Here is a 55,928-nt window from a genome sequence, read left to right on the forward strand (position 1 = left end):
CGGCGGGTTCGCCTGCTCGAAGTCCGCCTCGCTCGAGGGCGGAGGCGTCGCCGGCGAGGACGGCTGCTTGCCGGACTCGAACGCGCTGCCCGACGGCGATGAAGGAGCAGCAGGGGCGGCGGGAGCAGCAGCGCCCGCGGGGGCCGAGGTGTAGTCCGGGACCGGCACGTAGGAGTTGGTCGGCGCGATGTCCGGCGGGGTGAACGACGAGGGGAACACCAGCTGCGGCGGCGCGCCGGTCTTCGGCGCGACGTCCGCGACGACCGGCGGCGGGAAGAGGCCCATCGACGGTGCGAGCGGCTCGGTCGAGCCGAGGTCGGGCACCTCGCCGGTCAGGGCCGGTGGGGCGATCGCCGGCTCGACGGCGGTGGTCACGGGTGCGTCGCCGTCGGCGTACAGCACCCCGGTCCCGCAACCGATCGTCAGGGCGAGCGCGACGAGCAGGCGGGACTTCATGCGCCCACCGTACGTGCCCGGTCCTCAGCGCCCGCATCAGTTTCCCGAGGAAATACCCAACGTTCATATCCCCAGAAGCGGAACAGCGTCGCGAGTGCCACGCCGACCAGGTTCCCCGAGAGGTTCTCCGCAATCGGCGAGGTCCAGCCGAGCGCGTGGGACGTCACCGCCAGTGGCACCAGGTTGACCGCGAGACCGCCGAGGTTGACGAGGAAGAACAGCGTGTACGCCGTGGCGAGCTGTCGGCTCCTCCGCTGGTCGAAGACCCACAGGCGGTTGCCGACGAACGCGAACGTCGCCGACACCACGAACGCGAGCGTCTTGGAGGTCAGCGGCCCGGTCTCGAGCAGCTGGCGGGCCAGGTTGTAGCAGGAGACGTCGACGACGAACGCGAGCCCGCCCACCAGGAGGAACCGCCAGGCGACCCGACCGGTCACCCCTCGCGCGGCGGCCTCGTCGCTCGCCACGTCGGCGGCGCTGGGGGAGACGGCGGGGGCGGGCACGTCGGAGGTGGTACCCGACACGCAGGCCGGGAACACCGAGCGCCCGCTCGGTGTTGAGCAGCGCCGTGACCTCCGACCCCTCTCGCGCGGACGACTCCCGGCGCGTGTCCCTCCTGCTCGGCCTCCTCTTCGGCCTGGCCGGCATGGGCTCGTCCTCGGCGGCCGTCGCGCTTCCGCTGATGGGCAGCGACCTGGGCGTGGACGTCGGGATCGCCACCTGGTCGATCAGCCTCTACGCGCTGATGCTCGCCGTCACGACCGCGGTCTACGGCCGGATCTCCGACCTCGTCGGGGTCAAGCTGCCGCTGCTCGTCGGCATCGGGCTGATGACCGCGGGCGCGCTGGTGGCGGCGTTCGCGCCGACGTACGGCGTGCACCTCGGCGGCCGCCTCTTCCAGGGCGCCGGCGCGGCCGCCGTGCCGACCCTGGGGGTGGCGGCGCTGAGTGCGCGGTACGACGGCGAGGTCAAGGGCCTCGCGCTCGGCCGGCTCGCGGGCATGGCCGCCGCCGTCTCCTGCCTCGGGCCGCTCGCCGGCGGCGTGGTCGAGCACGCCTTCGGGTGGCGGGTCGTGATGGCGCTACCGATCCTCGGGGTGCTGGTCGTGCCGTTCCTGTGGCGCGCGCTGACCGGCGAGGGCAGCGGCGCCAGCCTCGACGTGCTCGGCGCGGTGCTGGTCGCCGCGACCGCCGCCGGGCTCGTGCTCCTCGTGCAGTCCCCGTCGACCGGCCTGGTGGTCGCGCTCGTCGGCGTCCTGCTGATGGTGCTGGGCACGCCCCTGGTGGTCCTGCGGGTACGCCGCCGGCCGCACGGCTTCCTCCCGCTCGCCGTGATCCGCAACGCCACCGTCGTGCGCAGCGCGGTCGCGGCGGCGGCCGTGCCCGCGGCGTGGTTCGGCCTCCTCGTCTCGGTGCCGGCCGTGCTCGTCGACCACGGCTGGGACGCCTGGCAGGTGGGCCTGCTGCTCGTGCCGAGCGCGGTCGTCGCGCTGTTCGTGCCCCGGGTCGCCGGCCCGCTGCTCACCCGGATCGGGGGACCGGCGGCCCTCGCCGTCGCCGGCGTGACCGCCTCCGTGGCGCTCGTGCTGGCCGCGATCGGGACCGCCGCGGTCTCGTCGGTGGTGCTCGGGGTGTCGGTGGTGCTCGTGACGATGGCCTTCGGCCTCGGCCAGCCCGCCCTCACCGCGTCCGTCGGGGACGCGGTCGAGCTCGACGTGCGCGGGGTAGCCCTGGGCGTCGCCACCCTGCTCTTCCTCGTCGGCGGGTCGGTCGGCTCGGCCGTCGTCGGCGGCATCGGCGACGCCATCGGGGCGCCCGGCGCGCTCGGCATCCTCGCCGTCCTGCCGCTGATCGGCCTGGTCGCGCTGATCCCCGAGCTCAAGCGGTTCGCGGCGGTCGTCCGGGACTGAGGATCCTTCGTCCCCGGCGGCGTGGCGTCGTCGGGGTGGCGTCGTCGGGGTGGCGTCGTCGGGGTAGTAACGGACGTTTGTGTCCGTCACGCCCACCGCTGCGGACGTTTCTGACCGTTACTACCCCGGCGGCCGGGACAGCACGGCCGAACGGTAGCGCCGCGTCTGCCACAGTTGCTCGCGTGCAGCCGGGGATGCAGGTGGGGATGACGTTGCCGGTCATGGAGCCGGACCTCTGGGACGAGGGAGCGCGCACGCTCGAGGCGTGGGCGCGGGCGGTCGACGAGGGGCCGTTCAGCACGCTGTGCTTCGGCGAGCGGATGGCCTTCGACAACCCCGAGACGCTCACGCTGCTCGGTGCGGTCGCCGCCTGGACCGACCGGGTGCGGATCGCGACCACGGTGGTGGTCCCGCAGCTGCACGACCCGGTCCTGCTCGCGAAGTCGCTGGCCACCGGCGACCAGCTCTGCGGCGGTCGGCTCAGCGTGGGTCTGGGGGTGGGCGGGCGCGAGGAGGACTACCGCGTCGTCGGTGCCGACCTCGGCACGCAGACCATGCGCGAGATGGCGGAGCGGGCCGGGGTGCTCAAGGCCGTCTGGCGCGGCGAGCTCGTCGCCGGGGCGACGCGCCGCATCGGGCCGCCGCCGGTGCAGGAGGGCGGGCCGCAGCTGCTGGTCGGTTCGATGGGTCCGCGGACGATCCGCCACGCCGCCCGCTGGGCCGACGGCCTCGCCGGCGTCACGCTCGACGTCGACCCCGCCGGCGTACGCCGTCTCTTCGACGTCGCGGAGAAGGCCTGGGCCGAGGCGGGCAAGGGCCGGCCGCGGCTGACGACGTCGTTCTGGTTCGCGCTCGACGACGGCGCCGACGAGGGCAGCGCACGTGCCCAGGTCCACCGCCACCTGCGCCACTACATGAGCTGGCTGCCGGCCGACCTGGTCGACGCGATGGCGCCGACGACCGGGTTCGCCGGCACGCCGGAGCAGCTGCGCGAGACCTTGCAGCGGTTCGGGGACATCGGCTGCGACGAGGTCCACCTCATCCCGACCGGCTCCGACGTCGCCCAGGTCGAGGCCGTCGCGGAGCTGCTCCGATGAGCACGCGACGGGGCACCCGGGAGGACGTCGGCGGCACGTGGGCCCGCGCGGCGGTCCTGAGCGTCGGGTTCGTCGCGCTGCTGTGGCTGGTCGAGATCCTCGACGCGGTCTGGTCGCGCAACCTCGAGGCGTACGGCGTCCGCCCGCGCGACGACGAGGGACTGGTCGGCGTGGCGCTGGCGCCGGTGCTCCACGGCGGCTGGGACCACCTGTCCGGCAACACCGTCCCGGTGCTGGTGCTCGGGTTCCTCGTGCTCGTCGGCGGCACCGGCCGCGGGCTCGCCGCGACGGCCGTGATCTGGCTGGTCGGCGGGCTCGGCGTGTGGCTCACCGCGCCGGCGTACTCCATCCACCTCGGCGCCAGCGTCCTCGTCTTCGGCTGGCTGGTCTACCTCATGGTCCGCGGCGTCTTCACCCGCAGCGCGGGCGAGATCATCCTCGGGATCGTGCTGTTCCTGGCGTACGGCGGGCTCCTGCTCGGCGTGCTGCCCGGCCAGCCGGGGGTCTCCTGGCAGGGACACCTCTTCGGCGCGGTCGGCGGCGCGCTCGCCGCGGCGTGGGTGGACCGGCGGGAACGCCTCTAGAGTCTCCGCCCATGCGCGCTGACTGGCTGCCCGTCTCGGCGGCCATGCTCGTCACCGGCGCGATGGCGCTCGCGCTCGGCCGGCTGGTCGGCGACACCGGCGAGGGCACGTCGGCCCAGACGCTGCGCAGCGTGCAGGCCGAGGACGGGAAGTGGCTGGCCGTCGCGGTCATCTACTTCCTCGCCGCCTCCTGCCTGACCCTCGGGCTGCCGGCGGTGCTCGAGCTGCTGCGCGACCGCGGTCGCGTGGTCGGCGGCGCCGGGGTGGTGTCGCTGGCGATCGGCTTCCTGGGACTGGCCGGGTTCGGGATGCTGCTGGTCTGCTTCCGCGCGCTCGTCATCACCGGCGGGCTGGACTCCGCCGCGCTCGAGGCGGCCACCGAGGAGTCGGGGCTCGCGGTCTTCCTGCGCGGCTGGGTGGTCGCGATCATGCTCGGCGAGCTGCTGCTGGCGATCGGCCTCCACCGCGCCGGGCCGCTGGTCGTGCCGCGGTGGATCCCCGCCCTGCTCGCCGCCCACCTCGTCGCGGTCGCGGTCGGCACCGGCTTCCCGCCCGAGGTCGCCCGCCTCGCCGTCGTGCTGCTCGCCGTCGCGCTGGCCGGGATCGGGATCACCGCGGCCCTGCCGGCGCGCCGCTGGGGTAGCAACGGTCAGGAACGTCCGTGACCACCCCGACGGAGGCCAGGAACGTCCGTGACTATCCCGCTGCCGTGCCCGAGCCGAGGGCGCGGGCGAGGGCGGAGACCTGGTCGAGCGGGGCGTCGTACCCGGGGAAGTAGGCGCACACCCGGTCGGCCACGTCGCCGAAGCGCCGGAGGATCTCGGCGGCGCACTCCTCGGGCGTGCCGACGACGGCGAGGGTGTGGAGCATGTCGTCGGTGACCAGCTCCATCATCGAGGCGATGTCGCCGACCTTGGAGAGCCGGTTGAGCTCGGGCTGGACCTCGGCCCAGCCCTCGACCTCGAGGACGGGGCGGTACGCAGGCGTGGAGCCGTAGAAGGCGAGCAGGCCGCGGACGCCGAGGGAGGCGGCGTGCTGCTCCTCAGGGGTGCGGCCCATCGCGACGATCGCCTGCGGGTGGACGCGGAAGGTCGGCGAGGCGGGCGTGCCGAGCGCGGGCAGGGTCCGCTCGCGGAAGTGCCGGTGGCTGTGGAACGGCATCACCAGCAGCCCGTCGGCCACCTCGCCGGCGGTGCGGGTCATCAGCGGGCCGAGCGCCCCGAGGAGCACCGGCGGCGGGCCGAACGGGTTCGGGCCCGGCACGAACGTCGGCGGCATCAGCGTGTGCCGCGTGTGCTGCCCGCGGAAGTCCAGCCGCGTGCCGTCCTGCCACGAGGTCAGGATCGCCTTGACCGCCAGCACGATCTCGCGCATCCGGGCGGCGGGGGGCGACCAGGTGGCGCCGTACCGGTTCTCCACGTGCGGCTTGATCTGCGACCCCAGCCCCAGCCGGAACCGCCCGCCCGACATCAGCTGCAGGTCCCAGGCCGTGTGCGCGAGGTGCATCGGGCTGCGCGGCATCGCGATCGCCACGTTGGTCATCAGGTCGGTCTCGACCCCGCTCGCCGCCGCGGCCGCCAGGGGCAGGAACACGTCGTGCGGGCCCTCGAAGGTGAACAGCCCCGCGACGCCGGCGTCGACCAGCTCGCGGGCGCGCCCGGAGGCACGGTCGGGTCGGGCGTCGAGCTGGACGTCGAGCAGCACGTGCGGAACGTAGCGGGTCGCGGCGGATCCAGCGGGTGTGGTGAAGCGTCCGCCTTCACTTTCGCGGAGTTCAGTCATAACCTGAACTCATGGTCTACACGCTCATCGGCGACCTGGTCGGCTCCCGCCGGCTGACCGACCGCGCCGACGCTCAACGAAAGGTGGGGGCCGCGCTCGCGCGGGTCGAGCGCGACATCGACACCGTGCAGCCGCTCGAGCCGACCGTGGGCGACGAGTTCCAGGGGGCGTTCGCGACCGTGGCGGATGCGGTGCTGGCCAGCCTCCTGGTCCGCCTCGAGCTCCGCGCGGTCGTCGACGTGCGCTGCGGGCTCGGCGCCGGCGACGTGGTCGTCCACGACGGGAGCAGGCGGCCGCTCCTCCAGGACGGTCCGGGTTGGTGGTCCGCGCGGGAAGCGCTCGAGGTGCTCGGCCGACCCCGCCGCGCGGCGTCGCGGACGTGGTACGCCGGACCGGAGCCCGGTCCGGTCAACGCGTTCCTCACCACGCGCGACGCCCTCGTCGACCGCCTCAACGAACGCGCCTGCCGCATGCTGTTGCGATCCCTCCGCGGCGCGGCTCAGCAGCAGATCGCCGCGGAGGAGGGCATCTCCAAGTCGGCCGTCTCGCAGGCGTTCGCGCGGGGTGTCGGTGCCCTCCGCGATGCTCACCTGGTCCTGGGAGGTGAGTGAGTGCTGCTGGTCGGGATCTGGCTGACCGCAGTGGGTGCGTGCGACCTGCTGCGCGCGGCGCGCGACACCACCACGGTCCGGCGACGCGCTGCGGTGCTCGGACTCGGCGTCGTCGTCCTGGCGGGGCTGCTGGTCGGGTGCGGGATCGAGGTTGGTCGTGCCCTCTGGCTGGTCCCCGTGGCCGCGGCGTGCCTGGCCCTGTGGGTGCTGGGGTCGTCGGCCGCGCTCGCGAGCCACGCGGCGGGGGCCCGGGCCGTCGCCTTCGTCGGGATCGGGCTCGGCACGGCACTGACCCTGGGCCTGGCAGCTGGACTCGGCGCGCCGGACTGGCCCGCAGCGGCCGGCGGCTCCGCCCTCGCACGCTGGCCGGTCGAGCGCACGATCCTCGTGGTCGGGGTCCTCCTCGTGCAGCTGGCGACCGCGAACATCGTCGTGCGCCTGCTGCTCGACGCGGTCGGCGTCCCCGCCGAGACCGGCGAGAAGACGCTGAAGGGCGGCCGGGTCCTCGGCCCGCTCGAACGGGTCTTCCTCGTCGCCCTCGGGCTCGGCGGCGCCGTCGCGGCGGCTGCGGTCGTCGTCGCGGCCAAGGGCCTGCTGCGCTTCCCCGAGCTGCAGCGAGGCGGCCGGGCCGGCCCAGCGACGTGACGGAGTACTTCCTGATCGGCAGCTTCGCCAGCTGGCCGATCGCGATCGGCGGCCTGTCCCTCCTGTGGCTGGGTTGAGCGCCCTGCTGGACCTGGCAAGAGTTCAGCCGAGTGCTTCACCGCTCAGGCAGACGCGCGGCGGACCAGGGTCGGCGGCAGCAGCACCGGCTCCGGGACGGCGGCGGGGTCGTCGAGCCGGGCCAGCAGCAGGCGCGTAGCGCGCTCGGCGAGGTCGCCGGCGGGGTTGACGACGGTGGTGAGCGGGGGCGTGCAGTGGTCTGCGCCGAGGTCGTCGTACCCGACCACTGCGACGTCGTCCGGCACCGACCGTCCGGCAGCGGCGAGTGCCCGCAACGCCCCGCGGGCCATCAGGTCGGAGGCGACGAAAAGTCCGTCGAGGTCGGGGTACGCCGTGAGCAGCCGCGCGCAGGCCGCCTCGCCGCTGGCCTCGGTGAAGTCGCCGTGCTCGACCGGCTCGGTGTCCAGGCCGGCGTCGTCGAGCGCGGCGAGGTGCCCGGCGAGCCGGTCCTGCCCGACGGCCATGTCACCCGGCCCCGCGACGTGCCCGATCCGGCGGCAGCCCCGCTCGAGCAGCAGCTCGGTCGCGAGCCGCGCGCCGGCGACGTTGTCGGTGTCGGCCCAGGCGACCCGGTCCGCGCCGACGATCGGCCGTCCGACGAACGCGCACGGCAGCCCCAGCCCGCCCAGGTGCTCGGCGAGGTGGTCGCTGCGGTGGTGGGAGACGACGATCGCGCCGTCGACGTGCCCGCCGCGCAGGTACCGCAGCGTGCGGTCCTCCTCCTCGCCCGGCCGCGCCAGCAGCAGCACCAGCTGCAGGTCGCGCTCGGCGAGCACGCGGTTGACCGCGGTCAGCGTCCGCCCGAAGAAGGGGTCGGAGAAGACCCGGTCGTCGGGCTCGGGGACGACCACCGCCACCGAGTCGGTACGCCGCGTGGCCAGCGTGCGGGCGGCCGGGTTCGCGACGTACCCGAGGCTGCGCACCGCCGCCTCGACCGCGTCGCGCGCCCGGTCGCTCACCCGGCTGCTGCCGTTGACCGCGCGGGACGCGGTGGCCCGGGAGACCCCCGCGAGCCGGGCGACCTCGTCGAGCGTCGGCGTACCCGGGGCGTCCACGGCGCCCAACCTAGCGGCGCCCGGCCCGGCCGCCGTCAGCTCTCGGACGAACCGAGCCGGCCGGTCGCGGCGACGTCGGCGTAGAACCGGGCCGACGTCTTCGGCGTGCGCACCTGGGTGTCGTAGTCGACGTGCACGATGCCGAAGCGCTTGGTGTAGCCGAACGCCCACTCGTAGTTGTCGAGCAGCGACCACTGGAAGAACCCGCGCAGGTCCACGCCCTGCTCCATCGCGTCGTGCGCGGCGCGCAGGTGCGCGTCGATGAAGGCGACCCGCTCCGGGTCGTGGACGGAGCCGTCGGCGGCGACCTCGTCGTCGTAGGCCGCGCCGTTCTCGGTGATGTAGAGCGGCGGCACGGCGTACTCGTCCTTCAACCGCACCAGCAGGCGGGTCAGCCCCTCGGGCTGCACCTCCCAGTCCATCGCGGTGCGCGGCAGGCCGCGGCTGACGAAGATGACGTCGTCGCAGCCGACGTAGGGGGTGCTGGTGGTGCGGCCGGTCTCGTTCTCGTTGCTCTTCAGCTCGTCGGGGTGCGGGCGGCCGGCGATCGCGTTGCCGTTGTAGTAGTTGACGCCGAGCACGTCGATCGGCGAGGAGATGATCTCCAGGTCGCCGTCGTGGATGGCGTCGGTCCAGCTGTCACGGCCCGGCACCGGCATCCCCTCGGTGTCGGCGACGACGTCCGCGGGGTAGCTGCCGCGGAAGATCGGGTCGAGGAAGACCCGGTTGAACAGCCCGTCCACCCGCCGCGCGGCGTCCACGTCGACCGGGTCGGCAGGGTCGTTCGGGTCGGCGACGGTGAAGTTCAGCGTGATGCCGAGGCCCGCCTCGGGCCGCGCGGGGTCCACCCCGACGCCCCGGCCGCGCAGCTCCTGCACCGTCAGCCCGTGGGCGAGCATGAGGTGGTGGGCCGCGACGAGGCCGTTCGCGCCCTCCTGGCGCCCCGGCGCGTGCTGGCCGCCGGTGTGCCCGAGGAACGCCGAGCACCACGGCTCGTTCAAGGTCGTCCACGCCGCCACGCGGTCGCCGAGGGCGTCGTGCACGCTCAGTGCGTAGTCGACGAAGCGGTACGCCGTGTCGCGGTTCGTCCAGCCGCCCTTGTCCTCGAGCGCCTGCGGCAGGTCCCAGTGGTAGAGCGTGAGCCACGGGACGACGTCGGTCGCGAGCAGCTCGTCGACCAGCCGGTCGTAGAAGGCCAGCCCGGCGGCGTTGACCGGTCCGGCGTCCGGCCGCACCCGCGGCCAGGCGACGGAGAAGCGGTAGGCGCCGAGGTTGAGCTCCTTCATGAGCGCCACGTCCGCGGCGTACCGGTGGTAGTGGTCGCACGCCACGTCGCCGTGGTCGCCACCGATGACCGCGCCCGGCACCCGCGCGAAGGTGTCCCAGATGCTCGGGGTGCGCCCGTCCTCCGCGGCGGCGCCCTCGACCTGGTACGCCGCGGTGGCCGCGCCCCACAGGAAGCCCGGCGGGAACTGGATCTCGGAGGTGCTCATGGGTGCCACCCTAGACGGAGTGGAAGCGCTTCCACACTTCGCGCCCGCCGGCTCAGTCGCGGGCCCGCCGGGTGACGGCCGAGGAGCGCATCCGCCAGCCGACGAGCGCGAGGTCGAGGGCGGTGCGGACGTGCCGGTTGTCCAGGTCGAGCCCGCCGAGCAGCCGCGCGATCCGCTCGAGCCGTGCGTAGAGGGTCTGCCGGCGCACCCCGAGCGCCTGCGCGGCGACCGTCTTCGACAGCCCGGCCTCGAGGTAGGCGTCCAGGGTCGGCACGAGGTCCGAGCCGTGCCGCGCGTCGTGGTCGAGCAGCGCGCCGAGCTGGTCCTCCACGAACCGCTCGAGCTCGGCGTCGTCCACGATCCCCGACAGCAGGCGGTAGACGCCGACGTCGCTGGCGAGCACCGTCCGCGACGACGGGGTCAGCCGCGCCGCCAGGTGCAGCGCGTCCCGCGCGGCGGGCAGGGAGCGGGCCAGGCCGGCGGGGTCCTCGACCAGCGGCCCGGCGGCGACGCGTACGACGCCGCCACCCACGGTGGCGCTGAGGTCGGCGTCCAGCGTCTCGGCGAACGCGGCCAGCCGGCTCCGCAGCGCGAGCGGCCGCACGGTCGTCGCCACGAGCAGCTCGCCCTCGACCTCGGCGACCAGCGCGGCGCCGAAGACGGCCTGCGCGGCCTCGGCGGTGGCGGCCAGGCCGGACCGGGTCGCGCCGGGCAGCCGGAGCGAGACCGCGAGCCCGACCACGAGGCAGCCGGCCCCCGGCGCCAGCCCGGCCGCCCGGGCCCGCACCAGCACGTCGCCGCGGGGCAGGTGCTGGCCGGTCGCCAGCGCGAGCACCAGGTCGGCGCCCGCGCCCGAGCGCCGGCCTGCGCCGCTGGTCGGGCCGAGCCGCAGGTCGACCACGCCCGCGCACAGCGCGGCGAGCCGCGGGAGGGCCGGCTCGCGGGTGTCGGCCAGCGCGAGGGTCGCCCACGGGTGCCGACCGACCGCCGCCTCGACCGGCGGACCCCCGGCCACCCCGGGCGGGCCGTCGGGCGGTCCCATCGGGCTCCCGAGGGGCCCGCCCGTGCGCACGTCCTCGCCGAGCAGCAGCGTGCCGTCGGGGGAGTAGACCCCGGCCGTCGTGGCGCAGCACTCCGCGACGAGGGCGACCAGCTCCGGCCCGCTGGTGCCGCCGGCGAGGGCCTCGTGCAGCCGGGCGGTGACCTCGTCGGCCCGGCGCAGCACGTCCAGCTCGCCGGTGATCAGCATCGGGTGGACCGCCTCGGTCACCTCGATGAACGGCACCACCCCGTGCAGCGCGACGAGCGGCAGCCCGTGCGCCCGGGCCGCGGCCACGAGCTCCTCGGGCGGGGTGGTGAACGTGCGACCGAGCTCCAGCAGCAGCGCCGCGACGCCCTGGGCGGCCAGCGACGCGACGTACGCCTCGATCGCCGGCGCGCCCTGGCCGACCAGGCCCAGACCGGTGGTCAGCAGCACCTCGCCGCCCTTGAGCAGGGGGGAGATCCCGTAGATCTCCGAGGTGTGCACCCAGCGCACCTCGCGGGCGCCCAGGTCGCCCCCGACGAGCACCTCGGGCCGGGCCCGCCGCAGGAGCGGCATTTCGAGCAGGTGCTGCACGGTGAACGCCATGTTTCCAATCCTGGCGGAAACCGGCCGCACCCGACACGGTGTCAGGACAACTGCTGGGAAAAGAGACGTCGTGTCCCTTGCCGCGCAACTCCGACCAGCGCTTGACTGGCCGAGCCGGCCCCGCCGACACCAGTCCCAGCAACAGCCCCAGCAGCAGTCCCAGCGCAGTCCTGTCCGAGGTCATCCGAGGTGGTCCCATGAACGTCACTCCTGCATCCCGACCCCGTCGGTCCCCGCGTCGATCTCAGCGCCGCTCGCCGCTGCGCCGCACCTGGGCCGCGGTCGCCGTCGTCGGCGCGCTCGCGCTCGCGGCGTCGGCCTGCGGCGGCTCCACCGGCGAGGAGGCCGGCGGGTCCGGCGGCTCCGGCTCCGAGGACCTGCCGCTCATCTACGGCGTGTACGCCACGCCGCTCGAGGAGCCCTGGGACGGCGCGATCCACGCCGCGCTGCAGTCGGCCGCGGACGACGGGGAGATCCGCTACAAGCACGTCGACGACCTCAGCACCTCCGACGCGATGGAGCGCGGCCTGCGCGACATCGCCACCAACGAGGAGCCGGACGCCATCATCGGCGACGCGTTCGCGGCCGAGGAGGCGGTGCGCAAGGTCGCGGCGGAGTTCCCGGACATCCCGTTCGCCTTCGGCTCCGGGGAGGACCCGGTCGAGCCGAACATGAGCGTCTTCGACAACTGGCTCCAGGACCCGGCGTACCTCGCCGGCATGCTCGCCGGCGGCCTGACCAAGAGCGACACCATCGGCATCGTCGGCGCCATGCCGATCCCCGAGGTCAACCGCATCGTCAACGCCTTCGTGCTCGGCGTGAAGGAGACCAACCCGCAGGCGACGGTGAAGGTCTCCTTCATCAACAGCTTCTTCGACCCCGCCGCCGCCAAGCAGGCCGCGCAGGCCCACGTCTCCGCCGGTGCCGACGTGCTCTTCGCCGAGCGCGACGGCGTGATCGCGGCCGCCGAGGAGGCCGACATCCCGGTCGTCGGCATGATGGTCGACCAGGAGGAGGAGGCCCCCGACCACGTCGTCACCTCCCTGATCTGGCACATGCGGCCGACCGTCGACGCGGTCATCGAGCAGGCCACCGGCGAGCCGCAGGCGGTCGACCTGGGCGAGTTCTCCTTCATGAAGGTCGGCGGCAGCGAGCTCGCCGAGATCAACACCGACATCGCCACCAGCACCGCCGACGGCGTGCCGGAGGACCTGGTGACCAAGGTCGAGGAGAAGCAGGCCGCGATCATGGACGGCAGCTTCACCACGCCCGTGGACGAGGCCGCCCCCGCGAGCTCGATCGACGTGTCGAAGAAGTGACCGGCGGAGCCACGGACACCGTGGCCCGTCCCCTCCTCGAGCTCACCGGCATCACCAAGCGGTACGGCGACCTCCTCGCCAACGACGACGTCTCGCTGCGCGTCGCGCCCGGTGAGGTGGTCGCCATGCTCGGGGAGAACGGCGCCGGGAAGTCCACGCTGATGAAGGTCGTCTACGGCTTGGTCCGGCCCGACGCGGGCACGGTCGCCGTCGACGGCCGGCCGCTCGACATCTCCTCGCCGAAGGACGCGATGGGCGCCGGCATCGGCATGGTCACCCAGGAGTTCTCGCTCGTGGAGACCATGACGGTGACCGACAACGTCGCGCTCTCGGGGACGGGACTCGGCCGGGTCGACCGCGCCGAGACCCGCCGCCGGGTCGTCGAGGCGATGGAGCGGGTCGGCGTCAGCCTCGACCCCGACCGGCTCGTCGGGTCGCTCTCGATCGGCGAGCGGCAGCGGGTGGAGATCGTCAAGGCGCTCTTCCACGACTGCCGGGTCGTCATCCTCGACGAGCCGACGGCCGTGCTGACGCCGCAGGACGTCCGCGCGCTCTTCGAGACCGTACGCCGCCTGCGGGCCGCGGGCCTGGGCATCCTGGTCGTCTCCCACAAGCTGCGGGAGGTCGCCGAGATCTCCGATCGTGTCGTCGTCCTCCGCCGCGGGCGGCTGGTCGGGGACCGGGTCACCGCGACGGTGCGGGACGAGGAGCTGGCCGCGCTGATGATGGGCGGCAGCACCGACGAGGTCGCCGCCGCCACCGCCACGCCGGCCGGGGAGCCGTCCGAGCTCGAGGCGGCCGTCGGCATGGGCGACCCCGAGCCGGTGCAGCCCGCCGGCGCCGGACCGACCACGGGCGAGCCGGTGCTCCTCCTGACCGGCCTCACGGTGAGCCGCGGCGGCCGCGACGTGCTCAGCGGCATCGACCTCACCGTCCGCGCCGGCGAGATCGTCGGTCTCGCCGGCGTCTCGGGCAACGGCCAGACCGAGCTCGTCGAGGTGCTCAGCGGCACCCTCCCGGTCACCTCCGGCACGCTCGAGGTCGACGGCCAGGACGTGACCTCCGCCGACGTCGGCAGGCGCTTGGCGGCCGGGCTCGGCCGGCTCACCGAGGACCGCCGCGGCAGCGTCGTCCCGCAGATGAGCGTGGAGTACAACCTCGTCCTGGAGGACCTCCCCGCCTACACCAAGCGCGGCCTGCTCGACCGCAAGGCGGTCCGCGCGCACGCCGAGGCGATGATCGAGCGCTTCGACATCCGCGCCCGCCCGGCCGACGCGGTCGCGACGCTCTCGGGCGGCAACATGCAGAAGGTCCTGCTGGCCCGGGCGCTCGCGCGCAGACCGCGGGTCCTCGTCGTCGCCCAGCCCACCCGCGGGCTCGACATCGGCGCCTACCGCTACGTCCACCAGCAGCTCGACGAGCTGCGCACCGAGGGCGCCGGCGTGCTGCTGGTCTCCGAGGACCTCGACGAGCTGCGCGCGCTGAGCGACCGCGTCGTCGTGCTGTTCCGCGGCGAGGTGGTCGGCGAGATGCCGGTCGCCGAGGCGTCCCCCGACCGGCTCGGCGTCCTGATGGCCGGAGGAGGATCGTCGTGAAGTTCGTGCTGCGCGGCCACGAGCCGCGCTGGCTGGCCCCGGTGGCGGTGCTCGTCGCCGTGCTGGTCACCCTCGCGCTGACCGCCGTGCCGATCCGGCTCGCCGGGGCGGCGCCGCTGGCGGCGTACGAGCGCTATCTCGTCACCCCGCTCACCTCGACCCACGGCCTGCACGAGGTGCTGCTGACCGCGACGCCGTTGCTGTTCACCGGCATCGCGGTCGCCATCGCCTTCCGGGCCGGCTACTGGAACATCGGCGCCGAGGGCCAGTTCCTCCTCGGCGCGATCGGCACCACCTGGGTCGGCACCACGTTCACCGACCTGCCGGCGCCCGTCGCGCTGCCGCTCGGGTTCCTCGCCGGCGCGGCCGGTGGGCTGCTGTGGGCGGTGGTCCCGGCCTGGCTCAAGCGCCGCGCCGGCATCGACGAGGTCGTCACCACGCTGCTGCTCAACCCGGTCGCGCTGCTGGTGGTCCAGGGCCTGCTCAACGGCCCGTGGCGCAACTCCAGCAGCGGCTTCACCGACTCCGACCGGCTCGGGTCCGGCTTCGACCTGCCGGCGCTCATCCCCGACAGCCGGGTCCACTGGGGCTTCGGGGTCGCGGTCGTCGTCATCGTCGTCACCGGCGTCGTGCTCGCCCGCACCGCGACCGGCGTCCGGATCAAGGCCGCCGGCCAGGCGCCCCGCGCCGCGGAGTTCAGCGGCGTCGACGTCGGCCGGCTGCAGTGGCGGTGCGCGCTGGTCTCGGGGGCGATCGCCGGGCTCGGCGGCGCCTCGCAGGTGATGGGCGTGCAGCACCAGCTCACCGCCGGCATCAGCGACGGCTACGGCTACACCGGCGTCATCGTCGCCACCCTCGGCGGTCTCAGCGCGATCGGCGTCGTGCTGGTCGCCCTGCTGCTCGGCGACATCTCCGTGGGCGCGCAGAACGTCTCGCTGGTCCTCCAGGTCCCGGCCCAGCTCGGCGCGATGTTCAGCGCGCTGCTGCTCCTGGCGGTGCTCTCGGCGATGAGCTGGCGCCGCTACCGGCTCCAGTGGCGGCCTCGACCACGATCGGGAGGCTCTCGATGAGCATCAACCTGCTGGCGCTCATCGGCGCCATGCTCACGATCGCGACGCCCCTGGTGTGGGCGGGCATCGGCGAGCTCATCACCGAGCGCAGCGGCGTGCTGAACCTCAGCATCGAGGGCACGATGTACCTCGGCGCCTTCATCGGGTTCCTCGCCGCCGCCCGCAGCGGCTCCCCGTGGGTCGGGCTGCTCGCCGCGGTCGTCTCCGGCGTCGTGGCCGGCGCCCTGATGGCGTTCTTCGTCGTCACGCTCGGGCTCAACCAGCACGTCTCCGGCCTCGGCCTGACGCTGCTGCTCATCGCGATCTGCGAGTTCACCTTCCGCCTGCTCTACGCCGGCGACCGGCCCACGCTGGACGACAAGTTCACCGTGCTCTTCCGCGGCACCGAGGTGCTCGCCCAGCACTGGCTGACCTACGTCGGCTTCCTCGTGCTGGCCCCGGTCACCTGGTGGGTGCTGCGCTCGACCGGGCTCGGCATGCGGCTGCACGCGGTGGGGGAGAGCTTCGAGGCCGCCGACGTCGCCGGCATCTCCGTCACCGCCACGCGGTACGTCGCCCTCATGGTCGGCAGCGCGCTGATGGCCATCGGCGGGGCGTTCCTGACCCTCGCGGTGCTGGGCAGCTTCACGCTCGACATCGTCAGCGGGCGCGGCTGGGTGTGCATCGCGCTGGTCATCTTCGCCCGCTGGCGGGTCTGGCCGGCCGTCCTCGGCGCGCTGATCTTCGCCGGGATGGACGCCCTGCAGCTGCAGCTGGCGATCACCTCCGCCTTCGACGCGGTGCCCGGCGAGCTGATGCTCGCGCTGCCGTACCTCGCCGTCATCGCCGCCCTCGCGATCGGCGGGCGCACCGTGCGCTACCCCGGCTCCTACCTCAAGGCCTACCGCCGGGCCTGACGCCCTCGCCTCCTCTTCAACCCTCCACCCCTGAGCCCCCACCTCCCGAACGGAGACCCACGTGAACGACTCCGACCTGCTCGCCCACGCCGTCGCCGAGGCCCGCGCCGGCCTCGCCGAGGGTGGCATCCCGATCGGCGCGGCCCTCGTGCAGGCCGACGGCACCGTGCTCGGCACCGGCCGCAACCGCCGCGTCCAGCTGGAGAGCGCGACGCGCCACGGCGAGACCGACTGCCTGGAGAACGTCGGGCGGCTGCCGGCCAGCGTCTACGCCGCCTCGACGATGGTCACCACGCTGTCGCCGTGCGACATGTGCACCGGCGCGATCCTGCTCTACGGCATCCCGCGTGTGGTGATCGGCGAGAACCGCAACTTCGTCGGCGGCGAGGACTACCTGCGCTCCCGCGGCGTCGAGGTCGTCGTGCTCGACGACGCGGAGTGCATCGACTTCATGGGCGGCTTCATCCGCGACCACCCGTCGCTGTGGAACGAGGACATCGGCGTCGAGGACTGACCCGGCGGCGGCCTCGTGCTGCTCAGCGAGCGCCCGGGCGCACGCTGGGCCGCACGAGGCGGGCGGCAGCCAGCGCGGCGACGACCCAGACGCCGGTGACGGCGAGGAGCGCGCCGCGGAAGCCGGCCTCGCCCGGCCCGCCACCGATGGCGGCCATGAGGGCGACGCTGACCGCGCTGCCGACCGAGAAGCCGACGTACCGCAGCACCTGGTTGAACGCCATCGCGCTGCCGGTCTCCGCGGCCGGCACGTGCGGCACCATCAGCACCGCCAGCGACGAGAACGTGAAGCCGCTGCCGAGGCCGCCCAGCGCCATCCACGCCAGCACGACCGCCAGCCCGCCGTGCTCGAACGCGAGCCCGACGGTCGCGGCGCCGAACAGCGCGCACCCGGTCGGCAGCAGGACGTGCGTGCCGAGCCGCTCGCCGACGGCGCGGGCCAGGCGGCTGCCCAGGACGCTGAGCACGGAGTACGGCACCAGCGCCACGCCGGCGACCGCCACCGGGTGGCCGAGCCCCCAGCCGCCGGTCGCGGCCGGGTCGGCCTGCACGAGCACCATCACCAGCGTGAGCAGGGCGTACATCCCCGTGCCGGCGACCACCGCCACGAGGTTCGGCCCGGCGAGACCCGGCCGGGCCGCCAGCCGCAGGTCGACCAGCGGCGTAGCCGACCGCAGCGTCCGCCGGACCCACCAGGCCAGCAGCGCCAGCCCGGCGGCGGCCAGACCCAGTGTCACCGGGGAGCCCCAGCCCCACACCTCGCCGCGGCTGACCGCGAGCAGCAGGCCGACCAGGCCGAGCGCCACGAGCAGCGCGCCGAGCCAGTCGACCGCGGCCGGCTCGGCCCCGGCGTCCGCGGGCACGACGAACCACGCCAGCGCGAGGGTGAGCCCGACGAGCCCGGTCCCGAGGAGGTACGCCGCCGGGAGACCGCCGGCGTCGGCGACCAGCGCCGTGACCGGGTAGCCGAGCCCCGCGCCGGCCACGGTGGTCACCGACAGGAAGCCGATCACCCCCGGCAGCCGGGCCGGGGGCACCACGTCGCGGGCGATCGCCAGCGCGAGCGGCACCAGCGCCATGCCGACGCCCTGGAGCGCCCGCCCGGCCACCAGCCACGCGAAGCCGAGGGGCAGCGCGGAGATCGCCGTACCCACCGTCACGACGGCGAGCCCGGCCAGCACCGTCGGCCGCCGCAGCCGACCGCTGCCGAGCCGGCCGACGACCGGCGTGCTGACCGCGCCGGCGACCAGCGCGGCGGTGAGCGTCCACTGGGCGTCCTCGAGCCGGACGCCGCGGTCGGCGGCGATCGCGGGGACCAGGGGTGCGCCGAGGCTGCTGACCACGGCGGTCACCGTGGTCAGCAGCGCGAGGGTCGGCAGCAGGAGCCGACCGGGGTTGGTGCTTACTTCGACTTCCGGGCCCGCGAGGCGATCTTGGCCCGCTCGTTGGCGTCCAGGATCACCTTGCGGATGCGCACCATCTCGGGCGTGACCTCGACGCACTCGTCGTCGCGGCAGAACTCCAGGCACTGCTCGAGGGAGAGCTTCTTCGGCGGGATGAGCTTCTCGAAGTTGTCGGAGGTGGCGGACCGGATGTTGGTCTGCTGCTTCTCCTTGGTGATGTTGACGTCCATGTCGTCGGCGCGGGAGTTCTCGCCGACGATCATGCCCTCGTAGACCTCGGTGGTCGGCTCCACGAACATCACGCCGCGCTCCTGCAGCGACGTCATGGCGTACGCCGTGGCCGCGCCCTTGCGGTCGGCGACCAGCGAGCCGTTGTTGCGCGAGCGGATCTCACCGGCCCACGGCTCGTACTTCTCGAAGATGTGGTGCGCGATGCCGGTGCCGCGGGTCTCGGTGAGGAACTGGGTGCGGAAGCCGATCAGGCCGCGCGCCGGCACCAGGAACTCCATCCGGACCCAGCCGGTGCCGTGGTTGGTCATCTGCTCCATGCGGCCCTTCCGGGCGGCGAGCAGCTCGGTGATCGTGCCGAGGTACTCCTCCGGCGCGTCGATCGTGAGGCGCTCGACCGGCTCGTGGACCTTGCCGTCGACCTCGCGGGTGACCACCTGCGGCTTGCCGACGGTCAGCTCGAAGCCCTCGCGGCGCATCTGCTCGACGAGGATCGCCAGCGCCAGCTCGCCACGGCCCTGGACCTCCCAGGCGTCGGGGCGCTCGGTGGGCAGGACGCGCAGCGACACGTTGCCGATCAGCTCGGAGTCGAGGCGGTCCTTGACCAGGCGGGCGGTGACCTTCGAGCCCTTGACCCGGCCGACCAGCGGGCTGGTGTTGGTGCCGATCGTCATCGAGATCGCCGGCTCGTCGACGTGGATGAGCGGCAGGGCTACCGGGTTCTCCGGGTCGGCCAGCGTCTCGCCGATGGTGATGTCGGGGATGCCCGCGATCGCGACGATGTCGCCGGGGCCGGCGGACTCGCCGGGCTTGCGCTCGAGGCCCTCGGTGACGAGCAGCTCGGTGATCTTGACGCGGTTGACCGAGCCGTCGCGCTTCATCCACGCGACCTGCTGGCCCTTCTTCAGCACGCCCTGGTGGACCCGGACCAGCGCGAGGCGGCCGAGGAACGGCGAGGAGTCGAGGTTGGTGACGTGGGCCTGGAGCGGCGCGCCCTCGTCGTACATCGGGGCCGGGATGGTCTCGAGGATGGTCTTGAACAGCGGCTCGAGGTCCGGGCTGTCCGGCAGCTCGCCGTTGGCGGGCTGCTCGAGGCCCGCGACGCCGGCGCGGCCCGAGGCGTAGACGACCGGGAAGTCGAGCGCCTCCTGGCTGTGGCTGTCGTCGAGCAGGTCCATGAACAGCTCGTAGGTCTCGTCCACGACCTCCGCGATCCGCGCGTCGCCGCGGTCGGTCTTGTTGACGACGAGGATCACCGGCATGTCGGCGTTGAGCGCCTTGCGCAGCACGAAGCGGGTCTGGGGGAGCGGGCCCTCGGAGGCGTCGACCAGCAGCACGATGCCGTCGACCATCGACAGGCCGCGCTCGACCTCGCCGCCGAAGTCCGCGTGGCCGGGGGTGTCGATGATGTTGATCGTCATCGGCTGGCCGCCGGCGGCCGGGCCCGCGTAGTGGACCGCGGTGTTCTTCGCGAGGATGGTGATGCCCTTCTCGCGCTCGAGGTCGCCGGAGTCCATGACCCGCTCGGCGACGCTCTCGGCCTGGTGCGCGGTGAAGGCGCCGGCCTGGCGCAGCATGGCGTCGACCAGCGTGGTCTTGCCGTGGTCGACGTGCGCGACGATGGCGACGTTGCGCAGGTCCGTGCGGGCGGTGGTTCCGGGCATGGGTGTGGTACGTCGCTTCCGTCGGTGATCAAGTCAGGTGCTGCAGGACAGCGGGGCCGCGAGAGGGCCTCGTCGAGTCTAGGGGCGCCTGCCGCATCGGCTCGCATCGTCAGGAGCAGCCCCGGGCACCGTGGACCCATGCCGTCCATCGCCACGAACACCCGCGTCGACCTGCCCGAGCTGCTCGACTTCGTCCGCACCCGCCACCACCTGGTGCTGCTCACCCACCGCGCCGACGGCCGCCCGCAGCTGTCGCCGGTGACCGGCGGTGTCGTGGGGGAGGGGCCGGACGGACGGATCGTCGTCTCGACCTACCCCGACCGCGCCAAGGCCGTGAACCTCCGCCGTGACCCTCGCTGCTCGGTCCTCGTCCTCTCCGACGAGTGGGACGACGCCTGGGTGCAGGTCGACGGCACCGCCGAGGTGCTCGACATGCCGTCTGCCGAGGCCGAGGACGGGCTGGTCGAGTACTTCCGGTGCATCTCCGGCGAGCACTCCGACTGGGAGGAGTACCGCCAGGCCATGCGCAGGCAGGGCAAGTCGCTGCTCCGGATCACCCCCACCTCCTGGGGCCCCGTCGCCACCGGTGGTTTCCCGCCCGACCGCGTGCCGTCCTGACGCACATGGGCGCCGGCCGCGGCCGGCGCCCACGAGCTCCGGTCACTTCAGGCGGAGGACACCACAGGTCGCGGGGTCGGTGGCCTCTGCGGGCAGGGCGGGGTCGAGCTCGCTGCGGCCGGCGGAGCGGAAGTCGTACTCGCCGTTGTTGTTGTAGTCCACGCCGTGGATGACCACGACGGCGTTGCCGCGCTTGATGCCGTTGGCGACGAATTGCTTGGTGCGGGTGTGGCGCTCGTAGTGGATGTGGCCGTCGGGGGCGGTCGGGAAGCGGTTGACGGCCAGGGTGCTGTCGGCCGAGGTGTCGCCCCGCTCGGTGAGCGAGACCCGGACCGGCCCGTAGGCGGGCTGACCCTCGGCGGTGGTCAGCCGGAAGTCGCCGTTCGCGTCCATCTCGACGTTCGGGCACTCGTTGAGCGCCTGCTTGCCGAAGTGGATGTGCTGGGCGTGCGGCAGGCCGGGCTCCAGGCGGTGCGCGTTCACCTTGACGTGCAGCTTCCGTCCGTCGACGACGACCTTGGCCTTGCCGGTGACACCCGAGTTGTTGAGCGGGTTGAGGTCGGCGACGACCTGGGTCCCGTCGACACCGGTCGGGGCGCCGGACGCGGACGAGACCATGCCGGCCGTGCCGAGACCTGCGGCGACGACGCCGCTCAGCAGCGTCGCGCCGGCGACGGCTGCTCTCCTTCGGTTGATGCGCATGTCGAACCTCCACTCGTGTCCGCGGCGACCTGCCGCGTGTGTGGTCTTCGTCACGAAGCGGGTCCGCAGATGGTGGTCGGCCCGAGGCTTTGCCGAGAGGCCTCTCATCGCCGGGCGGGGTCCACGTCAGCCGCGCCGCACCCCCGACCCCCGCCGGATCGCGGAGCTGGTGCTGGGCGCATCGGGCTTCCGTCGGGGTAGTAACGGTCAGGAACGTCCGTGACTACCCCCGCGGAGGTCAGGAACGTCCGTTGCTACCCCGCCAGCGCGCGGTCGAGCGCCGCAGCCACGTGCAGCGTGGTGCACGGGAAGACGGGGATGTCGGCGTCGGCCTGCTTGACGAGCAGCTCGAGCTCGGTGCAGCCGAGGACGACCCCGGCGGCGCCGGCGTCCCAGAGCTCGTCGATCACCGACACCACGCGGCGGCGGGAGGTGTCGAGGACGCGGCCGTGGACGAGCTCGCCGTACACGATGTCGTCGAGCTCCTGGTGGTGCTCCTCGTCCGGCACGTGCACGGTGATGCCGTGGCCGGCGAGCCGGTCGGTGAAGAACGGCCGGGTCATGGAGAAGCGCGTCCCGAGGAAGCCCACCGACGACACGCCCGCCTCCTGGCAGGCGGCGGCGACGACGTCGGCGAGGTGGAGGACGGGTACGCCGACGGCGGCCTCGACCTGGTCGAAGACCTGGTGGTACGCCGTCGTGCACATCAGCAGGAAGTCCGCGCCGGCCCGCTCGACACCCTGCGCGGCGGCGACCAGCAGCGCGGCGACGTCGTCCCAGCGCTCGGCCGCGGCCAGCTCGGTGACCTCGGCGAACTCGACCGAGGCGAGCACGGTCCGCGCGGAGTGCAGCCCGCCGAGCCGCTCCTCGACACCGCGGTTGAGACCTTCGTAGTAGACGGCGCTGCTCTTCCAGCCGAGCCCGCCGAGGAGTCCGATCGTCTGCATGGCGCCCACCCTGTCAGACGGGCGGCGCCACGTGTACCGATCGGTAACCGGTGTCACTCGAAGACGCGGTGCACCTTGTGCTGGGCGGCCTGAGCGCGCGGGCGGATGACCAGCTCGTCGACGTTGACGTGCGGCGGGCGGGTCACCATCCAGGTGATCGCGTCGGCGACGTCCTCGGCAGTCAGCGGCTCGGCCACGCCGGCGTACACCGCCTCCGCCTTCTCGCGGTCGCCCTCGAACCGCACCAGCGCGAACTCGTCGGTCCGGACCATCCCCGGCGCGATCTCGCACACCCGCACCGGCTGGTCCCACAGCTCCAGGCGCAGCGTCTCGGTGACGACCTTGGTGCCGTGCTTGGCGGCGGTGTAGCCCGCGCCGCCCTCGTAGGCGATCCGCCCGGCCGTCGACCCCACGTTGAGGATCATCCCGGCGCCGCTCGCGACCAGCGCCGGCAGCAGCGCCCGGGTGACCTGCATCAGGCCGATGACGTTGACCTCGTACATCCGTCGCCACTCGTCGCTGTCGGCCTGCGCCACCGGCGTCGACCCGAAGGCGCCGCCGGCGTTGTTGACCAGCACGTCGAGCCGGCCGCCGACCCGCTCGGCCAGCGCGGCGACCGACTCCTCGGAGGTCACGTCGCAGACCACCGCGGTGCCGCCGATCTCGTCCGCCAGCGCCTCGACCCGGTCCGCGCGGCGAGCCGCGCAGAAGACGTGGAAACCCTCCGCGGCGAGCATCCGGGCGGTCGCGGCGCCGATGCCACTGCTGGCTCCGGTGACGACGGCGGTACGACGGGGGGTGGCGCTCTCGCTCATGCGGACCATTGTCGTGAGGCGGCCCGGCCGCTGGCACACTGGCCTGCCGTGCCACAGCCCCGCCTGCTCCTGCTCGCCCGGTCCGCCGGCGCGCTCGGCGGCCTCGTCTGGCTGGTGCGCTGGCCGCTCGGCAACGGCGCCGCCGCCGACACGGCGTACTGGTTCGGCTTGGTCGCGCTGGCCGTCTCGCTCGCGGCGTACGGCGCCGCGCTGGTGAAGGTGGGCTGGCTGCAGGTCGTGGTGGCCCTCGCGCTGCCGGTGCTGGTGTGGTCGGTGCTGGAGGTGCTGCGCGGCGACGGCGACGGGCTCGCCGTCGACGGCGTGGTCGGGCTCGTGCTGCTCGTCGTGGCGGTGACCGGACTGGCGCGGCCGCGGGCCGGCCTCCGGACGGGTACCGGAGCCCACACCCGGTGACGGGAACAACCGACGGCCTGCGCCGGTTGGCCTCCGGAGGACCGGTGGACGGCGGAAGGACGAGCGTGGACCCGATCAGGCGGTTGGCGATGATCAGCCTGCACACCTCGCCCCTCGACCAGCCGGGCACCGGCGACGCCGGCGGCATGAACGTCTACGTCGTCGAGGTCGCCAAGCGGCTGGCCCGGCACGGCATCGAGGTCGACGTCTTCACCCGCGCGACCAGCTCGGCGCTGCCGCCGGTGGTCCAGGCGTACGACGGGGTCTCGGTGCGCCACGTGCACGCCGGCCCGTTCGAGGGGCTGACCAAGGCCGAGCTGCCCGCACAGCTGTGCGTCTTCGCCCGCGAGGTGCTGCGCGCCGAGGCGGTCCAGCCGGTCGGCCACTACGACGTCGTGCACTCCCACTACTGGCTCTCGGGCCAGGTCGGCGCGCTCGCCCGCGACCGCTGGCGCGTGCCGCTCGTGCACTCGATGCACACGATGGCGAAGGTCAAGAACGCCGCGCTCGCCGCCGGCGACGCCCCCGAGCCGACCGCCCGGATCATCGGCGAGGAGCAGGTGGTCGAGGCCGCCGACGCGCTCATCGCCAACACCGACCTCGAGGCCAAGCAGCTGATCGAGCTGTACGACGCCGACCCGGGCTGCGTCGAGGTGGTCCACCCCGGCGTCGACCTGTCGGTCTTCCGTCCCACCGACCGGGCCGCCGCTCGTGCCGCCCTCGACCTGCCGCGCGACGCGCACGTGCTGCTCTTCGCCGGCCGGATCCAGCCGCTCAAGGCCCCCGACGTGCTGCTGCGGGCCGTGGCCGAGCTGCTCCGCCGCTCCCCGGACCTCCGATCGCGGTTGGTCGTGCCGGTCGTCGGCGGCCCCTCCGGCACCGGGCTCGACCGGCCCGAGTCGCTCGCCGCGCTGGCCGCGGAGCTCGGCATCACCGACGTGGTGCGCTTCGTGCCGCCGGTCGACCAGGCGACGCTCGCCCGCTGGTACGCCGCCGCCACGGCCGTCGCCGTGCCGTCGTACAACGAGTCCTTCGGGCTCGTCGCTGCCGAGGCCCAGGCCTGCGGCACCCCCGTCCTCGCCGCCGCCGTCGGCGGGCTGACCACCGTCGTCCGCGACGGCCGCAGCGGCCTGCTCGTCGAGGGCCACGACGCCCGCGACTGGGCCGGCGCGCTCGCCCGCGTCGTCGACGACCCGGCCCTGCGCGACCGGCTCGCCGCCGGCGCGCTCGCGCAGGCCCGGGAGTTCTCCTGGGAGGCGACCGCCGCCGCCACCCTCGACGTCTACCGCCGGGCGCGCACCGGCATGCGGGAGGCCGCCGCGTGAACGAGCAGACCGCCGAGACCGTCCGGTCCTACCTGGCCGAGAACGAGATCGAGTACGAGGAGACCCGCGAGGGCCTCTTCTCCTTCACCCTCCCCGGCGAGAAGAAGCTGCAGACCGCCGTCCGCCTCGACGTCGGCGAGCACGCCCTCGGCGTCCACGCGTTCGTCTGCCGCAACCCCGACGAGAACCACGAGCGCGTCTACCGCTGGCTGCTCGAGCGCAACCTGCGGATGTACGCCGTCTCCTTCGCCGTCGACCGCACCGGCGACATCTACCTCGACGGCCGGCTGCCGCTCTCCTCGGTCAGCCCCGACGAGCTGGACCGGCTGCTCGGCTCGGTGCTGTCCTACGCCGACGAGTCCTTCAACGCCATCCTCGAGCTCGGCTTCGCCTCGTCCATCCGCAAGGAGTGGGAGTGGCGCAAGCTCCGCGGTGAGTCCACCCGCAACCTCGAGGCGTTCCGCGGCTGGTTGGAGTCCGGCGAGGACCCCCAGCCGGAGCCCGGCCTCAACTAGCCGAGACCGCCGACGGCTCTCACCCGGTCGCGCGGGGCGGCAGGCCGGCGCGGATGGTCTCCACCCGGGTGCGGAGCCGGTTGAGGACGAAGTACCACTCGCTGCCGTCGCGCAGCACCACCCGCAGCCGCCGGCGGAGCCCACCGCCGAAGAAGTGCCGCAGGTCCACCGGTGTCGTGCCGACCTCCGCGATCTCCTCCAGCCGCACCGACCAGGTCCTGCCCGCCAGCGCCCGGTCGAGGCCGTGCGGCTCGAAGTGCAGCCGCCGGTCGGTGAGCCACATCCGGCCGCCGGTCGCGCGCTGCGCGTGCTGGGAGTGGTTGGCGAACCAGCTGTCGAGCACCCGCTCGCCGGGCTCGAGCGGGACGTTCGGGGTGCGGCGCGTCATGGCCGCACCCTTCCCGCCGGAGCGTCGGGTCATGCGCGGGCCGGCTGGCCCCTCGGGCCGGTCCGGTGGCGTCGACGATCGTTCAATTGCGCGGAAATGTCGCGGTTCCGGCCCGGCCAGGCGCTGGAACCGCGCAATTGCGCAGTTGTCGACGCGCCCGGCGCCGGCCGGGCCGGCCGACCAGCCCCCGGTCAGCCCTGCGCCGGCTCGACCGCTGCGGTGCGCGGTTTGCGCCGGGCGACGGCGACGCCGACGAGCGCGAGCACGCCGCCGGCGTACGCCATGGCCGGCGGGGCCTCGGAGAGCAGCAGCACGCTGAGCACGATCGTGATCGGCGGGACGAGGTAGGTGGTGATGCCGAGGCTGGAGGCGGTCATGTGCTGCAGGGCGAAGGCGTACGTCGTGAACGCGATCGCCGTGGGGAAGATCCCGAGGTAGACGACCCACAGCACCGAGCTGGTGGGGGCCTCGCCGACCTCGCGCACGAGCTCACCGGCCCACGGCAGGCAGGCGACCGCGCCGATGGTGCACGCGAGCCACGTGACGTGCAAGGCGGAGAGCTTGGCGACCAGCGGCTTCTGGAGCACCAGGCTGATCGAGTAGACGAGCGCGGCGACCAGGCACAGCACGACGCCGAGCGGGTCGCGGTCGTCCGCCTCGGAGGTGGAGAACGCGATGACGGCCACGCCGGCGAAGGCCAGCGCGAGACCGAGCGCGAGGTGCACGGTGAACCGCTCGGAGAGGAACACCGCCGCCAGCAGCGCGATGAGCACCGGCGAGACCTGGATGAGCATGACGGCGGTGCCGGCGTCGACCCGGTGCTCGCCGGCGTTGAGGGCGACGTTGTAGACGCCGTACCAGAGGACGCCGATCGTCACGAGCGAGACCCACTGCCGGCCGGTGGGGCGGGGGAGGCGCCGGCCGAGCACGAAGAGCGAGAGCGCGACCGAGCCGACCAGCAGCCGACCGAGCGAGAGCGAGCCGGGCCCGAAGTCGTCGGCGAGGTGGCGGATCGCGACGAACGCCGAGGCCCAGAGCACCAGCGTCACGCCGACCGCCGCGACGGGCAGCCACGTCGGCGCACCGCCGTCGGCCGGGGCCGGAGCGGTGGCGGAGGGCTGCGGGGTCGTCGTACCGGTCGTCACCACCCAAGCGTAGGGACCAGCGCCGACCGGCGGCACGCGGATTCCGGACGTCTATGCGCGATCGGCTGCCACGTTCGGCACGCCGCTGCGGCGGGCACCGGCCCGGCGTGCTCCAGGACCTGTACGCCGCGTTCACCACGACCCTCCGCACGCGGGGCGAGGAGGAGCTCGCCGGACCGTCCCGGGCCGAGGCCTGGACCGTCCGCGAGCTGCTGCTGCACCAGCTGCTCGACGCCCGACGCGCCCTGGTCGCCCTCGCGAGCCCGGCCGGTCCGGACGACGGTCCACCCGACGTCGACGCGGCGACGTACTGGCGTGCGTTCCGCCCCGACAACGGCGACGGCGGCGAGGCCCATGCGCGGTTCGTGGTGCGTGCCGCGGCGGCGTACGACGGCACCGCGGGCCTGCTCGCCGAGTGGGACGAGACCTCGGGCGCCGCCGCGCGCGCCGCGGCGGCGGCGGACCCGGACGCGCTGGTGACCACCCAGGGCCACGTGCTGGCCGTCCGCGACCTCGTCTCCACCCTGGTGGTCGAGGGAACCGTCCACCTGCTCGACGCCTGGGGCGAGCCGCCGGCCGCCGCGCTGGACCACACCCTCGCCGTGCTCGAGCGGATCCACGGCGGGCCGCTCCCGCCGGCGGCGGGCCCGGTCGAGCAGGTGCTGCAGGCGACCGGCCGGGCGCCCAGCGACCACGCGGCGTACCCGCTGCTGGGCTGAGGCCCGGGTGGGCCGCTACAGGTCCAGCTTGTAGCCCAGCCCGCGCACGGTGACGAGGTAGCGCGGCTCGCCCGGGTCGGGCTCGAGCTTGGCGCGCAGCCGCTTGACGTGGACGTCGAGGGTCTTGGTGTCGCCGACGTAGTCCGAGCCCCACACCCGGTCGATCAGCTGGCCGCGGGTGAGCACGCGGCCGGGGTTGCGCAGGAACATCTCGAGCAGCTCGAACTCCTTGAGCGGCAGCCGCTGCTCGACCCCGTCGACGGTGACGACGTGCCGTTCGACGTCCATCCGCACCGGCCCGGCCTCGAGCGCGGCGGGCGCGAGCTCCGGCTCCTGCCCGCGGCGCAGGACCGCGCGGATGCGCGCGACCAGCTCGCGGGGGGAGTAGGGCTTGGTGACGTAGTCGTCGGCGCCCAGCTCCAGCCCGACCACCTTGTCGACCTCGTCGTCCTTGGCGCTGACCATGATCACCGGCACGTTGGAGGTCTGCCGGATCGTGCGGCACACCTCGGTGCCGGGGATGCCGGGCAGCATCAGGTCCAGCAGCACGATGTCGGCGCCGTTGCGGTCGAACTCCGCCAGCGCGGTGTGGCCGTCGGCCGCGACGGCGACCTCGAAGCCCTCCTTGCGCAGCATGTACGAGAGAGCGTCGCTGTAGCTCTCCTCATCCTCGACGACGAGTACCCGGGTCACGGGCGTTCCTCCTGGTTGACGGGGTCCGAGACGATTGCGGGGAGCGTGAGCGTGAACGTCGAGCCCTGGCCCTCGACCGACCACACGCGCACCTCGCCGCCGTGGGTGGCGGCGACGTGCTTGACGATGGAGAGGCCGAGGCCAGTGCCGCCGGTGGAGCGGTGACGGGCGGGGTCGACGCGGTAGAAGCGCTCGAAGATCCGCTCGATCTCCTCGTTCGGGATGCCGATGCCCTGGTCGACCACCGACACCTCGACCATGTCGCCGGCGGCCTTGGTGGTGACGAGCACGGTCGAGTCGGGCTCGGAGTACGACACGGCGTTCGCGACCAGGTTGGAGACCGCGGCGGCGACCTGGTCGGCGTTGCCGAGCACCCGCAGCCCGCGTGTCCCGCTGCTGACCACGGCGATCCGCTTGGCGTCGGCGTCGATCGCGCTGGTGTCGACGGCGAGCTCGATGACCTGGTCGACCGCGACCGGCTGCGGCGCCTCGAGCGGGTCGTCGCCCTGCAGCCGGGACAGCTCGATGATCTGCTGCACCAGCCGGCCGAGCCGCTCGCTCTCCAGCAGCATCCGGTCGGAGAACCGCTTGACCGCCTCCGGATCGTCCGCGGCGTCCGCGACCGCCTCGGAGAGCAGCCGGATCGCCCCGACCGGGGTCTTCAGCTCGTGGCTGACGTTGGCGACGAAGTCCCGGCGCACCGCCTCGACCCGCCGCTCACGGGTGCGGTCCTCGACCAGGACCAGCACCAGCCGCGACCCGAGCGGGGCCACCCGGGCGCTGACCGAGCGGGCAGGGATGCCGGTGCGGGTGATGGTCAGCTCGGTCTCGCGGATCTGCCCGTCGCGGCGTACCTGCCGGACCAGCTCCGCCAGCTCGTCGCTGGTCAGGGCGACGCCGCGCACGATCCCGAGGGAGTACGCCGGCGCGCTGGCCTTCAGCACCGTGTCGGACTCGTCGACCACAACGCCGGTGCTGCGGAGCACCGACAGCACGGTCGCGACGCCCGGCGGGACCACCGGCTCCTCGGCGACCGGCACGCGGTGCTGCTGGCGCTCGCTGACCGCCCAGGCCAGCACGGCGGCTCCGCCGACGACGGCCCCGATGATCGCGGCCAGGAAGGCCTGCGTCGTCGAGTCCACACCGGCGATCGTACGGCCGTCCGCGGGGCCCCGATGCCGCCTGGGCGCCCGGTTCACGAACGTTCATCCCGCGTTCACCGTGGCAGCGCCGCCCGTTGCTCCGCATGGCGCACCCTCGTCCTCATGCGCGACGTCTTCCACGAGCAGCTCGAGTCCGTCTTCTCCGACCTGGCCGGCATCTGCGGCCAGGTCGAGCTCGCGGTCGGCGAGGCCACCCGCGCGCTGCTCACCGGCGACGCCGAGCTCGCGGAGAAGGTCATCAGCGGCGACGCCGAGATCGACCGCGCCCGCGAGGAGGTCGAGGAGGCGGCGTTCCTGCTGCTCTCCCTCCAGGCCCCGGTCGCCGGCGACCTGCGCACGGTCGTGGCCGCGCTGCGGATGGTCAGCGAGCTCGAGCGGATGGGCGACCTGTCGGTGCACGTCGCGAAGATCGCGCGGCTGCGGGTGCCCGGCATCGCCGTGCCCGACGAGGTCCGACCGACGATCGAGCGGATGGCCACCGTGGCCGAGGACATGGTCGAGCGGGTCGCCGAGATCATCACCCGCCGCGACGTCGCCGCCGCCATCGCGCTGGGCCGCGCCGACGAGGAGATGGACCAGCTGCGCCGCCGCAGCTTCGCCGAGCTCCTCGCCGACGACTGGCAGCACGGCGTCGAGGCGGCCGTCGACATCGCCCTGCTCGGCCGGTACTACGAGCGGATCGCCGACCACGCCGTCTCGGTCGCCAACCGGGTCGTCTTCGTCGTCACCGGCGACCACCCCACCGCCGTCAGCTGACCCGGGGGGACGGACGACCCCCGGACGCACGTCGGGGTAGTAACGGACGGAAACGTCCGTGACTACCCCTGGGACGGTCGGAAACGTCCGTTACTACCCCGAGAGCGCAGATGCGGGGTGCCGGGTCCGAGTGGCTAGCGACCCTGGTTCGCGACGGCGGCCGCAGCGGCGGCGGCGGCCTCGGGGTCGAGGTAGCGGCCGGGGGCGGAGGGACGCATGTCCTCGTCGAGCTCGTAGACCATCGGCATGCCGGTCGGGATGTTCAGGCCGGCGATGTCCTCGTCGCTGATCCGGTCGAGGTGCTTGACCAGCGCGCGCAGCGAGTTGCCGTGCGCGGCGACCAGGACGGTGCTCCCGGCGCGCAGGTCCGGGACGATCGAGGACTCCCAGTAGGGGAGGAACCGGGCGATGACGTCCTTGAGGCACTCGGTGCGGGGTAGCTCGTCGCCGAGGTCGGCGTACTGCGGGAGCCCGACCTGGGAGTACTCCGCGTCGTCGTCGAGCGGCGGCGGGGGCACGTCGAAGGAGCGGCGCCAGAGCATGAACTGCTCCTCGCCGAACTCCTCGAGGGTCTGCTTCTTGTCCTTGCCCTGGAGCGCGCCGTAGTGGCGCTCGTTGAGCCGCCAGGAGCGGCGCACCGGGATCCAGTGCCGGTCGGCGGCGTCGAGCGCGAGGCACGCGGTGCTGATCGCGCGGCGCTGCAGCGAGGTGTGGACGACGTCGGGCAGCACGCCGGACTCGCGCAGCAGCTCGCCGCCGCGGACGGCCTCGGCGCGGCCCTTCTCGGTCAGGTCGACGTCGACCCAGCCGGTGAAGAGGTTCTTGGCGTTCCACTCGCTCTCGCCGTGGCGGAGCAGGACCAGGGTGTAGGTCACTCGGTGCTCTCCTCGGCCTCCGGCGGGGCGGAGCCCTCGACGTCGTGCGGCTCGACGGAGACGCCCTCGCAGTCGTACTCCTCGCCGGAGCCCGGGGCGCCCGGCGCGTCGTCCAGGCCCTCGTACTCGTCGCAGGCCGGGACGACCGGGACGGTCATCTCGATCTCCTCACCGGAGGAGAAGCCGAGGGTCAGCGGCACGAAGTCGCCCGGGTCGAAGTCGCCGGTCAGGCGGATGCCGCCGGACTGGAGCAGCGTGACCAGGCCGCCCTCCTTGATCTCCAGCGGCTCGAACTCACCCGCCTCGACCGTCGCGCCGTCCGCGCCGGTGATCGACTCGAAGTCGGTCGGCTCGGCCTCGTGGTAGTTCGAGAACGTCGTCAGGAACGTGCCGGACCCGGCGCGCTCCGACACGATCACGGCCCCGACGACGTCGACCTCCCCGGACCGGTCGTTGCCGGTCATCGAGATCGTGTTGACCCGGTCGGTCGCGGGGTTGAACCCGCACGCGCCGAGCGCGGGCACGGTCAGCACGAGCGCGCCGAGGGCGAGCGCGGTGTTGCGTCGGAGCAGCATGGTCTGGAGCCTCGCAGGGTGAGCGGCCAATGTGCGCCTCAGCGTAGCGGTGGCTACTGCGACAGGCCGACCGAGGTGCCCGCGAAGGCCAGCCCGAGCAGCACCGCGCCGAGGTAGACCGACGTGAGCGTCAGCAACCGGGCGGCGCCGAGCCGCAGGCCCAGGCGCAGCGGCAGGTAGGTCCAGCCGTCCTTGTTGTCGGGCACGAGTCCCCACAGCGCGCGCAGCACGTGCACGCCGATGCCGAGCAGCGCGAAGAGCGCCACCATCGCGACCTCGGGCGGGTTGCCCTCGTAGCGGCCGCCCCAGCCGCCGTAGGAGAGGTACGCCGGGTACAGCGCGAACGACGCCGCCCACGGCACCCACGACAGCAGCCCCTTGCGGAGCACGACGTTGCCGAGCAGGCCGATCGCGACCGAGAGCAGGTAGCAGCTGCCAGCGGTGATGCCGGTCGAGACGGCCAGCGGCACGAGCAGCAGCACGCCGCAGGCGATCGCGAACCACGCCGAGCCCGGCTCGAGCCGGTCCTGGGCCACCGGCTTGCCCGGCAGGTCGTGGCGGGCGTCGCGCCGGCGGTCGACGAGGTCGTTGTGCCAGCCGAGGATCGTCTGCCCCACGAGCACGGTCAGCAGCACGACACCGACCTCGCGCAGCTCCCGCCCGGCGAGCGCGGCGCACGCGGCGATGCCGAGCGCGGTCACGACCGCCTGCCTGGGGTGGGCCGCCTGCGCGAGCAGCACCGGCTCCAGGTCGCGCAGTCCGCGCCGACGGCGTACGACGGGCGCCTCGTCGGTCGTCACGCCGGTCGCTACGTCGGTCGCTACGTCGGTCGCTACGTCGGTCGCTGGGGCCGGCGGCTCCGGGGCCGGCTCGTCGACCCGGTCGGTGGCCTGCTCCTCGGCGGTGCTCGCCGCGGGGTCCTCGACCGCCACGGAACCGCCTTCGTCGGCCCCGGCAGTACCACTTCGACGCCGGAAGCGCTCCCTCATCGCCATGTCGGAAGTATCGCCTGCGTCACGTCCGGGAACGGGCGAACCACGCGGTTCACCTGCGGTTTCGTGCTTCCGGCGGGTGCTCGCGGGGCCCCCGCCTGCACATCGGACCGCAGTCTGTCAAGACCGCAATGTGGCTCTGACCTGCAACAACGCTGTCCGAAGTGGTCCAGACGCGTGATAAGATGGTGCTCTAGGAAGGGGTACCTGACATATGACTTTCACCGTCGGCGAAACGGTTGTTTACCCGAACCACGGGGCCGCTGTCATCGAGGACATCGAGATGCGGACCATCAAGGGAGAGGACCGGCAGTACCTCGTCCTGCGGATCGTCGCCCAGCAGGACCTGGTCGTGCGCGTCCCCGCGTGCAACCTCGACCTGGTCGGCGTCCGCGACGTCGTGGACAAGGACGGCCTGGACCGCGTGTTCGACGTCCTGCGTGCCGCGCACGTCGAGGAGCCGACCAACTGGTCGCGGCGCTACAAGGCCAACCTCGAGAAGCTGCACAGCGGCGACGTCATGAAGGTCGCCGAGGTCGTGCGCGACCTGTGGCGCCGCGAGCGTGACCGCGGCCTGTCCGCGGGCGAGAAGCGGATGCTGGCCAAGGCCCGTCAGATCCTGGTCTCCGAGCTCGCGCTCGCCGAGAAGACCAACGAGGACAAGGCGGAGGCCCTCCTCGACGAGGTGCTCGCTTCCTGACGCACCTGCGCACCGCGTGACCGAGGCCCCCGGGGAATCCCGGGGGCCTCGGTGCGTCCGGAGGTCCCGGTGCGGCCCTCGTGACGGTGTGGCGGCCTAGGCTCGGACCGTGGACTTCGACTGGGACGACGATGACGAGCGGGTCCGGGCGCTGGGGACGGTCGTGGAGGCCGGGCGCGGCTCGCTGCCCTTCGCGCTGGTCCACGGCGAGGCGCTCGTGGTCGCGGCGTCCTGGGCGCTCGGCGAGACCGGGGTGACGCTGGTCGACCTCGGCACCGAGTGGGCCGGGCTGGTCGAGGCCGGCGAGCCGCTGGTGCTGCACGACGCGCTGTGCCCGATGACGCCGGCGGACTTCCTGGCCGCGTGCCTGGCCCGGGCGGTCGAGCGCGACGTCGTCGTGGTCGGCACCCGGCCGGTGACCGACACCGTCAAGGAGACCGCCGACGGGTTCGTCGGCGGCACGGTCGACCGCAGCGGGCTGGTCGCGGTCACCTCGCCGGTGGTCCTGCCCGCGAGCGTGGTCGCGCAGCTCGACGGGCTGCCGTCCCTGGACTTCGTGGAGCTGGTGGAGGACCTGCGGGCACGGTTCCCGGTCGAGCTCGCCGACGCCCCGCCGTCGGCGCGCCGGGTGACGAGCGAGGACGACGTACGCCTGCTCGAGGCGCTCACCACGCCCGAGAGGTAGCAGCGCTAGAAGCCCCGGCTCACCGCGAGCGCCAGGTCGACGTCCTCGGGGAAGGTGATCTTGAGGTTGCTCGACGTGCTCGGCACCGCGGCGATCCGCACGGGCGCGTCGGCCGAGCGGTAGCGCTCGAGGCAGCTCGCGGTGTCGGTGCCCTCGAAGCCGTCGGCGTCGGCACGGCGGTACGCCGCCAGCAGCGCGTCCGCGCGGAAGGCCTGGGGCGTCTGCACGCCGGCGAGCCCCGGCGGCAGCGGCCCGCCCGTCGGGTCGACCGGCAGCACGCCGGTCAGCGGCACGACCGGGATCGCGCCCCCGTGCTCGCGCGCCGCGGCGATGGTGCGCCCGAACAGGTCGGGTCCCGCGAGCGGCCGGGCGCCGTCGTGGACCGCGACCACGTCGACCTCGCCCGCCTCGACCGCCGGCGCGAGGGCCCGCAGCGCCTGCCACTCCGAGGCGTGCCGGGTCGCGCCACCGGTGACGACGCCGACCTCGTGGCCGCCGAGGTGCGGGACGACCGCGTCCGCGACGGCCTGCTCCTCGCCGGCCCGGACGACCAGCAGCACCCGCGCCACGTCGTCGAGCGCCAGCGCGTCGCGCACCGACCAGGCGAGGACGGCGGCGGGGCCGAGGGGGAGCAGGACCTTGTTGACGGCCGCGCCCACGCGCGAGCCTGAGCCGGCGGCGAGGATGACGAGGGCAGCGGGCACGCGGCGCAGGCTATCGCCCGGGTGCGGGACGATTTACACGCCCGTTGCACGACGAAACCCAGCCGAGAACATCCCGGACCTACGTTCGGCCGGGTGACCCCGCGAGCCGCGCACGACCAGTGGCAGCCGGTCTGCGCCCTCGACGAGCTCGAGGTGGAGCGCGCGGCGACCGCGCTGGTGCACGGGCAGGCGATCGCGATCTTCCGGCTGGCCGACGACCGGGTCTTCGCGCTCGGCAACCACGACCCGTTCGCGCGGGCCACGGACGTCGGCAAGGGCATCGCGAAGGGGATCGTCGGGCGGCGCGGGGACGTGCCGTTCGTGGCCTCGCCGGCCCACAAGCACGCCTTCGACCTCCGCACCGGCAAGTGCCTGGACGACCCGACGGCGGCCGTGCCGGCGTACGACGTCCGGGTCGTCGACGGCACCGTCCTCGTCGGCCACCGCAAGGCGGTCGCGGCGTGACCACGCTGGTCACGGTGGCCGGGGGCTCCTGCCCGGTCGCGCGCGAGGTGACCCGCCGCGCCGCGTCGTCGCTCGGCGTCCCCGCGGTCGCGACCTGGGCTGCCGACCTGCCGGCGGCGCTGCGCCGGGTCGTCGGGTCGTACGCCGTCGTCCCGCTGCTCCTCGCCGAGGCGACCGCGCTGTCGGGGTCGCCCGGTCGCGCGCTGGGGCCGCACCCGCTCCTCGCGGCCGCCCAGGCGTCCCGGCTGCTCGCCGCGGGCGTGCGACCCGGCCGTCCGGTCGTGCTCGTGGGCGCGCAGCCGGTCGACCGGCTCCACGGCGCGGCCACCCTGCTCGCCGACACCTGGACCGGGCCGGTGCAGGTGGCGACCCTCGACGCGGGCGGGCCCGCCATGATCGACGTCGTGCGCCGCGGGGAGGTCGTCTCGCCGTACCTCCTCGCCCCCGGCCCCCTCCACGACCGCGTCCGCGACGAGGCGCTCGCCGGCGGCGCGGCCGTCGTGGCCGAGCCGATCGGTCCGCACCGGTTCGTCGCCGACCTCGTCGCCCGGCGGTTCCGCGCCCAGGTCCACGCGACCGCCGCGTGAGTCGGGGCGGCCGTCGGGGTAGCAACGGACGTTCGTGTCCTCCCCGAGGTCTGGGCGGACGTTCCTGCCCGTTACTACCCCGCGGACGGGCCGATCAGGGGCGGGGCTGGGCGCGGTCGACCATCGCGATGAGGTGCTCGGTGACCAGGTCGGACCGCTCGAGCGGGAGGTAGTGGCCGGCGCCGGGGGCGACGAGGAGCCGCGCCCCGCGGATGCCGCTGGCCAGCCGGCGGGCGTGCGGCGGCGGGGTGAGCCGGTCCGCGCTGCCGACCAGCACGACCGTCGGCACGTCGTCGTACGCCGCCAGGCCGGCGAGCCGCTCGTGCTGCATGAGGTCGCGGTAGAAGCCCTCCATCGTGGCGGGCGGGCAGCAGATGAGCTGGTCGGTGGCCAGGCCGGCGTCGCGCAGCCGCAGGGGCTGGCCGAAGAGCAGCCGGTTGACGACGTACCGCTCGATCGACGGCGTCCGACGCCGCTCGCGCCGGGTGAGGTGGCGGGCGCGCCACGCCAGCACGTGCGGGATCGCCCGCTTGGCCGCCGGTCCGACGTCGGGCAGGCCGAGGGTGACCGTGCCGAGGTCGCCGGAGGAGGTCGAGACGAAGAGCAGGCCCCGGACGCGGTGGACGAGGTCCGGTCGTGCCTCGGGCAGCGCCATGAGGGTCATCCCGCCGATGGAGTGGCCGGCGAGCACGAGCGGGCCGTCGGCGGCGTGCGCGTCGATGACCGCGCCGAGGTCGCGGGCGAGGTTCTCGACGGTGCACGCCTCGAGCGGCGACTCCTCGGACCGGCCGTGGCCGCGGGCGTCCCAGGTGACGACGCGGAGGTCGGTGCCGTACCGGTCGAGCAGGTCGCGCACCTGGTAGTGCCAGTCCTCCTCGTCGGCGGTCCAGCAGTGGGCGAGCAGGACGGTGAGGCCGGCGTCCTCGCGCCCGTGGGTGGTGACGGCGAGCGAGAGCCCGTCGTGGGTGGTGAGCGTGTGCCTCACGCGGGGTCCTCCCGGATCAGCAGCGCCGTGGCGACCGCCGCGACGCCCTCGCCGCGGCCGGTCAGGCCGAGCCCGTCGGTCGTGGTGGCCGAGACGGTGACGGGGGCGCCGACCGCGTCGGAGAGCGCGGCCTCGGCCTCGGCGCGGCGGGGACCGAGCTTGGGGCGGTTGCCGATCACCTGCACGGCCACGTTTCCGACCTCCCAGCCGGCGACCTGGACCCGGCGGGCGGTCTCGCCGAGCAGGGTCGCGCCGGACGCGCCGGCCCACTCGGGCTCCGCGGTGCCGAAGTTCGACCCGAGGTCGCCGAGGCCGGCCGCGGACAGCAGCGCGTCGCACGCGGCATGGGCCGCGACGTCGGCATCGGAGTGTCCCTCCAGGCCCTGCGGCTCGTCGGGCCAGGCGAGGCCGGCGAGGTGCATCGGCACCCCGGCGACGAGGCGGTGGACGTCGGTGCCGGTCCCGACGCGGATCCGGCCTGCGAGGTTCGGTGGCACGGCGAGATCATGCCTGAGGGATGATCGGCCTCGTGCGGACGTCTCGCGGTGCGTGGTCGGTCGCAGGACTGGTCGCAGGCGTGGCCGGTCTTGCGACGTCGTACTGCGTCGCCATGATCCTGACGATCCGCGACTCCCCGGTCGTCGCCGTCGTCGAGCAGGCGATCCGGCTCGTGCCCGGGGGCGTCACCGAGAAGGCGATCCGCCTGCTCGGCGCCCTCGGCAAGCCGCTCCTCGTCGTGGTCGTGCTGCTGGCCGTCGGCGCGGCGTTCGCGTGGGCCGGCCGGATGCGGCGGCACTCGTGGTGGCGCCCGCTGGTCGTGCACGCCGTGCTGGCCGCGGTCGGCGCGGTGGCGGTGCTGCGGCAGCGGGGCGCCGGCGCGATCGACCTGCTGCCCGTCGCCGTCGGCCTCGGCACCTGGGTGGTCGCGCTGACCGTGCTCGTCGTGCCGCTGCGGCGCGCCGAGCTGGTCGAGTCGGCGGCCGCCGAGCATGACGCGGCCGACGACCTGCCGGAGCTCGGGCGGCACACGCGGCGCGGGTTCGTGCTGCGGGCGGGCCTGCTGACGGCGGTCGGCGCGGCGCTGGCGGTCTTCGGCCGGTCGGTCGGCCAGGGCCGGCGGGCGGTGGAGAAGACCCGACGCCTGCTCAAGCTCGACGGCGTCACCGAGGGCGTCGTGCCCGTCCGGGCACGCGTCGACCTCGAGGACGTCACGCCGTGGCGGACCCCGAACGACGACTTCTACCTCATCCACACCGCGCTGGTCGTGCCCGCGATCGCCCCGGCCGACTGGACGCTGCGGATCACCGGGATGGTCGACCGGCCGCTGGAGATCAGCTACGCCGAGCTGGTCCAGCGCGAGATCACCGAGTCCTGGGTGACGCTCACCTGCGTCTCCAACGAGGTCGGCGGCGACCTGGCCGGCAACGCCTGGTGGAGCGGCGTCCGCATCGCCGACCTGCTCGCCGAGGCCGGCGTCCAGGCGGGCGCGGACGCCGTCAAGCAGACCTCCGACGACGGCTGGACCTGCGGCACCCCGCTCGAGGCGCTCACCGACGACCGCGGCGCGATGCTCGCCGTCGCGATGAACGGCCGGCCGCTGCCGGTCGAGCACGGCTTCCCGGTGCGGACCGTCGTCCCCGGGCTCTACGGCTACGTCTCCGCGACCAAGTGGGTCCGCGAGCTCGAGGTGACGCGGTTCGAGGACTTCGACGCGTACTGGACCGACAAGGGCTGGGCCGAGCGCGGCCCGATCAAGATGGCCTCCCGCGTCGACGTGCCGCGGTCGGAGGCCGAGGTGCCGGCCGGCCCCGTGCGGTTCGGCGGCGTCGCGTGGGCGCAGACCGTCGGCGTCGCGGCCGTCGAGATCGCGCTCGACGGCGGCGCGTGGGAGCCGGTCGAGGTCGCGGACCCCGGCACGGACCACACCTGGGTGCAGTGGGTCGGCGAGCTCGACGTCGAGGAGGGCGACCACGTGGTCCGCGTGCGGATGACGGACAAGGACGGCAACGTGCAGACCGGCGTCGAGGCCGCGCCGATCCCCGACGGCGCCTCCGGGTGGCACGAGCGGTCGTTCCGGGCGGTGTCGGCGTGAGCGGCGGCCAGGGGTGCGCCGGGGACTTCGCGGGCCGGCGCGGCTGCGCGCTCGTGGTCGGCGGCAGCGGCGGGATCGGCCTCGCGGTCGTCCGGCTGCTCGCGGCGCGGGGCTCGGCCGTCGCGCTGACCTACCGCTCGCGTCCCGAGGCCGGCGCGGAGGCTGCCGCGGCGGCGCGGGAGCACGGCGTACCCGCCACCGCGCACGCGCTCGACCTCGGTGCGCCCGACGGTCCCGACGCTGCCGCGGTCGTGGCCACCGTCGCCGAGGAGCACGGCGGAGTCCACACCCTCGTCCACGCCGCCGGCCCGCACGTGCCGATGACCCACCTGTCCGGGGTCGCGCCGTCCGCGATGGCGGCGCAGCTGCAGGCGGATGCGGCGGGCTTCTTCGCCGTCGTCTCCGCCGCCCTGCCGCACCTGCGCGCCGCCGCCGGCTCTGGTGCGGGTGGGTCGGTGGTGGCCGTGACGACCGCCGCGACCTCGCGCTTCCCGGTCCGCGACGGGCTCTCCTCGGCGCCGAAGGCCGCGGTCGAGGCGATGGTGCGCGCGCTGGCGGTGGAGGAGGGGCGGTACGGCGTGCGGGTCAACGCCGTCGGCCCCGGCATGCTCACCGACGGCATGGCCGCGCGGCTGATCGACGCGGGCGAGCTCGACGACGGCGCGCTCGCCGTCACCCGCCGCAACATCCCGCTGCGCCGCTTCGGCTCCGCCGACGACGTCGCCGAGGCCGTCTGCTTCCTCGCCTCCGACCGCGCCGGGTTCGTCTCCGGCCAGAAGCTCGACGTCGACGGGGGCTACTCGGCCTGACCGGGTCGGTTCATCAAGGTATGCAGGGGAACCGACGCCGGCGGTGGTGTCGGTTCGGCTGCATACCTTGATGAAGCAACACTCCCCACGGTGGATTCACACGGGGGAGTGACGGCTCGCCTGCATACCTTGATGAACCAACACCCGCGGCGAGCCGATCCGGCCCGGCTACCAGGTGCCGTTGGACTTCGGCAGCGGGTGGGCGTCGTCGTGGATGACGTAGGCGAGGCCGCCGGACCGGGGGAGCCAGGCGTTCTCGAGCTGGCCGCGGTCGTAGGTGCGGCGGACGCCGGCGTTGGTGGGGGCGGCGGGGTCGTTGACCACCACGTCGCCGGTCTTCGTGAAGCCGACGATCACCAGCAGGTGGCCGTTGGTGGCCGAGATCGGGGCGCCGGAGAGCTGACCGCGACCGAACGACACCGACACCACGACCGGGATGCCCGCCTTGACGAGCCGCTCGGCCTCTCGGAGCGACCGCAGCCGCGTGACGAACGCGTTGCCGGCCAGCGGGGCGGCGTACGCCGTGTTGAAGGGCCAGTTGCCGGTGCCGCGGTACGCCGCGTCGTACGTCATCCGCGCGGCGTGGTCGACCCACGGGTCGGGATGGCCGGAGCCGACCCAGGCGCGGTCGGCCGCGGCGGGCAGCGCGCCGTAGTAGCCGAGCACCATCGAGGTCGACGTCGGCGAGCACCACGCCTCGCCGCCGTTGCCCCACTGCGGGGAGTGGCCCTGGTGGATCATCTGGCTGTAGCGCGGGACGTCGAGCACGATGCCGCGGGCCACGCCCGGCTTCGAGGTGGCGACCGGGCCGGACGGCAGCCGCGAGGCGACCGCGCCGACGGTGTCGAGGGTCGCCTTCGCCTGGGTGCCGGTGCGGCGGGCCAGCGAGACGCGGAGCTGGTAGGACGTCAGGCCCTTCTTGGCCTTCCACGTGTCGACGTTGACGTCGGCGAGGTCGTCGCCCTGGCCGCCGACGCTGGTGCGCTTGGAGAACTCGTCGCCGGAGGTCCAGCGACCAAGGACGTCCCAGCTGGACTGCCCGCCGCCGGCCGCGCGCCCGCGGACCGACACCTCGATCCAGCTGTCGCCGGTGGTGGTCGCCGACCAGGAGCCGATCAGCTCGGTCAGCGCGAAGCCCGGCTTGGTCCACGGCGAGAGCCAGTGCCCGACGTCGTACGCCGTCCCGTCGAGCTTGCGCCGGCCGTTGGCGGCCTTCTTCTGCACGACGGTCCCCCGGGTGACCCGGGTCGCGACGAGCCGGCCGCTGCGGAGCTCGGCGGGGGTGTCCCACTGCTCGTAGGCGATCTGCCGCGCCCCCGCCTTCGCGGCCGGAGCAGCCGGAGCGCCGCCGGGAGCCGCCGAGGCGGGCGACACGGGCGCCAGGAAGGCGCCGGTGAGGGCCAGGGACATCAGGGGGAGGGAGAGGGGGAGGAGGCGCCGCATGACATCCACGGTAAGTCACATCCGTCCCACCAGCCACAGGAACGGACGAGCGGGGGAGCCGGCCGCCGACGATGCGGGGCGCGCCCCGCCGCGTCCCTAGACTGACGGGGTGACCCTGAGGCTCTACGACACCGCGACGCGCGAGGTGCGCGACTTCGTCCCCCTGGAGGAGGGGAGGGCGGGTGTCTACGTCTGCGGTCTCACGGTCCAGTCCGAGCCCCACGTCGGCCACGTCCGCTCGGGCGTCAACTTCGACGTCCTCCAGCGGTGGCTGCGGCACTCCGGCTACGAGGTGACGTTCATCCGCAACGTCACCGACATCGACGACAAGATCCTCGCCAAGGCCGAGGCGCAGGGCCGCCCGTGGTACGCCCACGCCGCGGTCATGAAGCGCGAGCTCGACCGGGCGTACGCCGCGCTGAACGTCGCGCCCCCGACGTACGAGCCCGCCGCCACCGGCCACGTGCCCGAGATGGTCGAGCTCATCGAGACGCTCATCGAGAAGGGTCACGCGTACGCCGCCGAGGACGGCTCCGGCGACGTGTACTTCGACGTCCGGTCCTGGCCGGCGTACGGCGAGCTGACCTCCCAGCGCATCGACGACATGGAGGCCGCCGAGGACGCCACTGCCCAGGAGATCGGCCAGCGGAAGCGCGACCCGCGCGACTTCGCCCTGTGGAAGGGCCGCAAGGAGTCCGAGCCGGCGACCGCGTCCTGGCCGAGCCCGTGGGGCCGCGGCCGCCCGGGGTGGCACATCGAGTGCTCGGCGATGGCCGGGAAGTACCTCGGCAGCGCCTTCGACATCCACGGCGGCGGCGTCGACCTGCGGTTCCCGCACCACGAGAACGAGCAGGCCCAGTCCCGCGCGGCGGGGCACCCGTTCGCGTCGTACTGGATGCACAACGCCTGGATCACGACCGCCGGCGAGAAGATGAGCAAGTCGCTCGGCAACAGCCTGACGATCCCCTCGGTGCTGCAGCGCTTTCGCGGGATCGAGCTGCGGTTCTACCTCGTCGCGGCGCACTACCGCTCGCACGTGGAGTTCAGCTTCGAGGCGCTGGAGGAGTCCGCGGCCGGCTTCGCCCGGGTCGAGGGGTTCCTCGACCGGGTCGGCGGCGCCGCCGAGGTCGAGAAGGGCGCGCTGCCGCAGGCGTTCGCCGACGCGATGGACGACGACCTGGGCACGCCGGCGGCCGTGGCCGTGCTCTACGACGCCGTGCGCGAGGGCAACCGGCTGCTGCAAGCCGGCGACGCCGCCGCGGCCCGCGAGCAGGCCGGCGCCGTGCGCACCATGCTCGACGTCCTCGGGCTCGACCCCGCGGACCCCGCCTGGGGCACCGGCTCCGGCGGCGCCGGCAAGGCCGACGCACTGACCACCGCCGTGGACGTCCTCGTCCGCGGCCTGCTCGACCAGCGGGCCGAGGCCCGCGCGGCGAAGGACTTCGCCGCCGCCGACGCCATCCGGGACCGGATCAAGGCCGCCGGCGTCGAGGTCGAGGACACCCCCGAGGGCCCCCGTTGGTCGCTCGGCAACACAGGGAGCACTGTCTGATGGCAGGGAACAGCCAGCGCAAGGGCGCGATCAGCAAGGGCGGCAAGGGCCCGACGGTCGGCTCGGGCGGGCGCGTCAAGCGCGGCCTGGAGGGCAAGGGCCCGACGCCGAAGGCGAAGGACCGGCCCTACCACAAGGCCTACAAGGAGGCGCAGCGCAACGAGCGCAGCGAGCGCCGTGCCCCGGCCCGGCCGCGCAAGAAGAAGAGCAGCGACGTCGAGTGGATCGCCGGGCGCAACGCGGTCGTCGAGGCGCTGCGCGAGGGCGTGCCGGTGACGGCCGTCCACGTCGCCGAGGGCGCCGAGCGCGACGGCCGGCTGCGCGAGGCCTTCCGGCTGGCGTCGGAGAAGGGCATCGGGCTGCTCGAGGTGCCGCGCAACGAGCTGGACCGGATCACCAGCGGCGCGGTCCACCAGGGCCTGGTCGCGAAGATCCCGGCCTACGAGTACGCCCACCCCGACGACCTGCTCGACGCCGCCGACGAGGCCGGCGAGAAGCCGCTCATCGTCGTGCTCGACCAGATCACCGACCCGCGCAACCTCGGGGCGATCGTCCGCTCCGCCGCCGGGTTCGGCGCCCACGGCGTCGTCATCCCCGAGCGCCGCGCGGCGAGCATGACCGCGGCCGCGTGGAAGACCAGCGCCGGCGCCGCCGCCCGGATCCCGGTCGCGCAGACCGTCAACCTGGTCCGGCAGCTCAAGGCCTACCAGGACGCGGGCTGCATGGTCATCGGCCTCGCCGCCGACGGCGAGGTCTCCCTGCCCGACCTCGAGCTGGCCGACGGCCCGCTGGTCGTCGTCATCGGCGCCGAGGGCGGCGGCCTGTCCCGGCTCGTGGCCGAGACGTGCGACCAGCTCGTCTCGATCCCGATGGTCAACTCCCTGGAGTCGCTCAACGCCGGCGTGGCCGCCTCGGTCACCCTGTACGCCGTCGCGCAGGCACGCAGCTGAGGCTGCCCCGGGTGCGCCGTCCGTCGCGTCGTCGCCTCCTCACCACCACCGTCGCGGTGGTGGTGTGGGCCGTGCTCGCCGTGGCGGCCGGCCTCACGCTGTTCCTCGCCGACTCCCGCACGGTCTCGGTGGCCAGCCACGACGCCGTGATCAGCCCGAACCTCGACGGCACGGTCGTGGTGCGCACCGGTCCCGTGCTGCCCGACCTGCGGCTCGACTCCGGCGGCCGGGTCGGCGTCGACGTGCGGCTGGGCAAGACCGAGGCCCGGACCACCGAGGAGCTGGTCCAGCGCTACGCCTACATCGGCAGCCAGCCCGAGGGGCCGCGGGTGCGCATCGCCGGGGTCGTCGAGTCGATGGCCCGGGACGCCGCCGTCCGCGGCGGCGCGATCGCCCTCGTGCCGCTGCTGGTGTGGGCGGCGGTCGGCCGCGAACGCCGTCGCGAGCTGCTGCGCGGTGCCCGGTCGTGGCGCGGCGCCGTCGCCGTGCTGGTGGTCGCCGGCCTCGTCGTCGTGCTGCTCGAGCCGTGGCAGGACGACGACGAGCCGGTCGACGCCGCCCGGGACTGGGTGCCGCTGGCCGAGTGGCTCGGCGGGTCCGTCCCGCTGCCCGAGGAGGTCGGGGGCCTCGAGGTGCGCGGCGACATCACCACCTCCCAGACCAAGCGACTGGTGGAGAGCGCCGTCGCGACCTACACCAAGAGCAAGGAGTGGTACGCCGCAGCCGCCGAGGACGCCGCCGACCTCGAGCTGCGCGAGCCCGCCGAGGACGAGACCGTCGTCCTGCTCGTCTCCGACCGCCACGACAACGTCGGCATGGACGAGGTCGCCCGGGCGGTCGGCGACGCGGGTGGCGCGACGGCGGTCTTCGACGCCGGCGACGACACCTCGACCGGCAAGCCGTGGGAGGCGTTCTCGCTCGACTCGGTGACCGCGGCCTTCGAGGACGTCGACCGGTACGGCGTCGCGGGCAACCACGACAGCGGCCCCTTCGTCCGCGACTACCTCGCCGACCGCGGCTGGACGATGCTGGACAGCTCCGCCGGCGAGGTCGTCGACGGCCCCGGCGACGCCCCCCTCATGGGCATCGACGACCCCCGCTCGAGCGGCCTCGGTGCCTGGCGGGACGACGGCGACCTGTCCTTCGCCGAGGTCGGCGAGCGCCTCGCCGAGGTCGTCTGCGACGCCGACGAACGGGTCGCCACCGTGCTCGTCCACGACGCCAACCTCGGGCGCGAGACCCTCGACCGCGGCTGCGCCGACCTCGTCGTCGGCGGCCACCTCCACGTCGCCAGCGGCCCCGAGCAGGTGGTCGGCGAGAACGGCGAGATCGGCTACCGCTTCACCACCGGCACGACCGGCGGGGCGGCGTACGCCATCGCGATCGGCTCGAAGATCCGCCGCACCGCCTCGGTCACCCTCATCACCTACCGGGACCGGCGCCCGGTCGGCCTCCAGGAGGTCGACCTGCTCACCAACGGCGTCTTCGAGGCCGGGGAGTACGTCGAGCTCACCTACGCGGCGGAGGACCAGGTCGACGCGGCACCCCGCCGCTGACCCCGTGACCCTGGTCGGGCCCCCGCCGCCTCCCTGCTCGACCGACGGAAACGCCCGCCTGCTCAGAAGTAGTCGCGCACGTGCACCGGGCGGCCGCCGAGCAGCAGGTCGAGGACGGCGTCGTCGTCGGTGCGGCCGGACAGGTGGCCGGCCAGCCGGAGGTTCGCGGAGTCCTGGGTGCCGGCGTAGGCCAGCGCCAGCCCCTGCGGGGTGTACGTCGCCGCGTCGGTCGGCACCTCGGCGGCCGTGCACGTGCTGGTCCCGTCGGAGCTGGTCAACCGGTAGCCGCCGTCCATCGTGCCGAGCACGTCGCCGGCCACCCGGAACGCCACCTCCCACGAGCCCGGCGCGAGCCGCAGGCCGGTCAGCGCGCGGGCCGGGTCGTGCACGCGGAGCATGTAGGGCCGGTGGACGACCCGCCGCCACCGGTAGCCCGGCAGCACCAGCCGCGCCGCGTCCGCGCCGGAGGTGGTCAGCCGCACCGTCGGGGCGACCGTCGCGAACGACCCGACCACCCGCCACAGCGCCCGGTGCGCGTCGCCGGTCAGCCCGACCAGGTCGCGGACGGTGATCCGGGCGTGCTCGTCGTAGCCGGTGCCGCGCTCCCACGCCACGAAGCCGGTCACCCGGCCGTCGGCGGCCTCGGCGAGGGTGGTGCCGGTGACCCGGGCGAGCAGCTCGGCGTCGGTCGCGGCGAAGCGGGGGCCGCGGCGGGTCATCGGGCCGTTCTGGGTGCGCGCCCACGCGTCGTACACCGCTCGGACGGCGGGGACGTCGGCCACCGTCGCGCGCCGCACCGTCGTGCCGTCGGTGGGCGGACGGACCGCGGCCAGGTCTGCGGTGAGCAGGTCGACCTCGTCGAACGCGGTGACGATCTCGTAGCCGAGCCGGCGGTAGATGCCCGGCGCGGTCGGGTAGAGCCCGCTGATCGGCTCGCCCCGCTCGGCACCCTCCTCGAGCACCGTCGCGAGCAGGCCGGCCAGCAGACCGCTCCCGCGGTGCTCGGCGGCCACCGCGACGTTGTCGATGCCGCAGGTCGGCACCTCCGCCCCGTGGAACCACGACCCGAGCTCGACGCCGCCGATCCGCGCGACGAGGCGGTCTCCCTCGAAGACGCCCCACGGCCGGTGGTAGGCCCGCGGCCAGGGGTCGACGGGCGGCGGCGGGGGCGAGCCGGGCGGCAAGGTCCCGAAGCCCTCGGTCCCGAGCGCCAGCCACTGCTCGCGGTCCTCGCGTGTCACGCGTCGCGTGACCCCCGACGTGGCGCCTGGAGTGGCCCCGCCCGCACCGGTCGTCGTGGTCGTCATGCCCCGGAACCTACGACGCCGCGGCCGACCTAGGCTGGGCGCATGCCGACGAACGTGGAGAGGCTCCTGCCCGGCGAGGACGCGGAGGCGCTGCTCGACCTCGCGCGCTCGATCGCGACCGAGAAGCTCGCGCCCCAGGTGGCCGAGATGGAGGAGCGCGCGGAGTTCCCGGCCGAGGCCTACGGGCTGCTCGGCCGCGCCGGCCTGCTGAGCCTGCCGTTCCCCGAGTCCTACGGCGGCAGCGACCAGGCCTACGAGGTCTACCTCCAGGTCATCGAGGAGATCGCCACCGCCTGGCCGAGCGTCGGCGTCGGCGCGTCGGTGCACACCCTGACCGCCACCGTGCTCGCCGCGAACGCCACCGAGGAGCAGCGCGCGCACTGGCTGCCGCGGATGCTGTCGGGCGACTGGCTCGGCGCCTACGCGCTGTCGGAGCCGCAGGCCGGCTCCGACGTCAGCGCGATCGCGACCAAGGCGGTGCTCGAGGGCTCGCCGGAGGACGGGGAGTACGTCGTCACCGGCACCAAGCAGTGGATCAGCAACGGCTCCCACGCCGACTACTACATCCTCTTCGCCCGCACCGGCGACGACCCGAAGCGCGGGCTGTCCGCCTTCGTGCTGCCCGGCGACACGCCCGGCGTCTCCTTCGGCGCGCCCGAGAACAAGCTCGGCCTGCACTGCGACGTCACCACCCAGGTGATCCTCGACGGCGCCCGCATCCCCGCGGCGAACCGGATCGGCCCCGAGGGTGCCGGCATGCGCGTCGCGCTCTCCGCCCTCGACGCCGGCCGGCTCGGCATCGCCGCGGTCGCCACCGGCATCGCCCAGGCCGCGCTCGACCACGCGGTCGCCTACGCCCGCGAACGCCGGCAGTTCGGCCGGGCCATCGGCGAGTTCCAGGGGCTCCAGTTCCTCCTCGCCGACATGGGTGCCGAGGTGGAACGGGCGCGGGCGACGTACCTCCACGCCGCGCGGCTCAAGGACGCCGGCCGCCCCTTCTCCCGCCAGGCCAGCATCGCCAAGCTCACCGCGAGCGACGCCGCGATGCGCGTGGCCACCGACGCCGTCCAGGTGCTCGGCGGCAACGGCTACACCCGCGACTACCCCGTCGAGCGGCTCTTCCGCGACGCCAAGATCACCCAGATCTTCGAGGGCACCAACCAGATCCAGCGGATGGTCATCGGGCGGGACCTGGTGCGCTGACGCGCACCAGCAAGGCGTCGAGCCGGCCCGCCGGGGCCGCAAGCCCACCACCCCACGAGACAAACCTGTGGTCGGCGTCACCTTTCGACAGAGGCCTCGTTGAGAACTAGTACCTGTTCTAGTTCCAGGAGGACCCGTGCCCAGCCTTCGCCGTACCCGAGCACGTCGCCGCGCCGGATCGACAGCCCTCGGCGTCCTCGCCGCTGCGCTCACGCTCAGCCTCGCCGCGTGCGGGTCCCAGCTCGACCCGAACCAGGTGGTGGGTGCTGGCGGCACGGCCGCGGGCGTCCAGGGAGGCGCGGTCGCGGGCGGCGAGGTGCCGGGCACGACGGCCGGCGGCGACCTCGGCACGGGGGGCGACCTCGGGGCGAGCGGCAGCACGGGCGGCTCGACCGGAGGCACGACCGGCGGCACCGCTGCGTCCGGCTCCGGCGGCAGCGGCGGTGGCGACGCACCGCAGCCGGGCGGCGACAACGCCGCCGACGGCGGCACCAAGGCCGGATCCTGCAACGGGTTCAAGAACGGCCCCGGCATCACCGACTCGACGATCACCATCGGCAACGCCTCGGACATCTCCGGCCCGGTGCCGGGCATCTTCGAGTCCAGCCAGGACGCGGTGAAGGCGTACGTCGCCTACTTCAACGCCTCCACCGACATCTGCGGCCGCAAGCTGGCCCTGAAGTCCTACGACAGCCGCACCGACGCGGCCGCCGACCAGCAGGCCTACGCCGACGGCTGCGAGAACGTCTTCGCGATGATCGGCTCGATGTCGGCCTTCGACTCCGGCGGCGCGGCGGCGGCCGAGGGCTGCGGCCTGCCCGACATCCGCTCCGCGATGGTCACCGGCGACCGGGCGAGCTGCGGCACCTGCTTCGGCGCCCAGTCGACGGTCGCCAACCAGTTCCAGAACGCCGTGCCGGACTACGTGAAGAAGAACTTCCCCGACGCCGCCCAGAACGCCGCGATGCTCTACATCAACGCCGGCGCGGCCGCCGAGAACGGCAAGCTCCAGGCCTCGGCGATGACCAAGCGCGGCATGAAGTTCGCCATGGTCCAGGCGATCGACATCGCCGAGTTCAACTACGCCCCCTACGTCCAGCAGATGAAGGACAAGGGCGTGAAGTACGTCCAGATGATCGCCCAGCCGCCCCAGTTCGTGCGGCTCGCCGACGCGATGCAGCAGCAGGGCTTCAAGCCCGACGTGTTCATGATCGACCCCTCGGCGTACAGCGGTGAGTACATCGAGAGCGGCGGCGCGGCCGTCGACGGCACGACGGTGTTCACCAACTTCGTGCCGTTCGAGGAGGCCAGCAGCAACAAGGAGATGCAGACCTACGTCAGCTGGCTGAACCAGGTGCGCCCCGGTGCCGAGCCGTCGTTCTTCGGCGTCTTCTCCTGGTCCGCGGCGCGCCTGTTCGTCGAGCGAGCGGTCGCCCTGGGCGGGAAGCTGAGCCGCGAGAGCCTGGTCGCCGACCTCGGCAAGGTCTCCGACTGGACCGCCAACGGCATGCACGCCCCGCAGTACCCCGGCCCGCGGCGGACCGGCGACTGCTGGCGGTTCCTGAAGCTGGACGGCACCAAGTGGGTCGCCACCGGCGGCACGAAGTACACCTGCGCCGGCCTGACGACCACCTGACCGGCGGCGACGAGCCGTGGACGACGAGACCGAGGCCGTGACCGAGGCCGTGACCGAGGCCGGACGCGAGAAGTCCGGGAAGTGGTCCATACCCGCGCGCCGCGGTTGTGACTCGCGTCACCCGGCCGGCCGTCCCTCGTTCACCCGGTACGCGTCCATCCCGCGGAGGAACCCATGACGACCCAGCTGCGCCGGCCCCGTGCCGCCACGCGACCGCTCGGCACCCGCCGGGCGCGTCGCGGCGCAGTGCTGCTCGTCGCTGCGCTGGTCACGTCGCTGGCGGCGTGCGGCTCGCGGATGGACCCCGCCACGGTCGTCGGTCTCAGCGCCGGCGCGGGGGTGGCGGGCGGGGGCGTCCCCGGAGCCGACGGTGCCGTCGTCAGCGGCGAGGTCCCCGGTGCCGACCTCGCCCCGGGCACGACCGGCGACCTCGCGACGAGCGGCAGCGGCTCGGGCGCCGTCGGCAGCGGCGGGACCGCCCCCGGCAGCGCCGCGGACGACGGGGGTACGCCGTCGGCCGGCGAGCAGGGCGGCGGCGAGAACGCCGCGGACGGCGGCGTGCGGGCCGGCTCCTGCGACGGGTTCGAGAACACGGCCGGCATCACCGACGACACCATCACCATCGCGAACGTCTCCGACATCTCCGGCCCCGTGCCGGGCATCTTCGAGTCCGCCCAGCAGGCGACCCAGGCGTACGCGGCGTACGTCAACTCCACCGGCGACATCTGCGGCCGCTCGCTGAAGATCTTGAACCTCGACAGCCGCGCGGACGCCGGGGCCGACCAGCAGGCCTACACCCGCGCCTGCGACGACGCGTTCGCCGCCGTCGGCTCGATGTCGGCCTTCGACTCCGGCGGCGCCGCGACCGCCCAGCAGTGCGGCCTGCCCGACCTCCGCTCCTACTCCGTCAACGGCGACCGCACCCGCTGCACGACCTGCTTCGCGGCGTACGCCGTGCAGCCCAACCTGGTGCCGAACGCGATGCCGCAGTACTGGGCCAAGAAGGCACCGGAGGCGGTGAAGTCGGTCGCGATGTTCTACGTCAACGCCGGCGCCGCGCCGTCCAACGCCGAGAACTTCCGCGCCGCGTGGGAGAAGAACGGCTGGGACGTGAAGGTCTTCGAGGCCATCGACACCGCCGAGTTCAACTACGCGCCCTACGTCCAGCAGGCCAAGGACGCCGGCGCCCGGCTGGTCAACTACACCGGTCCCTACCAGTTCACGATCCGGCTCCAGCAGGCGATGAGGCAGCAGGGGTTCGAGCCGGAGATCTTCCTGCAGGACGCCACCGTCTACGACCAGCGGTACGTCGACGAGGCCGGCGAGTCCGGCGACGGCACCTACGTCTACGCCCAGACCGCGTTGCTCGACGACTTCTCGGTCGCGGAGATGAAGCTCTACCGCTCCTGGCTCCAGCAGGTCGACCCGGGCGCCGAGCCCAACACCTACGGCGTCTTCGCCTGGTCGGCCGCGCGGCTCTTCGTCGAGCAGGCCGTCGCGCTCGGGGGGAAGCTGAGCCGCGCGTCGCTCGTCGAGCGGCTGCGCGGCGTCGAGGACTGGACCGGCAACGGCATCCACGTCCCGCAGCAGGTCGGCGCGGAGAGCACCGCCAACTGCGCCTCGATCATCCAGCTCAGCAACGGGACGTGGAAGAAGGTCTCGCCCGGCGAGTACCTCTGCGGCTCGATGACGAACACCGGCCTGGGAGGCTGACCGATGAGTTCCCTGATCTCCTTCACCATCCTCGGGTTGTTCACCGGGGCGGCGTACGCGATCGCGGCGTCGGGCCTGGTGCTCACCTACACCACGACCCGGGTGTTCAACATCGCCCACGGCGCGTTCGGCATGGTGATGGCCTTCGTGTTCTGGGACTTCTCCCAGCGCCAGGGGCTCAACCTGTTCCTCTCGCTGTTCCTCGTGCTCGGCGTGATCGCGCCGGCCATCGGGTGGGGCATCCAGCGCTTCGTCACCAAGGGCCTCGGCGAGGGGCCGGTCTCGGTCGCGCTGGTGGTTACCGTCGGCCTCTTCGTCGGCCTCATCGGCCTGGCGCAGCAGGTCTGGCCGCCGGAGCCGCGGACGGTCCCGCCGTTCATGGCGTCCTCGGGCGTCCAGCTCGGCGACACCTACGTCACCGCCCACCAGATCATCACGATCGTCATCTCGATCGGCGTCGCGCTCGCCCTCTACGTCCTGCTCAACCGCACCCGCATTGGCACCGCCATGCGCGCCTCGGTCGACAACCCCGAGCTGCTCCGGCTCTTCGGCGGCAAGCCCGACACCGTCGCGGCGCTGTCGTGGGCGATCGGCATCAGCCTCGCCGCGCTCGGCGGCATCCTGCTGTCCTCGGTGATCGGCTTGTCCTACTACGACCTCACCCTGCTGGTCATCAACGCGTACGCCGCGGCGATGCTGGGCCGGCTCAAGTCGCTGCCGCTGACCTTCGTCGGGGCGATGGGGCTGGGCATCCTGCAGTCGTTCGCGGTGGCCTACCTGCCGAGCGACGGCTTCCTCGCCGGCACCCGGGCGGTCGTCCCGGCGCTGTTCCTCTTCGTGGTGATCGTGGCGATGCCGCAGGCCCAGCTGCGGATCGGCCAGGTCAAGGGCATCGTGTCCGCCCCGCTCCCGTCGATCACGAAGTCGGTCGGCTGGGGCGGCGCGCTGCTGGTCCTGGTCGCGCTGCTCGTCGGCGGCGGCATGTCGACCGCGAACCTGTTGCTCGTCGGCACCGCGGCGACGTACGCGATGGTCATGCTCAGCCTGGTGCTGCTCACCGGCTACGGCGGCCACGTGTCCCTGGCCCAGCTGACCTTCGCCGGCGTCGGCGCGCTGGCCTACGCCAAGCTCGAGCAGCCCAACCTCGCCGGCCTCTTCCTGGCCGCCGCGATCGCGGCCGGTGTCGGGGCCCTGGTGGCGCTGCCGGTGCTGCGGCTGACCGGCCTCTACCTCGCGCTGTCCACGCTGGCCTTCGGCGTGCTGATGGACAAGATGATCTTCCAGGCGGAGTTCGCCTTCGGGTTCAACGGCACCCTCCAGGCCGGCCGGCTCTCGGTGCTGGGCAACGCGATCGAGTCGACCGGCGGCTACGTGCTGGTGATGACGCTCTTCCTGGTGCTGATGGGGATCGCGCTGCTGCTCCTGCGGCGCGGCCCGCTCGGCCGGGTCCTCATCGCGATGCGCGACAGCCCGGCGGCCTGCGGCACGCTCGGCCTGGACATGCGGTGGTTCCGCGTCGGCCTCTTCGGCCTCTCCGCGGGCATGGCCGGCCTGGCCGGGGCGCTCTTCGCCGGGCTGCGCGGCACGATCGGCGCCGCCGACTTCCAGTTCTTCAACAGCCTCCCGCTGCTGCTGCTCGCGGTCGTCTTCGGCGTCACCTCGGTCACCGGGGCGACGCTCGGTGGCGTCGGCCTGATGCTGCTGCCGGTCATGCAGTCCAACAACCCCGGCATCGCCGGCCTGATCTTCGCGATCCTCGGCTTCGGCGCCGTCGCGCTGGGCCGGGACCCGAATGGCCTGGCCAACCTGATGTTCGGCCTCGGCCGCCGGCTCCAGGCGGTCGTCCTGCCCCAGCTGCGCGACAAGCTGCCGGTCCTCCCCGGCAGCCGCGGGTCCGACGACGGCGAGGACGCCGACCTCGCCGACCTGCTGCCGACGCCCCTCGATACCCCCCAGCCCCCCGACTCCACCGGGAAGGTGCCCGCCCATGCCTGACCACCAGCACGTCGCCGGCGCGGACGCGCCGCTCCTCGAGGTCGACCACGTGGTCGTCCAGTTCGGTGGCGTCACGGCCGTCAACGAGGCGACCTTCGTGGCCGAGGCCGGCACGGTGACCGGCCTGATCGGCCCCAACGGCGCCGGCAAGACGACCTGCTTCAACGTCATCTCCGGCCTGCAGAAGCCCACCCGCGGCAAGGTCCGCTTCCGCGGCCGCAACGTCACCGGCGCGCCGGTGCACCGCCGGTCGAAGCGGGGGATGGGGCGCACCTTCCAGCGGCTCGAGGCGTTCGGCTCGCTCTCGGTGCGCGACAACGTCCGGGTCGCCCACGACATCCACCGCGGGCTCGCCGGCCTGGTGAGGCCCGGCGCCAAGGACATCGACGCCCTGCTCGAGCGGGTGGGCATCTCGGCGTACGCCGACGAGCGCGCCGACTCCATCCCGACCGGCACCGCGCGCCTGCTCGAGCTGGCCCGCTGCCTGGCCGGCGACCCGAAGCTGCTGCTGCTCGACGAGCCCTCCTCGGGCCTCGACGAGACCGAGACCGACGACTTCGGCGACCTGCTGCGCGACCTCGCCGCCGAGGGCCGCGGCATCCTCATGGTCGAGCACGACATGGACCTGGTGATGGGCGTCTGCGACACCATCCACGTCCTCGACTTCGGCTCGATCATCGCCTCGGGCGCGCCCGGCGAGATCCGCCGCGACCCGGCCGTGCAGCGCGCCTACCTCGGCTACTCCGACGAGGTGCCGGAGCACGAGCTGGCCGGGGCCGGCGTCGGCGTGAGCGCCGTCGAGGAGACCCGCACCGACCTCGTGCCGGTCGGTGCGGCCAGCGACGCGACGACCGTGATCCCGGCGGTCGGCGCCACCACCCCGGAGGACGTCCGATGAGCATCCCCATCCTCGAGGTCGTCGACCTCCACGCCGCCTACGGCCGCATCGAGGTCCTCCGCGGCGTCGACCTGGCGGTGCCGAAGGGCGCGGTCATGGCGCTGCTCGGGCCCAACGGCGCGGGCAAGTCGACGCTGGTCAAGGTCATCTCCGGGCAGAAGAAGCCCACCTCCGGCGACGTCCACCTCGGCGGCGTCAACGTGCGGGGCGCAGGCTCCGAGGAGCTGGCGCGGCTGGGGCTGTGCACGGTGCCCGAGGGTCGCTCGGTCTTCCCGAACCTCACCGTCGAGGAGAACCTCCGCCTGATGTCGTACGCCGGCGTCCCCAGCGAGGCGGTCCTCGACACGGCGTACTCCTACTTCCCGCGGCTCTCCGAGCGTCGCCACCAGCTCGCCGGCACCATGTCCGGCGGGGAGCAGCAGATGCTGGCCATGTCGCGGGCGCTCGCCTCGGACCCGGCGCTGCTGCTGCTCGACGAGCTGTCGATGGGGCTCGCGCCGCTGATCGTCGACGAGCTCTACGACACCGTCGCCCAGATCGCGGCGTCCGGCGTCTCCATCCTCTGCATCGAGCAGTTCGCCCGCACCGCGCTGCGGGTCTCCGACTACGCGGCCGTCATGTCCGGCGGACGCATCGTGGCCTCCGGCGAACCCGCCGAGGTCCTCGAGACCATGTCCGACGTCATCCTCGGAGGTGCCGCGTGAAGCGGACCGTGCTCCCCCTCGTCGCCAGCGGGCTCGTCGCCGCGGTGCTCCCGCTCGGCGCCACGACGGCGTCCCCCGCGGCGGCCGCCGGCCTGCCCTCGGCGTCGGCCGCCAAGGAGGTGCTCGACTACGGCTACAGCTCCGAGGGGTCGGCGACGCCGATCAAGCTCGAGATCTACGAGCCGGTCATCCCGATCCCGGCCACCCCGCAGTTCGAGCTGAACCTCGGCTACAGCAAGGTCTCGGCCGACAGCAGCGGCGGCAAGGGCCGCGCGGCGTACTTCTGGCCCGGCGACTCCATCGGCGAGGGCCTCAAGACCGTCGTCGAGAACCTCGGCCTGCCGCCGGAGATCGCCAACCCGATCGCCGAGCAGGGCTACCCGGTCCAGGTGAACTCGGCCTACCCCGGCGGGCCCGAGTCCGAGGTCCAGGAGCCTTTCCCGGGCTCGGTCTCGCGCACCAGCGCCGCCGAGGGCGACGTCCGTGCCGCGGCCGGCTTCTCCACCGACTGCGACGTCGACGAGCCGGCGGGCAGCGGCGGTGGTGGTGGCGGCGGCGGCGGTGGTGGCGGGCTGCCGGGCCTGCCCGAGCTCCCGGGGCTGCCGGCCGGCGGGCTCGGCGGCGGCCTGGGCGGTCTCCTCGGTGGGCTGACCGGTGGGCTGACCGGCGGCCTGCTCGGCGGCTCTGCTGGTGGTGGGGCCGGCGGTGCGACCAACCCGCTCGCCGACTTCGGCGCCGCGATCACCGGCCAGGGCGCCGCGCAGAAGGCGGCGGAGGAGAAGGCGGCCGAGGAGGCCGCGGCCTGCCAGATCCCCTCGGCGCTCAACGCGCTCATCGACGTCGGCGGCATGGCCTCCACGAGCCGCTCGACGGTCGAGAAGGGTGTCGTCACCACGACCACCCGCTCCGCCCTCGGCGAGATCCGCCTGCTCGGCGGCATCATCGGCCTCTCCGGCGTCACCGCGAAGGCCGTGACCAGCAGTGACGGCGCGAAGGAGAAGGCCTCGGGCAAGGCCCGCTTCGGCACGCTCTCCATCGCGGGCCAGGAGTTCTCCGTCGGGCCCGACGGCTACGAGGCCGTCGGCCAGGGCGGGCCGATCCCCGGGCTCTCCGACGACCCGGCCAAGGCGCTGGAGCAGCTCGGTGTCTCCATCACGCTCCCGGAGCCCGAGCTGACGAGCAAGGGCAAGGAGGCCAGCGCGGTCGTCGAGGCGCTGCGCATCCAGGTCGACCTCTCGATCCTCAAGCCGGTCCTGTCCCAGATCCCGCTGGGC

At 73.9% G+C, this 55,928-nt stretch carries 55 protein-coding genes and 1 pseudogene (1 of these 56 running past the window's edge); 33 read left to right on the forward strand and 23 right to left on the reverse strand.

Going from position 1 to position 55,928, the window contains the following annotated elements; genetic code table 11:
* Together G6553_RS13835 and G6553_RS13840 are read right to left on the reverse strand one after the other, a co-directional pair.
* Window positions 1–456 (reverse strand): annotated as a pseudogene (locus tag G6553_RS13835) (hypothetical protein); the annotation flags it as partial.
* Entirely contained in the window at window positions 453–959 is a 507-nt protein-coding gene (locus G6553_RS13840) for a GtrA family protein (protein WP_166193969.1), read from the reverse strand. The gene G6553_RS13840 and the pseudogene G6553_RS13835, both read right to left, overlap by 4 nt.
* 104 nt (window positions 960–1,063) lie before the next feature.
* On the opposite strand from G6553_RS13840, the gene G6553_RS13845 reads away from it, so the two are divergent.
* The 4 genes from G6553_RS13845 (at window position 1,064) to G6553_RS13860 (ending at window position 4,711) form a co-directional block, all read left to right on the forward strand.
* Window positions 1,064–2,365, forward strand: coding sequence for an MFS transporter (locus G6553_RS13845; protein WP_166193972.1), 1,302 nt, complete (start codon window positions 1,064–1,066; stop codon window positions 2,363–2,365).
* Window positions 2,366–2,547: 182 nt separating this feature from the next.
* Window positions 2,548–3,462: an LLM class flavin-dependent oxidoreductase gene (locus G6553_RS13850; RefSeq protein WP_207619773.1), complete on the forward strand. Its 915-nt coding sequence runs from the start codon at window positions 2,548–2,550 to the stop codon at window positions 3,460–3,462.
* A complete protein-coding gene (locus G6553_RS13855) occupies window positions 3,459–4,046 on the forward strand; it encodes a rhomboid family intramembrane serine protease (RefSeq protein ID WP_166193975.1) in 588 nt (195 codons plus the stop codon). The genes G6553_RS13850 and G6553_RS13855 overlap by 4 nt, the downstream gene beginning before the upstream one ends.
* A gap of 11 nt (window positions 4,047–4,057) precedes the next feature.
* Window positions 4,058–4,711 (forward strand): hypothetical protein, encoded by a 654-nt coding sequence (locus G6553_RS13860; RefSeq protein WP_166193978.1) that lies wholly within the window; start codon window positions 4,058–4,060, stop codon window positions 4,709–4,711.
* Between the two features lie 31 nt (window positions 4,712–4,742).
* On the opposite strand, the gene G6553_RS13865 is transcribed toward G6553_RS13860, so the two are convergent.
* Complete coding sequence (locus G6553_RS13865; protein WP_166193981.1) at window positions 4,743–5,750, reverse strand: TIGR03617 family F420-dependent LLM class oxidoreductase; 1,008 nt, start codon at window positions 5,748–5,750, stop codon at window positions 4,743–4,745.
* 89 nt (window positions 5,751–5,839) lie between these two features.
* Here G6553_RS13865 and G6553_RS13870 point away from each other — a divergent pair, with 89 nt between their 5' ends.
* Window positions 5,840–6,439, forward strand: coding sequence for a SatD family protein (locus G6553_RS13870; protein ID WP_166193984.1), 600 nt, complete (start codon window positions 5,840–5,842; stop codon window positions 6,437–6,439).
* Window positions 6,440–7,084, forward strand: coding sequence for a hypothetical protein (locus G6553_RS13875; RefSeq protein ID WP_166193987.1), 645 nt, complete (start codon window positions 6,440–6,442; stop codon window positions 7,082–7,084).
* A gap of 122 nt (window positions 7,085–7,206) precedes the next feature.
* On the opposite strand, the gene G6553_RS13880 is transcribed toward G6553_RS13875, so the two are convergent.
* The 3 genes from G6553_RS13880 to G6553_RS13890 are packed head-to-tail and all read right to left on the reverse strand — an operon-like array spanning window position 7,207 to window position 11,340.
* Window positions 7,207–8,217, reverse strand: a complete 1,011-nt coding sequence (locus tag G6553_RS13880; RefSeq protein ID WP_347565710.1) for a LacI family DNA-binding transcriptional regulator — start codon at window positions 8,215–8,217, stop codon at window positions 7,207–7,209.
* A 35-nt stretch (window positions 8,218–8,252) separates the two neighbouring features.
* Complete coding sequence (locus tag G6553_RS13885; protein ID WP_166193993.1) at window positions 8,253–9,710, reverse strand: GH1 family beta-glucosidase; 1,458 nt, start codon at window positions 9,708–9,710, stop codon at window positions 8,253–8,255.
* A gap of 52 nt (window positions 9,711–9,762) precedes the next feature.
* Window positions 9,763–11,340 carry a PucR family transcriptional regulator gene (locus tag G6553_RS13890; RefSeq protein WP_166193996.1) on the reverse strand — a complete coding sequence of 526 codons (1,578 nt, stop codon included), beginning with the start codon at window positions 11,338–11,340 and terminating at the stop codon, window positions 9,763–9,765.
* A 197-nt stretch (window positions 11,341–11,537) separates the two neighbouring features.
* On the opposite strand from G6553_RS13890, the gene G6553_RS13895 reads away from it, so the two are divergent.
* The 5 genes from G6553_RS13895 (at window position 11,538) to G6553_RS13915 (ending at window position 16,734) form a co-directional block, all read left to right on the forward strand.
* Window positions 11,538–12,659 (forward strand): BMP family protein, encoded by a 1,122-nt coding sequence (locus G6553_RS13895; RefSeq protein ID WP_166193999.1) that lies wholly within the window; start codon window positions 11,538–11,540, stop codon window positions 12,657–12,659.
* A 20-nt stretch (window positions 12,660–12,679) separates the two neighbouring features.
* Complete coding sequence (locus tag G6553_RS13900; protein ID WP_347565711.1) at window positions 12,680–14,254, forward strand: ABC transporter ATP-binding protein; 1,575 nt, start codon at window positions 12,680–12,682, stop codon at window positions 14,252–14,254.
* The gene (locus tag G6553_RS13905) at window positions 14,251–15,324 is read left to right on the forward strand and encodes an ABC transporter permease (RefSeq protein ID WP_166194005.1); all 1,074 of its coding nucleotides are present in this window, start codon (window positions 14,251–14,253) and stop codon (window positions 15,322–15,324) included. The genes G6553_RS13900 and G6553_RS13905 overlap by 4 nt, the downstream gene beginning before the upstream one ends.
* Window positions 15,321–16,220: an ABC transporter permease gene (locus G6553_RS13910; protein WP_166194008.1), complete on the forward strand. Its 900-nt coding sequence runs from the start codon at window positions 15,321–15,323 to the stop codon at window positions 16,218–16,220. The genes G6553_RS13905 and G6553_RS13910 overlap by 4 nt, the downstream gene beginning before the upstream one ends.
* Before the next feature lie 61 nt (window positions 16,221–16,281).
* Window positions 16,282–16,734 (forward strand): nucleoside deaminase, encoded by a 453-nt coding sequence (locus G6553_RS13915; protein ID WP_166194011.1) that lies wholly within the window; start codon window positions 16,282–16,284, stop codon window positions 16,732–16,734.
* A gap of 22 nt (window positions 16,735–16,756) precedes the next feature.
* Here the strand turns inward: G6553_RS13915 and G6553_RS13920 are convergent, their stop codons facing one another.
* Both G6553_RS13920 and typA read right to left on the reverse strand, forming a co-directional pair.
* Complete coding sequence (locus G6553_RS13920; RefSeq protein WP_347565712.1) at window positions 16,757–18,235, reverse strand: MFS transporter; 1,479 nt, start codon at window positions 18,233–18,235, stop codon at window positions 16,757–16,759.
* Window positions 18,136–20,028 carry a translational GTPase TypA gene (gene typA, locus G6553_RS13925; protein ID WP_166194016.1) on the reverse strand — a complete coding sequence of 631 codons (1,893 nt, stop codon included), beginning with the start codon at window positions 20,026–20,028 and terminating at the stop codon, window positions 18,136–18,138. The genes G6553_RS13920 and typA overlap by 100 nt, the downstream gene beginning before the upstream one ends.
* Before the next feature lie 138 nt (window positions 20,029–20,166).
* Between typA and G6553_RS13930 the strand changes: the two genes are divergently transcribed.
* Window positions 20,167–20,646, forward strand: coding sequence for a PPOX class F420-dependent oxidoreductase (locus G6553_RS13930; RefSeq protein ID WP_166194019.1), 480 nt, complete (start codon window positions 20,167–20,169; stop codon window positions 20,644–20,646).
* Window positions 20,647–20,688: 42 nt separating this feature from the next.
* Here the strand turns inward: G6553_RS13930 and G6553_RS13935 are convergent, their stop codons facing one another.
* The 3 genes from G6553_RS13935 to G6553_RS13945 form a co-directional block, all read right to left on the reverse strand.
* Window positions 20,689–21,348 carry a CHRD domain-containing protein gene (locus G6553_RS13935; RefSeq protein ID WP_166194022.1) on the reverse strand — a complete coding sequence of 220 codons (660 nt, stop codon included), beginning with the start codon at window positions 21,346–21,348 and terminating at the stop codon, window positions 20,689–20,691.
* A 254-nt stretch (window positions 21,349–21,602) separates the two neighbouring features.
* A complete protein-coding gene (locus tag G6553_RS13940) occupies window positions 21,603–22,295 on the reverse strand; it encodes an amino acid racemase (RefSeq protein WP_166194025.1) in 693 nt (230 codons plus the stop codon).
* Window positions 22,296–22,348: 53 nt separating this feature from the next.
* Entirely contained in the window at window positions 22,349–23,110 is a 762-nt protein-coding gene (locus tag G6553_RS13945; RefSeq protein ID WP_166194028.1) for an SDR family oxidoreductase, read from the reverse strand.
* 48 nt (window positions 23,111–23,158) lie between these two features.
* Between G6553_RS13945 and G6553_RS13950 the strand changes: the two genes are divergently transcribed.
* The 3 genes from G6553_RS13950 (at window position 23,159) to G6553_RS13960 (ending at window position 25,364) form a co-directional block, all read left to right on the forward strand.
* Window positions 23,159–23,524: a hypothetical protein gene (locus G6553_RS13950; RefSeq protein WP_166194031.1), complete on the forward strand. Its 366-nt coding sequence runs from the start codon at window positions 23,159–23,161 to the stop codon at window positions 23,522–23,524.
* An 89-nt stretch (window positions 23,525–23,613) separates the two neighbouring features.
* Window positions 23,614–24,849 carry a D-inositol-3-phosphate glycosyltransferase gene (gene mshA / locus G6553_RS13955; RefSeq protein WP_166194121.1) on the forward strand — a complete coding sequence of 412 codons (1,236 nt, stop codon included), beginning with the start codon at window positions 23,614–23,616 and terminating at the stop codon, window positions 24,847–24,849.
* Window positions 24,846–25,364, forward strand: coding sequence for a YbjN domain-containing protein (locus G6553_RS13960; RefSeq protein ID WP_166194034.1), 519 nt, complete (start codon window positions 24,846–24,848; stop codon window positions 25,362–25,364). The genes mshA and G6553_RS13960 overlap by 4 nt, the downstream gene beginning before the upstream one ends.
* A 19-nt stretch (window positions 25,365–25,383) precedes the next feature.
* Here the strand turns inward: G6553_RS13960 and G6553_RS13965 are convergent, their stop codons facing one another.
* A complete protein-coding gene (locus tag G6553_RS13965; RefSeq protein ID WP_166194037.1) occupies window positions 25,384–25,752 on the reverse strand; it encodes a hypothetical protein in 369 nt (122 codons plus the stop codon).
* Window positions 25,753–25,943: 191 nt separating this feature from the next.
* Window positions 25,944–26,897: a DMT family transporter gene (locus tag G6553_RS13970; protein ID WP_166194040.1), complete on the reverse strand. Its 954-nt coding sequence runs from the start codon at window positions 26,895–26,897 to the stop codon at window positions 25,944–25,946.
* Window positions 26,898–27,004: 107 nt separating this feature from the next.
* Between G6553_RS13970 and G6553_RS13975 the strand changes: the two genes are divergently transcribed.
* Window positions 27,005–27,616, forward strand: a complete 612-nt coding sequence (locus G6553_RS13975) for a maleylpyruvate isomerase N-terminal domain-containing protein (RefSeq protein WP_166194043.1) — start codon at window positions 27,005–27,007, stop codon at window positions 27,614–27,616.
* Between the two features lie 15 nt (window positions 27,617–27,631).
* On the opposite strand, the gene G6553_RS13980 is transcribed toward G6553_RS13975, so the two are convergent.
* Complete coding sequence (locus G6553_RS13980) at window positions 27,632–28,309, reverse strand: response regulator transcription factor (RefSeq protein ID WP_166194046.1); 678 nt, start codon at window positions 28,307–28,309, stop codon at window positions 27,632–27,634.
* Window positions 28,306–29,451: an ATP-binding protein gene (locus tag G6553_RS13985; RefSeq protein ID WP_166194049.1), complete on the reverse strand. Its 1,146-nt coding sequence runs from the start codon at window positions 29,449–29,451 to the stop codon at window positions 28,306–28,308. Before G6553_RS13985 ends, G6553_RS13980 begins: the two co-directional genes overlap by 4 nt.
* Before the next feature lie 123 nt (window positions 29,452–29,574).
* Between G6553_RS13985 and phoU the strand changes: the two genes are divergently transcribed.
* Window positions 29,575–30,228 (forward strand): phosphate signaling complex protein PhoU, encoded by a 654-nt coding sequence (phoU, locus tag G6553_RS13990; RefSeq protein ID WP_166194052.1) that lies wholly within the window; start codon window positions 29,575–29,577, stop codon window positions 30,226–30,228.
* Window positions 30,229–30,362: 134 nt separating this feature from the next.
* Here the strand turns inward: phoU and G6553_RS13995 are convergent, their stop codons facing one another.
* Genes G6553_RS13995 through G6553_RS14005 form a run of 3 tightly spaced genes read right to left on the reverse strand, consistent with a single transcriptional unit; the run spans window position 30,363 to window position 32,610 of the window.
* Window positions 30,363–31,103, reverse strand: coding sequence for a phosphoglyceromutase (locus tag G6553_RS13995; RefSeq protein WP_166194055.1), 741 nt, complete (start codon window positions 31,101–31,103; stop codon window positions 30,363–30,365).
* Window positions 31,100–31,678 (reverse strand): hypothetical protein, encoded by a 579-nt coding sequence (locus tag G6553_RS14000; protein ID WP_166194058.1) that lies wholly within the window; start codon window positions 31,676–31,678, stop codon window positions 31,100–31,102. The genes G6553_RS13995 and G6553_RS14000 overlap by 4 nt, the downstream gene beginning before the upstream one ends.
* A gap of 53 nt (window positions 31,679–31,731) precedes the next feature.
* Window positions 31,732–32,610, reverse strand: coding sequence for a UbiA family prenyltransferase (locus G6553_RS14005; protein ID WP_347565713.1), 879 nt, complete (start codon window positions 32,608–32,610; stop codon window positions 31,732–31,734).
* Between the two features lie 274 nt (window positions 32,611–32,884).
* Between G6553_RS14005 and G6553_RS14010 the strand changes: the two genes are divergently transcribed.
* Window positions 32,885–33,370 (forward strand): CarD family transcriptional regulator, encoded by a 486-nt coding sequence (locus G6553_RS14010; protein ID WP_166194061.1) that lies wholly within the window; start codon window positions 32,885–32,887, stop codon window positions 33,368–33,370.
* A gap of 109 nt (window positions 33,371–33,479) precedes the next feature.
* Window positions 33,480–34,055: a 2-C-methyl-D-erythritol 4-phosphate cytidylyltransferase gene (locus G6553_RS14015; protein ID WP_166194064.1), complete on the forward strand. Its 576-nt coding sequence runs from the start codon at window positions 33,480–33,482 to the stop codon at window positions 34,053–34,055.
* A gap of 5 nt (window positions 34,056–34,060) precedes the next feature.
* On the opposite strand, the gene G6553_RS14020 is transcribed toward G6553_RS14015, so the two are convergent.
* Window positions 34,061–34,759, reverse strand: coding sequence for an IspD/TarI family cytidylyltransferase (locus tag G6553_RS14020; RefSeq protein WP_166194067.1), 699 nt, complete (start codon window positions 34,757–34,759; stop codon window positions 34,061–34,063).
* A 93-nt stretch (window positions 34,760–34,852) separates the two neighbouring features.
* Here G6553_RS14020 and nirD point away from each other — a divergent pair, with 93 nt between their 5' ends.
* A complete protein-coding gene (gene nirD / locus G6553_RS14025; protein WP_166194070.1) occupies window positions 34,853–35,224 on the forward strand; it encodes a nitrite reductase small subunit NirD in 372 nt (123 codons plus the stop codon).
* Window positions 35,221–35,811, forward strand: a complete 591-nt coding sequence (locus tag G6553_RS14030; protein ID WP_166194073.1) for a hypothetical protein — start codon at window positions 35,221–35,223, stop codon at window positions 35,809–35,811. The genes nirD and G6553_RS14030 overlap by 4 nt, the downstream gene beginning before the upstream one ends.
* A gap of 94 nt (window positions 35,812–35,905) precedes the next feature.
* Here the strand turns inward: G6553_RS14030 and G6553_RS14035 are convergent, their stop codons facing one another.
* Window positions 35,906–36,796, reverse strand: a complete 891-nt coding sequence (locus G6553_RS14035; RefSeq protein WP_166194075.1) for an alpha/beta hydrolase — start codon at window positions 36,794–36,796, stop codon at window positions 35,906–35,908.
* Window positions 36,793–37,293, reverse strand: a complete 501-nt coding sequence (ispF, locus tag G6553_RS14040) for a 2-C-methyl-D-erythritol 2,4-cyclodiphosphate synthase (RefSeq protein ID WP_347565714.1) — start codon at window positions 37,291–37,293, stop codon at window positions 36,793–36,795. Before ispF ends, G6553_RS14035 begins: the two co-directional genes overlap by 4 nt.
* Window positions 37,294–37,325: 32 nt before the next feature.
* Here ispF and G6553_RS14045 point away from each other — a divergent pair, with 32 nt between their 5' ends.
* Entirely contained in the window at window positions 37,326–38,888 is a 1,563-nt protein-coding gene (locus G6553_RS14045; RefSeq protein WP_166194078.1) for a molybdopterin-dependent oxidoreductase, read from the forward strand.
* Window positions 38,885–39,697 (forward strand): SDR family oxidoreductase, encoded by an 813-nt coding sequence (locus tag G6553_RS14050; RefSeq protein ID WP_166194081.1) that lies wholly within the window; start codon window positions 38,885–38,887, stop codon window positions 39,695–39,697. The genes G6553_RS14045 and G6553_RS14050 overlap by 4 nt, the downstream gene beginning before the upstream one ends.
* Before the next feature lie 168 nt (window positions 39,698–39,865).
* Here the strand turns inward: G6553_RS14050 and G6553_RS14055 are convergent, their stop codons facing one another.
* On the reverse strand, window positions 39,866–41,140 hold the full coding sequence (locus G6553_RS14055; protein ID WP_166194084.1) for a C39 family peptidase: 1,275 nt from the start codon (window positions 41,138–41,140) through the stop codon (window positions 39,866–39,868).
* Window positions 41,141–41,249: 109 nt separating this feature from the next.
* Here G6553_RS14055 and cysS point away from each other — a divergent pair, with 109 nt between their 5' ends.
* From cysS to G6553_RS14070, 3 genes are read left to right on the forward strand one after another with little or no spacing between them, the layout of a single operon-like run.
* Window positions 41,250–42,692, forward strand: a complete 1,443-nt coding sequence (gene cysS, locus G6553_RS14060; RefSeq protein ID WP_166194087.1) for a cysteine--tRNA ligase — start codon at window positions 41,250–41,252, stop codon at window positions 42,690–42,692.
* Entirely contained in the window at window positions 42,692–43,642 is a 951-nt protein-coding gene (rlmB, locus tag G6553_RS14065) for a 23S rRNA (guanosine(2251)-2'-O)-methyltransferase RlmB (protein WP_166194090.1), read from the forward strand. The genes cysS and rlmB overlap by 1 nt, the downstream gene beginning before the upstream one ends.
* Window positions 43,643–43,653: 11 nt before the next feature.
* Complete coding sequence (locus G6553_RS14070) at window positions 43,654–45,198, forward strand: metallophosphoesterase (protein WP_347565715.1); 1,545 nt, start codon at window positions 43,654–43,656, stop codon at window positions 45,196–45,198.
* A gap of 62 nt (window positions 45,199–45,260) precedes the next feature.
* Here G6553_RS14070 and G6553_RS14075 read toward each other — a convergent pair whose 3' ends face one another.
* Window positions 45,261–46,505 carry a GNAT family N-acetyltransferase gene (locus G6553_RS14075; protein ID WP_166194093.1) on the reverse strand — a complete coding sequence of 415 codons (1,245 nt, stop codon included), beginning with the start codon at window positions 46,503–46,505 and terminating at the stop codon, window positions 45,261–45,263.
* A gap of 42 nt (window positions 46,506–46,547) precedes the next feature.
* On the opposite strand from G6553_RS14075, the gene G6553_RS14080 reads away from it, so the two are divergent.
* The 7 genes from G6553_RS14080 to G6553_RS22210 all read left to right on the forward strand — a co-directional run.
* Window positions 46,548–47,708, forward strand: coding sequence for an acyl-CoA dehydrogenase family protein (locus G6553_RS14080; protein WP_166194095.1), 1,161 nt, complete (start codon window positions 46,548–46,550; stop codon window positions 47,706–47,708).
* 136 nt (window positions 47,709–47,844) lie between these two features.
* A complete protein-coding gene (locus tag G6553_RS14085; RefSeq protein WP_166194098.1) occupies window positions 47,845–49,344 on the forward strand; it encodes an ABC transporter substrate-binding protein in 1,500 nt (499 codons plus the stop codon).
* 174 nt (window positions 49,345–49,518) lie between these two features.
* Window positions 49,519–51,057 carry an ABC transporter substrate-binding protein gene (locus tag G6553_RS14090; protein ID WP_166194100.1) on the forward strand — a complete coding sequence of 513 codons (1,539 nt, stop codon included), beginning with the start codon at window positions 49,519–49,521 and terminating at the stop codon, window positions 51,055–51,057.
* Window positions 51,058–51,060: 3 nt separating this feature from the next.
* The gene (locus G6553_RS14095) at window positions 51,061–53,052 is read left to right on the forward strand and encodes an ABC transporter permease (protein WP_166194103.1); all 1,992 of its coding nucleotides are present in this window, start codon (window positions 51,061–51,063) and stop codon (window positions 53,050–53,052) included.
* Window positions 53,045–53,950, forward strand: coding sequence for an ABC transporter ATP-binding protein (locus G6553_RS14100; RefSeq protein WP_166194106.1), 906 nt, complete (start codon window positions 53,045–53,047; stop codon window positions 53,948–53,950). Before G6553_RS14095 ends, G6553_RS14100 begins: the two co-directional genes overlap by 8 nt.
* Window positions 53,947–54,654 (forward strand): ABC transporter ATP-binding protein, encoded by a 708-nt coding sequence (locus tag G6553_RS14105; protein WP_166194109.1) that lies wholly within the window; start codon window positions 53,947–53,949, stop codon window positions 54,652–54,654. Before G6553_RS14100 ends, G6553_RS14105 begins: the two co-directional genes overlap by 4 nt.
* On the forward strand, window positions 54,651–55,928 hold the 5' portion of the coding sequence (locus tag G6553_RS22210; protein ID WP_166194112.1) for a choice-of-anchor P family protein. 525 nt of this gene lie beyond the right edge of the window; only the first 1,278 of its 1,803 coding nucleotides appear in the window; it begins with the start codon at window positions 54,651–54,653; its stop codon lies off the right edge, out of view. The genes G6553_RS14105 and G6553_RS22210 overlap by 4 nt, the downstream gene beginning before the upstream one ends.

The organism is Nocardioides sp. IC4_145 (genome assembly GCF_011250565.1).
Classification (GTDB): domain Bacteria; phylum Actinomycetota; class Actinomycetes; order Propionibacteriales; family Nocardioidaceae; genus Nocardioides.

Excerpts from the sequence above, each read along its gene's own strand:
- G6553_RS13855 (WP_166193975.1), top strand. The coding sequence starts at position 3,459 with ATGAGCACGCGACGGGGCACCCGGGAGGACGTCGGCGGCACGTGGGCC.
- G6553_RS13860 (WP_166193978.1), top strand. The coding sequence starts at position 4,058 with ATGCGCGCTGACTGGCTGCCCGTCTCGGCGGCCATGCTCGTCACCGGC.
- G6553_RS13870 (WP_166193984.1), top strand. The coding sequence starts at position 5,840 with ATGGTCTACACGCTCATCGGCGACCTGGTCGGCTCCCGCCGGCTGACC.
- G6553_RS13885 (WP_166193993.1), bottom strand. The coding sequence starts at position 9,710 with ATGAGCACCTCCGAGATCCAGTTCCCGCCGGGCTTCCTGTGGGGCGCG.
- G6553_RS13890 (WP_166193996.1), bottom strand. The coding sequence starts at position 11,340 with ATGGCGTTCACCGTGCAGCACCTGCTCGAAATGCCGCTCCTGCGGCGG.
- G6553_RS13895 (WP_166193999.1), top strand. The coding sequence starts at position 11,538 with ATGAACGTCACTCCTGCATCCCGACCCCGTCGGTCCCCGCGTCGATCT.
- G6553_RS13910 (WP_166194008.1), top strand. The coding sequence starts at position 15,321 with ATGAGCATCAACCTGCTGGCGCTCATCGGCGCCATGCTCACGATCGCG.
- typA (WP_166194016.1), bottom strand. The coding sequence starts at position 20,028 with ATGCCCGGAACCACCGCCCGCACGGACCTGCGCAACGTCGCCATCGTC.
- G6553_RS13930 (WP_166194019.1), top strand. The coding sequence starts at position 20,167 with ATGCCGTCCATCGCCACGAACACCCGCGTCGACCTGCCCGAGCTGCTC.
- G6553_RS13935 (WP_166194022.1), bottom strand. The coding sequence starts at position 21,348 with ATGCGCATCAACCGAAGGAGAGCAGCCGTCGCCGGCGCGACGCTGCTG.
- G6553_RS13940 (WP_166194025.1), bottom strand. The coding sequence starts at position 22,295 with ATGCAGACGATCGGACTCCTCGGCGGGCTCGGCTGGAAGAGCAGCGCC.
- G6553_RS13945 (WP_166194028.1), bottom strand. The coding sequence starts at position 23,110 with ATGAGCGAGAGCGCCACCCCCCGTCGTACCGCCGTCGTCACCGGAGCC.
- mshA (WP_166194121.1), top strand. The coding sequence starts at position 23,614 with ATGATCAGCCTGCACACCTCGCCCCTCGACCAGCCGGGCACCGGCGAC.
- G6553_RS13965 (WP_166194037.1), bottom strand. The coding sequence starts at position 25,752 with ATGACGCGCCGCACCCCGAACGTCCCGCTCGAGCCCGGCGAGCGGGTG.
- phoU (WP_166194052.1), top strand. The coding sequence starts at position 29,575 with ATGCGCGACGTCTTCCACGAGCAGCTCGAGTCCGTCTTCTCCGACCTG.
- G6553_RS14000 (WP_166194058.1), bottom strand. The coding sequence starts at position 31,678 with ATGCTGCTCCGACGCAACACCGCGCTCGCCCTCGGCGCGCTCGTGCTG.
- G6553_RS14010 (WP_166194061.1), top strand. The coding sequence starts at position 32,885 with ATGACTTTCACCGTCGGCGAAACGGTTGTTTACCCGAACCACGGGGCC.
- G6553_RS14055 (WP_166194084.1), bottom strand. The coding sequence starts at position 41,140 with ATGCGGCGCCTCCTCCCCCTCTCCCTCCCCCTGATGTCCCTGGCCCTC.
- rlmB (WP_166194090.1), top strand. The coding sequence starts at position 42,692 with ATGGCAGGGAACAGCCAGCGCAAGGGCGCGATCAGCAAGGGCGGCAAG.
- G6553_RS14075 (WP_166194093.1), bottom strand. The coding sequence starts at position 46,505 with ATGACGACCACGACGACCGGTGCGGGCGGGGCCACTCCAGGCGCCACG.
- G6553_RS14080 (WP_166194095.1), top strand. The coding sequence starts at position 46,548 with ATGCCGACGAACGTGGAGAGGCTCCTGCCCGGCGAGGACGCGGAGGCG.
- G6553_RS14090 (WP_166194100.1), top strand. The coding sequence starts at position 49,519 with ATGACGACCCAGCTGCGCCGGCCCCGTGCCGCCACGCGACCGCTCGGC.
- G6553_RS14095 (WP_166194103.1), top strand. The coding sequence starts at position 51,061 with ATGAGTTCCCTGATCTCCTTCACCATCCTCGGGTTGTTCACCGGGGCG.
- G6553_RS14100 (WP_166194106.1), top strand. The coding sequence starts at position 53,045 with ATGCCTGACCACCAGCACGTCGCCGGCGCGGACGCGCCGCTCCTCGAG.
- G6553_RS14105 (WP_166194109.1), top strand. The coding sequence starts at position 53,947 with ATGAGCATCCCCATCCTCGAGGTCGTCGACCTCCACGCCGCCTACGGC.